The sequence below is a fragment of the Actinoallomurus vinaceus genome (genome assembly GCF_039542055.1).
Taxonomy (GTDB): domain Bacteria; phylum Actinomycetota; class Actinomycetes; order Streptosporangiales; family Streptosporangiaceae; genus Actinoallomurus; species Actinoallomurus vinaceus.
In genome coordinates this window covers 284,374-342,044 of the sequence record NZ_BAABHK010000012.1, presented here as the reverse complement: position 1 = coordinate 342,044, position 57,671 = coordinate 284,374, and the positions used below count along the sequence as shown (strand labels likewise).

At 71.3% G+C, this 57,671-nt stretch carries 53 protein-coding genes (2 of these 53 only partly in view); 37 read left to right on the top strand and 16 right to left on the bottom strand.

From position 1 onward, the window contains the following. Both gcvPB and gcvPA read right to left on the bottom strand, forming a co-directional pair. Positions 1-654: the 5' portion of an aminomethyl-transferring glycine dehydrogenase subunit GcvPB gene (gene gcvPB / locus ABEA24_RS36140; protein ID WP_345436859.1), read on the bottom strand. Its footprint begins 921 nt before the window's first position; only the first 654 of its 1,575 coding nucleotides appear in the window; it begins with the start codon at positions 652-654; its stop codon lies off the left edge, out of view. After that, positions 651-2,012: an aminomethyl-transferring glycine dehydrogenase subunit GcvPA gene (gene gcvPA / locus ABEA24_RS36135; protein WP_345436857.1), complete on the bottom strand. Its 1,362-nt coding sequence runs from the start codon at positions 2,010-2,012 to the stop codon at positions 651-653. Before gcvPA ends, gcvPB begins: the two co-directional genes overlap by 4 nt. A gap of 101 nt (positions 2,013-2,113) precedes the next feature. Between gcvPA and ABEA24_RS36130 the strand changes: the two genes are divergently transcribed. The 6 genes from ABEA24_RS36130 (at position 2,114) to ABEA24_RS36105 (ending at position 10,567) form a co-directional block, all read left to right on the top strand. Further along, positions 2,114-3,445 carry an ABC transporter substrate-binding protein gene (locus ABEA24_RS36130; protein ID WP_345436855.1) on the top strand — a complete coding sequence of 444 codons (1,332 nt, stop codon included), beginning with the start codon at positions 2,114-2,116 and terminating at the stop codon, positions 3,443-3,445. A gap of 4 nt (positions 3,446-3,449) precedes the next feature. Beyond that, positions 3,450-4,394 carry a carbohydrate ABC transporter permease gene (locus tag ABEA24_RS36125; protein ID WP_345436853.1) on the top strand — a complete coding sequence of 315 codons (945 nt, stop codon included), beginning with the start codon at positions 3,450-3,452 and terminating at the stop codon, positions 4,392-4,394. Next, positions 4,391-5,236: a carbohydrate ABC transporter permease gene (locus tag ABEA24_RS36120; protein WP_345436850.1), complete on the top strand. Its 846-nt coding sequence runs from the start codon at positions 4,391-4,393 to the stop codon at positions 5,234-5,236. The genes ABEA24_RS36125 and ABEA24_RS36120 overlap by 4 nt, the downstream gene beginning before the upstream one ends. Then, complete coding sequence (locus ABEA24_RS36115; RefSeq protein ID WP_345436848.1) at positions 5,233-7,242, top strand: beta-galactosidase; 2,010 nt, start codon at positions 5,233-5,235, stop codon at positions 7,240-7,242. Before ABEA24_RS36120 ends, ABEA24_RS36115 begins: the two co-directional genes overlap by 4 nt. Positions 7,243-7,272: 30 nt before the next feature. Further along, entirely contained in the window at positions 7,273-9,411 is a 2,139-nt protein-coding gene (locus ABEA24_RS36110) for an MGH1-like glycoside hydrolase domain-containing protein (protein WP_345436846.1), read from the top strand. Positions 9,412-9,544: 133 nt separating this feature from the next. Continuing rightward, positions 9,545-10,567: an LLM class flavin-dependent oxidoreductase gene (locus ABEA24_RS36105; protein ID WP_345436844.1), complete on the top strand. Its 1,023-nt coding sequence runs from the start codon at positions 9,545-9,547 to the stop codon at positions 10,565-10,567. On the opposite strand, the gene ABEA24_RS36100 is transcribed toward ABEA24_RS36105, so the two are convergent. Together ABEA24_RS36100 and ABEA24_RS36095 are read right to left on the bottom strand one after the other, a co-directional pair. Beyond that, positions 10,504-10,896, bottom strand: coding sequence for a hypothetical protein (locus ABEA24_RS36100; protein WP_345436842.1), 393 nt, complete (start codon positions 10,894-10,896; stop codon positions 10,504-10,506). The genes ABEA24_RS36105 and ABEA24_RS36100 overlap by 64 nt on opposite strands. Further along, positions 10,889-11,038 (bottom strand): hypothetical protein, encoded by a 150-nt coding sequence (locus ABEA24_RS36095; RefSeq protein WP_345436839.1) that lies wholly within the window; start codon positions 11,036-11,038, stop codon positions 10,889-10,891. Before ABEA24_RS36095 ends, ABEA24_RS36100 begins: the two co-directional genes overlap by 8 nt. A 309-nt stretch (positions 11,039-11,347) precedes the next feature. On the opposite strand from ABEA24_RS36095, the gene ABEA24_RS36090 reads away from it, so the two are divergent. Beyond that, positions 11,348-11,692, top strand: a complete 345-nt coding sequence (locus ABEA24_RS36090; RefSeq protein WP_252783493.1) for an RNA polymerase-binding protein RbpA — start codon at positions 11,348-11,350, stop codon at positions 11,690-11,692. Between the two features lie 63 nt (positions 11,693-11,755). Here ABEA24_RS36090 and ABEA24_RS36085 read toward each other — a convergent pair whose 3' ends face one another. Further along, positions 11,756-12,265: an FxsA family protein gene (locus ABEA24_RS36085; RefSeq protein ID WP_345436837.1), complete on the bottom strand. Its 510-nt coding sequence runs from the start codon at positions 12,263-12,265 to the stop codon at positions 11,756-11,758. A 128-nt stretch (positions 12,266-12,393) separates the two neighbouring features. On the opposite strand from ABEA24_RS36085, the gene ABEA24_RS36080 reads away from it, so the two are divergent. The 9 genes from ABEA24_RS36080 (at position 12,394) to larA (ending at position 20,021) form a co-directional block, all read left to right on the top strand. Next, complete coding sequence (locus ABEA24_RS36080; protein ID WP_345436835.1) at positions 12,394-12,627, top strand: hypothetical protein; 234 nt, start codon at positions 12,394-12,396, stop codon at positions 12,625-12,627. Positions 12,628-12,830: 203 nt separating this feature from the next. Further along, on the top strand, positions 12,831-13,640 hold the full coding sequence (locus tag ABEA24_RS36075; RefSeq protein ID WP_345436833.1) for an SAM-dependent methyltransferase: 810 nt from the start codon (positions 12,831-12,833) through the stop codon (positions 13,638-13,640). A 192-nt stretch (positions 13,641-13,832) separates the two neighbouring features. After that, complete coding sequence (locus ABEA24_RS36070; protein WP_345436831.1) at positions 13,833-14,117, top strand: hypothetical protein; 285 nt, start codon at positions 13,833-13,835, stop codon at positions 14,115-14,117. A gap of 67 nt (positions 14,118-14,184) precedes the next feature. After that, positions 14,185-15,117, top strand: coding sequence for a non-homologous end-joining DNA ligase (gene ligD, locus ABEA24_RS36065; protein WP_345436829.1), 933 nt, complete (start codon positions 14,185-14,187; stop codon positions 15,115-15,117). Positions 15,118-15,375: 258 nt separating this feature from the next. Next, complete coding sequence (locus tag ABEA24_RS36060) at positions 15,376-15,828, top strand: hypothetical protein (RefSeq protein ID WP_345436827.1); 453 nt, start codon at positions 15,376-15,378, stop codon at positions 15,826-15,828. 111 nt (positions 15,829-15,939) lie between these two features. Further along, the gene (locus ABEA24_RS36055) at positions 15,940-16,245 is read left to right on the top strand and encodes a LacI family DNA-binding transcriptional regulator (RefSeq protein ID WP_345436825.1); all 306 of its coding nucleotides are present in this window, start codon (positions 15,940-15,942) and stop codon (positions 16,243-16,245) included. Then, a complete protein-coding gene (locus ABEA24_RS36050) occupies positions 16,209-16,979 on the top strand; it encodes a substrate-binding domain-containing protein (protein WP_345436823.1) in 771 nt (256 codons plus the stop codon). The genes ABEA24_RS36055 and ABEA24_RS36050 overlap by 37 nt, the downstream gene beginning before the upstream one ends. 119 nt (positions 16,980-17,098) lie before the next feature. Then, positions 17,099-18,616: an RICIN domain-containing protein gene (locus tag ABEA24_RS36045; protein WP_345436821.1), complete on the top strand. Its 1,518-nt coding sequence runs from the start codon at positions 17,099-17,101 to the stop codon at positions 18,614-18,616. Positions 18,617-18,740: 124 nt separating this feature from the next. Further along, the gene (gene larA / locus ABEA24_RS36040; protein WP_345436819.1) at positions 18,741-20,021 is read left to right on the top strand and encodes a nickel-dependent lactate racemase; all 1,281 of its coding nucleotides are present in this window, start codon (positions 18,741-18,743) and stop codon (positions 20,019-20,021) included. 21 nt (positions 20,022-20,042) lie between these two features. On the opposite strand, the gene ABEA24_RS36035 is transcribed toward larA, so the two are convergent. Then, positions 20,043-22,343, bottom strand: coding sequence for a glycosyl hydrolase family 95 catalytic domain-containing protein (locus ABEA24_RS36035; RefSeq protein ID WP_345436817.1), 2,301 nt, complete (start codon positions 22,341-22,343; stop codon positions 20,043-20,045). Between the two features lie 374 nt (positions 22,344-22,717). On the opposite strand from ABEA24_RS36035, the gene ABEA24_RS36030 reads away from it, so the two are divergent. The 4 genes from ABEA24_RS36030 to ABEA24_RS36015 are packed head-to-tail and all read left to right on the top strand — an operon-like array spanning position 22,718 to position 28,145. Further along, the gene (locus ABEA24_RS36030; protein WP_345436815.1) at positions 22,718-24,007 is read left to right on the top strand and encodes an ABC transporter substrate-binding protein; all 1,290 of its coding nucleotides are present in this window, start codon (positions 22,718-22,720) and stop codon (positions 24,005-24,007) included. Positions 24,008-24,022: 15 nt separating this feature from the next. Continuing rightward, on the top strand, positions 24,023-24,955 hold the full coding sequence (locus tag ABEA24_RS36025) for a carbohydrate ABC transporter permease (RefSeq protein WP_345436813.1): 933 nt from the start codon (positions 24,023-24,025) through the stop codon (positions 24,953-24,955). Further along, entirely contained in the window at positions 24,952-25,770 is an 819-nt protein-coding gene (locus ABEA24_RS36020; RefSeq protein WP_345436811.1) for a carbohydrate ABC transporter permease, read from the top strand. Before ABEA24_RS36025 ends, ABEA24_RS36020 begins: the two co-directional genes overlap by 4 nt. 47 nt (positions 25,771-25,817) lie before the next feature. Continuing rightward, positions 25,818-28,145: a glycoside hydrolase family 3 N-terminal domain-containing protein gene (locus tag ABEA24_RS36015; protein ID WP_345436809.1), complete on the top strand. Its 2,328-nt coding sequence runs from the start codon at positions 25,818-25,820 to the stop codon at positions 28,143-28,145. Positions 28,146-28,213: 68 nt separating this feature from the next. On the opposite strand, the gene ABEA24_RS36010 is transcribed toward ABEA24_RS36015, so the two are convergent. The 6 genes from ABEA24_RS36010 to kdd all read right to left on the bottom strand — a co-directional run bounded on the left by ABEA24_RS36010 (position 28,214) and on the right by kdd (position 35,221). After that, on the bottom strand, positions 28,214-28,957 hold the full coding sequence (locus ABEA24_RS36010; protein WP_345436807.1) for a polyprenol monophosphomannose synthase: 744 nt from the start codon (positions 28,955-28,957) through the stop codon (positions 28,214-28,216). Positions 28,958-28,969: 12 nt separating this feature from the next. After that, positions 28,970-30,661: an apolipoprotein N-acyltransferase gene (gene lnt / locus ABEA24_RS36005; protein ID WP_345436805.1), complete on the bottom strand. Its 1,692-nt coding sequence runs from the start codon at positions 30,659-30,661 to the stop codon at positions 28,970-28,972. A 708-nt stretch (positions 30,662-31,369) separates the two neighbouring features. Beyond that, entirely contained in the window at positions 31,370-31,783 is a 414-nt protein-coding gene (gene kal / locus ABEA24_RS36000; RefSeq protein WP_345436803.1) for a 3-aminobutyryl-CoA ammonia lyase, read from the bottom strand. Further along, positions 31,780-32,607 carry a lysine 5,6-aminomutase subunit beta gene (gene kamE, locus ABEA24_RS35995; RefSeq protein WP_345436801.1) on the bottom strand — a complete coding sequence of 276 codons (828 nt, stop codon included), beginning with the start codon at positions 32,605-32,607 and terminating at the stop codon, positions 31,780-31,782. Before kamE ends, kal begins: the two co-directional genes overlap by 4 nt. Continuing rightward, the gene (gene kamD, locus ABEA24_RS35990) at positions 32,604-34,199 is read right to left on the bottom strand and encodes a lysine 5,6-aminomutase subunit alpha (protein WP_345436799.1); all 1,596 of its coding nucleotides are present in this window, start codon (positions 34,197-34,199) and stop codon (positions 32,604-32,606) included. The genes kamE and kamD overlap by 4 nt, the downstream gene beginning before the upstream one ends. Next, positions 34,196-35,221, bottom strand: a complete 1,026-nt coding sequence (gene kdd / locus ABEA24_RS35985; RefSeq protein WP_345436797.1) for an L-erythro-3,5-diaminohexanoate dehydrogenase — start codon at positions 35,219-35,221, stop codon at positions 34,196-34,198. The genes kamD and kdd overlap by 4 nt, the downstream gene beginning before the upstream one ends. A 100-nt stretch (positions 35,222-35,321) precedes the next feature. On the opposite strand from kdd, the gene ABEA24_RS35980 reads away from it, so the two are divergent. Beyond that, the gene (locus tag ABEA24_RS35980) at positions 35,322-36,758 is read left to right on the top strand and encodes a KamA family radical SAM protein (protein WP_345436795.1); all 1,437 of its coding nucleotides are present in this window, start codon (positions 35,322-35,324) and stop codon (positions 36,756-36,758) included. A gap of 124 nt (positions 36,759-36,882) precedes the next feature. Then, positions 36,883-37,434 carry a hypothetical protein gene (locus ABEA24_RS35975; RefSeq protein ID WP_345436793.1) on the top strand — a complete coding sequence of 184 codons (552 nt, stop codon included), beginning with the start codon at positions 36,883-36,885 and terminating at the stop codon, positions 37,432-37,434. Here the strand turns inward: ABEA24_RS35975 and ABEA24_RS35970 are convergent. Continuing rightward, positions 37,416-38,240: an alpha/beta hydrolase gene (locus ABEA24_RS35970; RefSeq protein ID WP_345436791.1), complete on the bottom strand. Its 825-nt coding sequence runs from the start codon at positions 38,238-38,240 to the stop codon at positions 37,416-37,418. The genes ABEA24_RS35975 and ABEA24_RS35970 overlap by 19 nt on opposite strands. Positions 38,241-38,339: 99 nt before the next feature. On the opposite strand from ABEA24_RS35970, the gene ABEA24_RS35965 reads away from it, so the two are divergent. From ABEA24_RS35965 to ABEA24_RS35915, 11 genes are all read left to right on the top strand, one after another. Next, positions 38,340-39,524, top strand: a complete 1,185-nt coding sequence (locus tag ABEA24_RS35965) for a cytochrome P450 (protein ID WP_345436789.1) — start codon at positions 38,340-38,342, stop codon at positions 39,522-39,524. 105 nt (positions 39,525-39,629) lie between these two features. Then, positions 39,630-40,160, top strand: coding sequence for an FHA domain-containing protein (locus ABEA24_RS35960; protein WP_345436787.1), 531 nt, complete (start codon positions 39,630-39,632; stop codon positions 40,158-40,160). Between the two features lie 152 nt (positions 40,161-40,312). Further along, complete coding sequence (locus ABEA24_RS35955; protein ID WP_345436784.1) at positions 40,313-40,948, top strand: TetR/AcrR family transcriptional regulator; 636 nt, start codon at positions 40,313-40,315, stop codon at positions 40,946-40,948. Continuing rightward, positions 40,945-42,447: an MDR family MFS transporter gene (locus ABEA24_RS35950; RefSeq protein WP_345436782.1), complete on the top strand. Its 1,503-nt coding sequence runs from the start codon at positions 40,945-40,947 to the stop codon at positions 42,445-42,447. Before ABEA24_RS35955 ends, ABEA24_RS35950 begins: the two co-directional genes overlap by 4 nt. A gap of 176 nt (positions 42,448-42,623) precedes the next feature. Continuing rightward, positions 42,624-43,817: an ROK family transcriptional regulator gene (locus ABEA24_RS35945; RefSeq protein WP_345436780.1), complete on the top strand. Its 1,194-nt coding sequence runs from the start codon at positions 42,624-42,626 to the stop codon at positions 43,815-43,817. Positions 43,818-43,864: 47 nt separating this feature from the next. Further along, the gene (locus ABEA24_RS35940; RefSeq protein WP_345436778.1) at positions 43,865-45,187 is read left to right on the top strand and encodes an ABC transporter substrate-binding protein; all 1,323 of its coding nucleotides are present in this window, start codon (positions 43,865-43,867) and stop codon (positions 45,185-45,187) included. A 1-nt stretch (position 45,188) separates the two neighbouring features. After that, positions 45,189-46,139, top strand: coding sequence for a carbohydrate ABC transporter permease (locus tag ABEA24_RS35935; protein ID WP_345436776.1), 951 nt, complete (start codon positions 45,189-45,191; stop codon positions 46,137-46,139). Between the two features lie 14 nt (positions 46,140-46,153). Continuing rightward, on the top strand, positions 46,154-47,050 hold the full coding sequence (locus ABEA24_RS35930; protein ID WP_345436774.1) for a carbohydrate ABC transporter permease: 897 nt from the start codon (positions 46,154-46,156) through the stop codon (positions 47,048-47,050). Beyond that, positions 47,047-48,309: a 6-phospho-beta-glucosidase gene (locus ABEA24_RS35925; RefSeq protein ID WP_345436772.1), complete on the top strand. Its 1,263-nt coding sequence runs from the start codon at positions 47,047-47,049 to the stop codon at positions 48,307-48,309. Before ABEA24_RS35930 ends, ABEA24_RS35925 begins: the two co-directional genes overlap by 4 nt. Continuing rightward, entirely contained in the window at positions 48,306-49,283 is a 978-nt protein-coding gene (locus tag ABEA24_RS35920) for an N-acetylglucosamine kinase (RefSeq protein ID WP_345436770.1), read from the top strand. Before ABEA24_RS35925 ends, ABEA24_RS35920 begins: the two co-directional genes overlap by 4 nt. A 393-nt stretch (positions 49,284-49,676) precedes the next feature. Beyond that, positions 49,677-49,997: a hypothetical protein gene (locus tag ABEA24_RS35915; RefSeq protein ID WP_345436768.1), complete on the top strand. Its 321-nt coding sequence runs from the start codon at positions 49,677-49,679 to the stop codon at positions 49,995-49,997. Between the two features lie 51 nt (positions 49,998-50,048). Here ABEA24_RS35915 and ABEA24_RS35910 read toward each other — a convergent pair whose 3' ends face one another. Beyond that, positions 50,049-50,306, bottom strand: a complete 258-nt coding sequence (locus tag ABEA24_RS35910) for a hypothetical protein (RefSeq protein ID WP_345436766.1) — start codon at positions 50,304-50,306, stop codon at positions 50,049-50,051. 134 nt (positions 50,307-50,440) lie between these two features. Here ABEA24_RS35910 and ABEA24_RS35905 point away from each other — a divergent pair, with 134 nt between their 5' ends. Genes ABEA24_RS35905 through ABEA24_RS35890 form a run of 4 tightly spaced genes read left to right on the top strand, consistent with a single transcriptional unit; the run spans position 50,441 to position 54,585 of the window. Continuing rightward, the gene (locus ABEA24_RS35905) at positions 50,441-51,157 is read left to right on the top strand and encodes a GntR family transcriptional regulator (protein WP_345436764.1); all 717 of its coding nucleotides are present in this window, start codon (positions 50,441-50,443) and stop codon (positions 51,155-51,157) included. After that, a complete protein-coding gene (locus ABEA24_RS35900) occupies positions 51,154-52,155 on the top strand; it encodes an ADP-ribosylglycohydrolase family protein (protein WP_345436762.1) in 1,002 nt (333 codons plus the stop codon). The genes ABEA24_RS35905 and ABEA24_RS35900 overlap by 4 nt, the downstream gene beginning before the upstream one ends. Before the next feature lie 31 nt (positions 52,156-52,186). Then, positions 52,187-53,656 carry a purine-cytosine permease family protein gene (locus ABEA24_RS35895; RefSeq protein ID WP_345436760.1) on the top strand — a complete coding sequence of 490 codons (1,470 nt, stop codon included), beginning with the start codon at positions 52,187-52,189 and terminating at the stop codon, positions 53,654-53,656. Further along, positions 53,653-54,585, top strand: a complete 933-nt coding sequence (locus ABEA24_RS35890) for a PfkB family carbohydrate kinase (RefSeq protein ID WP_345436759.1) — start codon at positions 53,653-53,655, stop codon at positions 54,583-54,585. Before ABEA24_RS35895 ends, ABEA24_RS35890 begins: the two co-directional genes overlap by 4 nt. A gap of 64 nt (positions 54,586-54,649) precedes the next feature. On the opposite strand, the gene ABEA24_RS35885 is transcribed toward ABEA24_RS35890, so the two are convergent. Both ABEA24_RS35885 and ABEA24_RS35880 read right to left on the bottom strand, forming a co-directional pair. Further along, on the bottom strand, positions 54,650-56,212 hold the full coding sequence (locus tag ABEA24_RS35885) for a cellulose binding domain-containing protein (protein ID WP_345436757.1): 1,563 nt from the start codon (positions 56,210-56,212) through the stop codon (positions 54,650-54,652). Between the two features lie 191 nt (positions 56,213-56,403). After that, positions 56,404-57,671: the 3' portion of an NAD-dependent succinate-semialdehyde dehydrogenase gene (locus tag ABEA24_RS35880; RefSeq protein WP_345436755.1), read on the bottom strand. The gene runs 172 nt beyond the window's last position; 1,268 of the gene's 1,440 nt are visible here — the last part of the coding sequence; the start codon falls outside the window, past its right edge; the stop codon is at positions 56,404-56,406.

The following is a 57,671-nucleotide window of genomic DNA, read 5'->3' as shown; positions in this document are numbered from 1 at the left end:
GGCGTCCGGGTACAGCGTGATCACCTTGAACCCGGCCGTCTTGGCGCAGGCGGCGTTGGACGGATGCGAGAAGATGGTGGTGATCACCTCGTCCCGCTGCTCCAGCTCGCCGCGCGCCGCGAAGTACGCCCGGATCATCGCCACGTTCGCGTAGATCGCCGCCGAGCCGGCGCCCGGCTGCAGCGAGACCCGGTCCATGCCGGAGATCTCCCGCAGCATTCGCTCCAGCCGGTAGATGATCTCCAGGACGCCCTGCACGGTCCGCTCGTCCTGCAGCGGGTGCAGTTCGGCGAGCTTCGGGTCGCGGACGAACCGGTCGTTGACCTTCGGGCTGTACTTCATCGTGCACGTGCCCTGGCCGACGTCGATGTTCAGGTCGACGCCGAGGTTCTCCTGTGACAGCCGCAGGTAGTGCCGGAGGACATGCAGTTGGGACAGCTCCGGCAGGGCGGGCGGGGTCGTACGGCGCAGCCCCTCGGGCAGGCTGTCGTCGAGCGGCACCCCGGGCTCGGGCACCAGCACGCCCCGCTCGCCGGGGCTGCTCAGCTCGAACAGCAGCGGCTCGTCCCAGCGGGCCTGGTGGAAGCGGCGCAGCCGCGGCTTCGGCCCGATCTTCGCGTCGGCGGGCGTGACGGTGGCGCGGTCGGTGTTCACTTGGCGATCTCCTGCAGGGCGGTGGCCAGGCGGTCGATGTCGTCCTTGCCGTGGACCTCGGTGACGCAGTACAGGGCGTCGGCCGGCGACAGGACACGGCCGCCGAAGATGCCGCGTTCCAGCAGCGCGTCACCCACCTCGGCCGCCGTCCGCGCGCCGGTGAAGCGGACGGTGAAGTCGGCGAAGTGCGGCGCGTCGGCGTACGGCACCTCGACGCCGGGCACCTCGGCCAGCCGGCGGATCGCGTACCTCGTGTTGGCCATGATCGTCTGGCCGATCTCGCGCATTCCCTGCGGGCCCATCAGCGCGAGGTACACCCCGGCGGTGATGCCGTTGAGCGCGGCGGCGGTGCCCACCCACTCCTTGCCCTCCTCGCGGACCGCGAAGGAGGTCCGCTCGTAGGCCACGTCGCCGAAGCCGTACTCGCCCTCGACGGCGGTGGGCGCCAGGCCGAACAGCCGCGAGGGGAACTCGGCGACGAACCGTTCCTCGTCGTGCGTGGCGATGAACCCGCCGTTCAGGCCGCCGTAGGCCAGGTGCAGCCCGAGTGGCTGGATGTCGCCGCAGGCGATGTCCGCGCCGTACGCGGCGGGCGGCGCGACGACACCGAGGGAAATCGGGTTGCATCCGACGACGTACAGCGCGCCGGCCTCGTGCGCCAGACCGGCCAGCTCCGGCAGCGCCGGGTCGACGATGCCGAGGTAGGAGGGCGCCTCGGCGTAAACGGCCGCGACGTCGCCGGCCGCCAGCTCGGCGCGCACGGCATCCAGGTCCGCCCGGCCACCGGCGCCGCCGGGGACGACGACCAGGTCGTGGACGGGACGCACGTAGTCGTCGACCTTCGACAGCTTGTCCGGGTCGAGGGCGGTGACGAGCAGCAGGCGGCGGCGCCCGGTGATCCGGCCGGCCATGCGCAGCGCGGTCGCGGACGCCTGGAAGCCGTCGTAGGCCGGCACGTTGACGACGTCCATCTCCAGCAGCTCGCCCATCAGCGACTGGTACTCCCACAGCGCCTGGAAACGGCCGTGGTCCTCGTACGGCTCGCCCGCGTAGGCGGTGAGGAACTCGCTGCGGTTGATCACCTCGTCGACCACCGCCGGCACGTGGTGCCGGTAACAGCCGGCGCCGAGGAAGCTCAACGCGTCCTCGGTGCCGGTGTTGCGGGCGAGCAGGGCGCCGACGTGCCGGACCAGCTCCGCCTCCGAACGCAGCGCGGCAGGCAGGTCCAAGGGGCGGCGCAGCCGGATGCTCTCGGGCACATCGGCGTAGAACTCCTCGGTGCTCGCCGCCCCGACGGCCGCGAGCATCTGCTCTTTGATCGCGGGCACGGAGTTGGGGATGTACGGATGAACGCTCACAGGCGCCCTCGCTTTCGGATTTCTCGTCGCACCCTCTTGACGAAAGCACATGATGCAGTGTGCTGTATACAGCATTCTTCATACCAGTCCTGGGAGGCAAGATGGCGACGAGCCTGAAACGGCGGTCGGTGCTGACCGCCGGGTTCGCCGGCGTGATGTCGGCACTGCTCACGGTGAGCGGCTGCGCCACTGGTGGGACGGCCCGCGAGGCGGGTCCCGCGCTGAAGTCGGGCCCGGCCGCCGCGCTCAAGGGCGAGGTCACCGTGTGGTCGTGGGACGTCGCCGCCAAGGCGCTCAAGCGGCTCGCGCCCGCCTTCGAGCAGCGTCACCCCGGCGTCAAGGTCAAGGTCGTCGACATCGGCTACGACAACGCCTACGACAAGATCACCGTCGGCATGCGGTCCGGGCAGGGCCTGCCGGACGTGCTCACCATCGAGGGCAGCAAGCTGCCGAGCTACATCGGCAACTTCCCGCGCGGGCTGTACGACCTGACGTCCCTCGCGAACCGTTACAAGCCCAGCTTCGCGCCCGCGACCTGGACCAACGTCACCGACGAGCGGGGCCGGGTGTTCGCGCTGCCGTGGGACAGCGGCCCCTGCGCGCTGTACTACCGTACCGACCTGTTCCAGCAGGCCGGCGTCGACCCGGCCTCCATCCGGACCTGGGACGACTACGTCCGCGCCGGCGAGCAGATCAAGGCGAAGACCGGCAAGAAGCTGCTCGTGATGGACCCGGCCGAGGACAGCACCTTCCCGATCCTGCTCCAGCAGCAGGGCCAGCGGTATTTCAAGGACGGCAAGGTCGCCGTGGCCGACCAGCAGGCCGTACGCGCCGCGACGCTGCTGAAGACCCTCGCCGACAAGGGCCTGGTCGACTTCGAGAAGGGCTGGGACGGCCTGGTCGCGGCCACCAAGACCGGCAAGGTCGCCACCACCCCGTACGCCGTCTGGTGGTCCGGCACGCTCACCGACGAGATGAAGGAGCTCAAGGGGAGGTTCGGCGTCGTACCGCTGCCCGCCTTCGAACCCGGCGGCGTGCGCACGTCCAACGACGGCGGCTCGGCCCTCGCGGTCGGCGGCCAGACCAAGAACCCCCAGGCGGCGTGGGCGTTCATCGAGTTCGCGCTGGCCGACGGCGCCAACCAGGTGTCCATGCTGAAGAACGAGGGACTCTTCCCGGCCTTCCTGCCCGCGCTGAACGACCCGTACGTCAGCGGGCCGCAGGACTACTACGGCGGCCGTCCGGTCTTCAAGACGTTCGCCGACCTGGCGAAGAGCGTGCCGCCGGTGGAGTACACCAAGGACGGGTCGAAGGCGGCCGACATCGTCAACGGCACGATCTCCGGCATCGTGCTGCACCGCGACGATCCGCAGAAGGCGCTGAAGTCGGCGGCCCAGCAGATCGCCGCCGCGACCGGCCGTCCCGTGGCGTGACGCCGTGACCGTCGACGTGACACGAGAGGCCGTGCGCGCGCCTGCCCCGGCCGGGCCGCGGCCCGGCCGGGGCGGAGGGCGACGCGGCCTGCCACGCCTCACTCCGTGGATCTTCGCCGGGCCGGCCACCGCGCTGTTCGTCCTGTTCTTCGCCTATCCGCTGCTGGCGAGCGTCTACCAGAGCTTCACCGCCGACCGCGACGGCGCGCAGACCTGGGTCGGGCTCGCCCAGTACCGGCGGATGCTGCACGACCCGGTGTTCTGGGCGTCGCTGCGCAACACCGGGCTGATCCTCATCGTGCAGGTGCCCGTCATGATCGGCCTGGCGCTGCTGCTGGCGTACGGGCTGAACCGGTCGTGGCTGCGGTTCCGGTCGACCTGGCGCATCGCCTACTTCCTGCCTGCCGTCACCATGCTGGTGGCCTACTCGGTGGTGTTCCGGGTGCTGCTGAAGACCGACGGCGGCATGGTGAACCAGACGCTGCACGCCGTCGGCCTGCCCGAGGTGGACTGGCTGAACAGCCCCGGCTGGGCGCGGCTGGCCCTGATCGGCTCGATCACCTGGCGGTGGACCGGCTACAACGCGATCATCCTCCTGGCCGGGCTGCAGGGCATCGGCCGCGAGCAGTACGAGGCGGCGGCCATCGACGGCGCGGGCGCGTTCACCACGTTCACCCGCGTGATCATCCCGCAGCTGCGGCCGGTGATCCTGTTCTGCTCGGTCACCTCGACCATCGGCACCCTGCAGCTCTTCGACGAGAACTACGTGCTGACCAAGGGCGGGCCGGGCAACGCCACGATGACGCCCGTCCTCTACCTGTACAAGGTCGGCTTCGAGCAGCTCGACTTCGGCTACGCGGCCGCCATCGCCTGGGTCGTCGTCCTGCTGATCGGGCTGATCTCGTTCGTCCAGTTCCGCTTCCTCGGAAAGGACCGGTCGCGCCGGTGACCACCACGACCCGAACCCTGCGCCCGCGCCTGCTGGGCCGCGTGGCCGGCTACCTGTTCCTCGCCGCCGGCGCGGTGGTCAGCATCGTCCCGTTCTACTGGATGGTGGTGGCCTCCACCCGCGACAACGCCGAGCTGTTCCGCTCGCCGCCGCCGTTCCTGCCGGGCGGGCGGCTGCTGCACAACCTCGTATCGCTGCAGCACTCGATCGGCTTCACCCGCGTGATGGCCAACAGCCTGGGCATCGCGGTCGTCTACACCGTGCTCAGCTCGCTGATCTCCGCGATGTGCGGGTACGGCCTGGCGAAGTACCGGTTCCGCGGCCGGGGGCTGCTGCTCGGTCTGGTGCTGGCGACCATGATGATCCCGTTCCAGGTGCTGCTCGTACCGCTGTTCCAGATGATGTCGAACCTCGGCTGGATCGACACCTACCAGGCGGTCATCATCCCGTTCCTGGCCAACTCGTTCGGCATCTTCCTGATGCGCCAGGCGTTCCTGGACTTCCCCGACGAGCTGATCGAGTCGGCCCGCATGGACGGCGCCGGCGACCTGCGGATCTTCTACCGGATCGTGCTGCCGGTGGTGCGCCCGCAGCTCGGCGCCCTGGCCATCTTCACCTTCATGAGCCAGTGGAACGCGTTCCTGTGGCCGCTGCTCATGCTCAACACCGAGGACAAGTACACGGCGCCGGTCGCGCTGTACACCCTCGTCGGGCAGAGCCACGTCGACTACTCCGGGCTGATCCTCGGCTCGTTCCTGGCGACGCTGCCGCTGATGCTCGTCTTCTTCGTGTTCCAGAAGCAGTTCGTGTCCGGGCTGCTCGGAGGGGCGGTCAAGGGATGACGCGGACCAACGACCGCCTGACCCGGATCCCGGGCCTGCTGTACGGCGGCGACTACAACCCCGAGCAGTGGCCGGAGGAGGTGTGGGAGCAGGACGTCCGGCTGATGAGGGAGGCCGGCGTCAACCTCGTCACCGTCGGGGTGTTCTCCTGGGCCCGGCTGCAGCCCGGCCTCGGCACCTGGGACTTCGGCTGGTTCGACCGGCTGCTCGACCTGCTCGCCGGGCATGACATCGGCGTCGACCTGGCCACCGCGACCGCGTCGCCGCCCGCCTGGCTGGTCCGCGCGCACCCGGAGATCCTGCCGGTCACCGCCGAGGGCGTTCGCCTGGAGTTCGGCTCGAGGCAGCACTACTGCCCGTCCTCCCCGGCCTACCGGCGGGCCGCGGTACGGCTCGTGCGGGCGATCGCCGAGCGATACCACGACCACCCGGCGCTCGCGCTGTGGCACGTCCACAACGAGTACGGCGACCACGTGACCGAGTGCTTCTGCCCGGTCTCGGCCGCCGACTTCCGGCGCTGGCTGCGCGAGCGGTACGCCGGCCTGGCGGCGCTGAACGCCGCGTGGGGCACCGACTTCTGGTCCCAGCGGTACGGCACGTGGGAGGAGATCGAGCCGCCGCGCGCCGCGCCCGGCCCGGTCAACCCCACCCAGGTCCTGGACTGGCGGCGGTTCTGCTCCGACGCGCTGCTCGCCTGCCACCGGGCGGAGAAGGCGGTGCTGGACGAGGTACGCGGCGACGTGCCGGTGACCACGAACTTCATGTCGATGTTCAAGGCGCTGGACTACTGGGCGTGGGCGGCACAGGAGGACCTGGTGTCCGACGACGCCTACCCCGACCCGGCCGACCCGGCGGCGCACGTCGGCGCGGCGCTCAACTACGACCTGATGCGCTCGCTGAAGGGCGGACGGCCGTGGCTGCTGATGGAGCAGGCCCCGTCGGCGGTGAGCTGGCGGCCGGTGAACGTCCCGAAGACCCCGGCGCTGCAACGCCTGTGGTCGCTGCAGACGGTGGCGCGCGGCGCCGACGGCGTCCTGCACTTCCAGTGGCGGGCGTCGCGGGCGGGCGCGGAGAAGTTCCACAGCGCGCTGCTGCCGCACCGGGGCGTCGCGTCGCCGCGCTGGGCCGGCACCGTACGGCTCGGCCGGGAGCTCTCCCGTCTCGGCGAGGTCGCGGGCACCCGCCTGACCGCCGACGTCGCCATCGTCCTGGACTGGGACTCCTGGTGGGCGCTGGAGCTCGACGAGCATCCCTCGGCCCGGCTGCGGCTGCGCGAGCTGGTCGCGTCATGGTACGCCCCGATCCATGCCCGCAACGTGACGGTCGGCTTCGTGCCGCCGGAAGCGCCGCTGGACGGCTACCGCGTCGTCCTGGCGCCCAACCTCTACCTGGTGACCGAGGAGACCGCGCGGTGGCTGACCGCCTACGTCGAGGACGGCGGGCGGCTGGTCTGCGGCTGCTTCAGCGGCGTGGCCGACGAGCACGACCACATCCACGACGGCGGCTGTCCCGGCCCGCTGCGCGACGTGCTCGGCGTCGCCGTCGAGGAGTTCTGGCCGATCGCCGACGGGGAGACGGCCGGGGTCGCGCTCGGCGACCGTGTCGTGCCGGCGACGTTGTGGAGCGAGTGGCTGACCGCGACGACGGCCGAGATCGTCGGGGCGTACGCCTCCGGCCCGCTCGCCGGTCGCCCGGCGGTCACCCGCAACGCGTACGGCTCGGGCCGCTCCTGGTACCTCGGCTGTCATCTCGGCGAGGACGTGGGCGCCGTGCTCGACGTCGTCTTCGCCGACGCGGGCGTGCGGCCCGTGCTGGAGGCGCCGGACGGCGTGGAGGTCACCCGCCGCGACGGCCCGCACGCCTCCTATCTCTTCCTGCTCAACCACGCCGGCACGGAGACGGAACTGCCCGTGCCCGACGGGATCGAGCTGCTGACCGGCACCGCCGTGCGGGGCACGCTCCGGCTGTCCCCGCTCGGGGCGGCGGTGCTCAAGACGGCCCGCTGACGGCCGCTCCTCCCCCCATGAAAGGTGATCATGCGTCGATCGCTGCATGCCCTGGCCGGGCTCTCGCTCGGCTCGGCCCTCGTCGTCACCGCCCTTCCCGCCGCGTACGCCGCGCCACCACCGGCCGGGTACGCCGACGTGCTCGACCTGCACGGCGTTCCCTCGAACGCCCTGCCCGCCGACGTCAACGACCTCAACGTGTTCGCCGACCAGGGAGCGTGGCACGCCTACGCGCTGCCGAAGGACCCCTCCACGTACGGCGCGTTCTCCGGGCCGATGTACATCGCCCAGGAGTACCCGTGGTGGCTGAGCAAGGCGTTCTCCCGCATCCGGCTACGGGAGAACGGCCGGGACATCGACCTGGCCGCCGCGAAGAAGCCGGTGCTGACCGCCCTGCCCGGCCTGCTGCGCCAGTCGTACGACCTGCCCGGGCTGCGCCTCACCCTGGAACTGCGGTTCGGCAGCGACCGCAGCGCACTCGTGCGGGCGTACCTGGAGAACACCGGCACCGCCGCCCGCACGCTGGAGATCGGCTGGACCGGCGCCCTGCTGCGGCCGGACGCCGAGCCGATGCGCAGCGCTCCGTCGTTGCGCGCCACCGGCCAGGGCGTCGCCGTCGACTTCGCCAAGGTCCGGCAGGTCTGGGACTACCTCACCGACGGCACCGAACGGTTCGAGGTCGTGCACGCCGAGCCGGTCCGCACCACGGTCACCGGCGACTCGTACGTCACCGAGCTGGCCCGTCCGCGCACCGTCGCGCCGCACCGCACCACCGCGCTGACCTGGACCGAGACCTACACCTTCACCGCCGCGGAACGGAACCGGGAGGCGGCGGTCGTGCGCGACCTGCTGCGCCGGCCGGAGCAGGCCATCGCCCGAGGGGACGCGCGCTGGCGCGGCTATGTGACGGCGGCGACCCGGGGCGTGCCCGCCGAGCGGCGCCGCGCCGTGGTCAAGTCGGTCGAGACGCTGATCACCAACTGGCGCGGCGCGGCCGGGATGCTCCGGCACGACGGCGTCACCCCGTCGATCACCTACAAGTGGTTCGCCGGCGGGCTCTGGGCCTGGGACACCTGGAAGCAGGCGGTCGGCACCGCCCGCTTCGCGCCGGCGCTCGCCGAGTCGCAGATCCGATCGATGTTCGACTACCAGGTCCGCCCCGACTCGCCGACCCGCCCGCAGGACGCCGGAATGATCCCCGACTGCCTGTTCTACAACGATCCGGCGCGCGGCGGCGGCAACTGGAACGAGCGCAACTCCAAGCCGCCGCTGGCCGCCTGGGCGGTCTGGGAGGTCTACCGGGCGAACGGCGACACCGCGTTCCTCAAGGAGATGTATCCGAAGTTGGTCGCCTACCACGACTGGTGGTACCGCGACCGGGACCACGACCACGACGGCCTGGCCGAGTACGGCGCCACCGTCGACCCGGCCAACGACAGCGCCGAGGAGCGGCGGCAGGCGGCGGCGTGGGAGAGCGGCATGGACAACGCCCCGCGCTTCGACGCCGCACTCGGCACGACCGTGGTGGAGAACCGCGACGCGAACGGCCGCCTGGTGGGCTACTCGCTCAACCAGGAGTCGGTCGACCTGAACTCCTACCTCGTCGCCGAGAAGCGCTACCTGGCGGCCATCGCGGCGCGGCTCGGGCACCGCGCGGACGCCGCTCGGTACACCGCGCAGGCGCGGACGCTGGCCGCGACCATCCGGGCCAGGATGTACGACCCGGCGACCGGCTTCTTCTACGACACCGACCTGGCGACCGGCCGGCGGCTCGTCGAGCGGGGCCGGGGCATCGAGGGCTCCGTCCCGCTGTGGGCCGGCGTCGCCGACGGCGCCGAGGCGGCGCGGGTCCGGGCCAGGCTCACCGATCCGGCCGAGTTCGCCACGAAGGTGCCGTTCCCGACGGTGGCCAAGAGCTCGCCGTACTTCGACGCGAAGGAGTACTGGCGCGGCCCGGTGTGGCTGGACCAGGCGTACTTCGCCCTGGCCGGCCTGCGCCGGTACGGCTACGGCACGGACGCCACGGCCGCGGCGAACCGGCTCTGGCAGTCGGCCGACGGCCTGCTCGGCGACCGCCCGATCATGGAGAACTACGACCCCCTGACCGGACAGCCGCTGAACTCCACCAACTTCAGCTGGTCCGCGGCGCTCCTGCCCGGGATCGCCTGAGGCCGGCGCCTCCGTCCCGGCGGCCCGGCCGCCGGGACGGAGGTCGGCGTCGATCGTTACGGAGCATGACAATCGTCGCGTAGTCCGCACGGCGCGCCGGAATCAAACGTGGCCGCTGCGCGCTGGAGTTCGTGTGAAGAAGCTTGGTTTCCTCTCCTTCGGGCACTGGGCGCCGAACCCGCAGTCGCGGACCCGGACCGCCAGTGACTTCCTGCACCAGTCCATCGACCTCGCGGTCGCGGCCGAGGAACTCGGCCTGGACGGGGCGTACTTCCGTGTGCATCACTTCGCCCGCCAGGCGGGCAGCCCGTTCCCGCTCCTCGCCGCGATCGGCGCGCGTACCTCGAGAATCGAGATCGGCACCGGCGTGATCGACATGCGGTACGAGAACCCGATGTACATGGCAGAGGACGCCGGCGCGGCCGACCTCATCGCCGACGGCAGGCTGCAACTCGGCATCAGCCGCGGTTCCCCCGAACAGGTGATCGACGGATGGCGCTACTTCGGCTACGCCCCCGCCGAGGGCGAAACGGACGCCGACATGGCCCGCCGGCACGCCGAGACGTTCCTCACGGTGATCGAGGGCAAGGGCTTCGCGCGGCCGAACCCACGGCCGATGTTCCCCAACCCGCCGGGTCTGCTGCGGCTCGAACCGCACTCCGAGGGCCTGCGCGACCGTATCTGGTGGGGCTCCGGGTCGAACGCGACCAGCGTGTGGGCCGCGAAGCTCGGCATGAACCTGCAGAGTTCCACGCTCAAGGACGACGAGACCGGTGAGCCGCTGCACGTCCAGCAGCGCAAGCAGATCGAGGCGTTCCGCGAAGCGTGGGAGGAGGCCGGCCACCGGCGGGAACCGCGGGTATCGGTGAGCCGCAGCATCTTCGCCCTCACGACCGACCTGGACCGTGCCTACTTCGGAAACGACGACAACTCACAGGACCAGATCGGCATGATCGACGAGACGACCAGAGCGATCTTCGGACGATCGTACGCCGCCGAGCCGGACGTGCTGGTCAAGGAACTCGCCCAGGACGAGGCCATCCAAGCCGCGGACACCCTGCTGCTGACCATCCCGAGCCAGCTCGGTGTCGACTACAACGCCCACCTGCTGGAGAACATCCTCGAACACGTCGCACCGGACCTCGGATGGCGCTGAACGGCACCCGGCAGCAGGCGAGGACGACGTAGACGGCCGTGCCGGCTCCGACGCTGAGGATCGTGCGGCGGCCGAAGGCGAGGTGGACGCCTGCGGTGACGGCGACGGCCAGCAGCGCGTACGGCGTCGCGCGGTTCGGTGCCGATGGTGCCGTGCAGGGCGGTCACGGCGAGGATCGCGAGAATGCCCACCGGCATCCACGCCGACAGCCGCCGTACGATCGCCGAGCTCCGCAGCGCGCGCAGCACCGTGAACGGGACGGCGCGCAGGGCGAGGGTGATGGTGAAGACGATCGCGAGGACGGCGATGAGGTAGGAGGTGCTAGGCATCGGCGGTCTCCTGGGCGGATCGGCGGGCGGTGAGTGCGTGGCGGGCCAGGAGCAGGGCGACGAACGCCAGCAGCGCGGTGAAGATGGCGACGCCCGGAGTTAGGAGGAGAGCGGCGGTCACGCTCGCCCCGGCGAGCAGCACCGAGGGGATCTCTGAGAGCCAGGGTCGGCGTCGCCCACTACAGAGCGTGACATTGATGATGTAACCGTTACGCGTTACACCCCGAACCGCCTCAGACCGCGCCGACCGGCCCTGAACGATCCGTAACCCTCCGCATGCAACTCCGGCAGGCGCTGATACACTATTTGCGCTGCTCAGGCGATGGAAGCGGGGTTGACCCGGGAAAACGGTCGGTCTTCCCAGGGTTGGATCAAGGCCAAGACGGGAATCTTGTCTCGGTATCCAGCGTTCACGCTAGGAGAACGCAAGCCGTCTGGGAGGCACGTCACGATGGCCGAGCGCGCACTTCGCGGCACCCGCCTCGGAGCCACGAGCTACGAGAACGATCGAAACACCGACCTGGCCCCTCGTCAGGAGGTCATGTACGACTGCCCGAAGGGCCACCGGTTCACCGTCATCCTGGCCGCTGAGGCCGAGGTGCCGATGACCTGGGAGTGCCGGAGCTGCGGCGCCACCGCCCTGATGGTCAACGGTGAGATGCCCCAGTCCAAGAAGGGCAAACCGCCCCGCACGCACTGGGACATGCTTATGGAGCGCCGCACGATCGAAGACCTTGAGGAGGTCCTGGCCGAGCGATTGGCCGTCCTGCGCGCGCAGCGCAGAAGGACCGCGTAACCGAACACCGAACGCACACGAGCCGTGCCGTACGCCCCTCGGCGGCACGGCTCGCGCGTGTTCTCAGCGCCGCTCACCCTGACGGTCGTCCTCGATGACCTCGCCGCGCACCACCCGCGGCCCCGGCTCCGGCTCCGGCTCGGTCGTCCCGGGCCCGTACATCCCGCTCAGGTCCCCGAACCGCAGGCCGCCCCGGCGCCGTGCCGCCGACACCCGCCGCCCGATGTACCACGACAGCAGGCGGCGCACGAGGGGCCGGGTGAACGGCAGGACGAACAGGAATCCAAAAAAGTCCGTCACGAAGCCGGGCGTCAGCAGCAGCGCACCGCCGACGAGCACGAGCCCCGCGTCGGCGAGCTCCCGGTCGGGCATGCCGCCGTCCCCGAAGGTCTCCTTCAGCGCCCGCCACGCCCGCCGACCCTCATGCCGGATGATCCACGCCCCCAGCAGGCTCTCGGCCAGCAGCAGTGCGACCGTGGGCCAGCCGCCGATCAGCTCGCCCACCTGGATGATGACGTAGATCTCCAGGACGGGCAGCAACAGGAACGCGAGGAACAGCACCGCAGGGAGCATGTCTCCATTGTGGCGCGCCGAATGCGGGGTTGACCGATGCGGCCGGGGGACGAGTTCGCCGCGCCGAGAGTTCCCGCTTCGCTCCGGGCGGACACGCCGCGACCGCGGCGGCACCGAACACCGAGGATGTGATCCTCACCGATACCGGCGCATCGCCGCTGACGGCCGGAGCCCGTCCGGACGGACACCGTATCCTGGCTTGGATACGAGCCCTGGGCGCGGTCCTGCTGCCGACGTTGCCCTCCGCCCAGGACCTGCCGCCCGAGACCGCCGACGCCGCCTCGTACATCACCGGGACGAAGAGCCTCGTCGTCGACGCCGGCTGGACCGTCATCGACGGCCGCTTCGACCCCGGTCGATAGCGATCTCACCCGGCGCGCGGGCGCACGGCGCCCGTCGCGCCGGGGAGACAGCGGTCGGTCCGGGCGCGGTGGGCACCCGTCGAGCGCCGGCGGCCGGTCCCGGCCACGCACACCTCCGTTCCGGCCGAGCATCCCCTTGGCCGGGCATGGCGCTTAGGATCTCGGCGAGGACGCCGGATCAGGAGGTGGTTCCCATCGCCGACGTGCCATCAGGCTCCGCCTCCACCCCGGAGCCCCGCATCGACGACACCGTGCCGCACTCGGCGCGCGTCTGGAACCTCCTCCTCGGCGGCAAGGACCACTACCCCGTCGACCGTGCGGCCGCCGAGGGGATCTGCGCCGTCTTCCCCGGCATGACCGACATCGCCCGCCACTCGCGGCACATGCTCGCCCGCGCCGTTCGTTACCTGACGAGCGAGGCGGGGATCCGCCAGTTCCTGGACATCGGGACCGGGCTGCCCACGGCCGACAACACCCACGAGGTCGCCCAGCGGGTGGCCCCGGAGTGCCGCGTCGTCTACGTCGACAACGATCCCCTCGTGCTGGTGCACGCCCGGGCGCTGCTCACGGGCAGCCCGGAGGGCGCCACCGACTACCTGGAGGCGGACGTCCGTGATCCCGACGTCATCCTGCGCGAGGCCGCCAGGACGCTGGACCTCACCCGGCCGGTCGGCCTCATGATGATGGGCATCCTCGGCCTGGTCCCCGATGACGAGGAGGCACGCTCGATCGTGCGCCGGCTGGTGGCGGCGCTGCCGGCCGGAAGCCACCTTGCGCTGTACGACGGGACCGACACCGATCCGGCGTACGTCGAGGCGATCCGCGCTTATAACGCCGGCAGCGGCGCGGCCCCGTACACACCTCGGAGCCTGGAGCAGATCACCGGGTTCTTCGACGGCCTGGAGCTGCTGGAGCCCGGTGTGGTGTCCGTGCCCCGGTGGCGCCCGGAGCCGCACCCGTGGGGCGAGCCGCCCGAGGTGGCCTGCGCGGGCGGTGTCGGGCGCAAGGGCTGAGGCCTGCTGGGCCGTGCCGGAAGGCGGCCCGCCCCGGACCTCGTTCAGCGAGCTCCGAAGGAGTCCGCTCAACGTGGCGTGGCCCGGCGGACGCCAGTTGGCGGTGATTTGAACACGGCGGCGGCGTAGTGGCCCAGGCCCCGGGTACCGCTTTCTATCGAGAGAAAACAGCAGGTCAACGGGGGGTTAACAATGCTGAGGCTCATGCGCCGCGCCGGGATCACGTCCGACATGATGTACATGGCCGGCTTCGGATCGATCATCGCGTCTGTCGCCAGCTGGGCGATGTCGATGCGGGCCGAGAAGGCCGGCATGGACCGGGCGGACCGGTGGGGGATCTTCGTCGGTGAGTGGGCGCCGACCTTCTTCGCGCTCGGCGTCGCCCTGCGGATGGAGGAGGAGTACGGCGACGAGACGCCGAGTGAGCGGGCCGAGCGGATGAAGCACCGCGTCCGGGAGGCGATGCCGGTCGGCTGAGCCCCGCACGTACCGGAGAAGGTCACCGGAGCCTCGGTTGGCCGAACCGCCCCGGCTCATCCGGCCCATGACGGCCCTCCTGCGGCGGTCCCTGCCGCCCGACGAGGACACCTACGGGTGGGAGCTGAAGTGGGACGGCGTCCGAGCGGTCGCCTACGTCCAGGAGGGGAGCCTGCGGCTGATGTCCCGCAACGACAAGGACATCACCCGCTCCTACCCCGAACTGGCCGGCCTGGCCCGGATGCCGCCCGCCGCCGCGATCCTCGACGGCGAGATCGTCGCGCTGCGCGACGGCCGCCCGAGCTTCGCGACGCTCCAGCTGCGGATGCACGTCCAGCACCCCGGCGACCGGCTCGTACGGTCCGTGCCGGTCCAGTACTACGTGTTCGACCTTCTCCACCTCGACGGGGAGTCGCTGCTGCCGCTCCCCTACGCAGAGCGGCGGGACCGCCTGGACGCGCTCGGCCTCGATACGGAGCCCGTGCGCGTGCCGCCCTGGTGGCGTGGCGACGGTGAGGCCGTCTTCGCCGTGGGCCTGGCCCAGGGCCTGGAGGGCGTCGTCGGCAAGCCGCTGCGGTCCCGCTATCACCCCGGGCGGCGCGGTCCCTGGATCAAGGTGAAGAACGTCCGCCACCAGGAGGTCGTGATCGCTGGGTGGCTGCCCGGGGCGGGTCGCCGCGCCGACCTGATCGGATCCCTCTCACTGGGCGTCTACGACGAGAACCGCCTGCGGTACGCGGGGAACGTGGGCACCGGCTTCACCGAGTCGGACCTGCGGGACATGGCCGCGCGGCTGGCGCCCCTGGCCCGTGACGGCGACCCCTTCGACCCGCCGGCGCCCCGCGACGTCGCCCGGCGCGCGCACTGGGTGCGGCCCGAACTGGTGGGCGAGGTCGCGTTCGGCGAATGGACCCCGGACGGCGTCCTGCGCCACCCCAGCTGGCGGGGGCTGCGCCCGGACAAGAAGCCCCGCGAGGTCCACCGGGAAGATCCCGGTTGACGCTCTTCTCCCGGTGTTTCGACCGGCGTGCGGGAACGCTCCGGGAGGCCGCTCTCCCGGTGTGCGGGGATTCCGCTATCCCGGCGTTTCGCCGGGTGCGCTCGAAGATACGAGGCGATGCCCGTCTCCCGATGTTCTACCGGCGTGTCCGTTTGCGGGATCATGGTGGCGGAAGCAGAGTTACTCCGGCGTCCCGGCCGGTCCGATCCGGCGTCCCGCGCGGCCGCCGCTCGTCCCCCTCACCTTTGGAGTGTCCTCGTGCGCAAGCATGTGCTCGTTCTCGTCGCCGTGGCCGGGCTGGGCCTGGCGGGTTGCGGCAGCGGATCCGCGCATCATGACAAGGCCGCCGGATCCGCCAAGACCGGCGCCACGGCCGGCGGCGCGGCCGCGGGCGTTCCGCTGCCCAGCGCCTCCCCCAAGGGCGACAGCGACGCCCCGACGTGCACGACCGTCTCCTATCGGGTCACCGGCGGGGGCGTCGAGGTCACCGCGCAGGTGGGCAAGACCCCCATCACCCTCAACTTCGAGGCCGACGACGCCGACGACAACCCCGTGACCGGTGACCCGAGCTCCTCGGGCGTCACCTACGCCTTCAAGGGCGGCGACACCCGGCACACCCTGCTGATCAAGGGAGTGCGCTCGTTGAACCACGTGTCCGTCATCGGCCTGGGCACCGACCAGAACGACTCCTGCCGCGCCTACGCGCGGTAGCGCCCCCGTCCGGGCGGCCCGACAGGGTCGGCCCGGTCCCCCGGCTCGATACGCTCCACAGGAGTCGCTGCGAACCAGCGCACGAGCGTCGGCGAGTAGGTCAGGTGTCGAGTGACGGCCCAGGAAAAGGCGCGCCGGGATGCGCAGTACGGACTGCTGACGAGCATCGCCGTCGAGGCGGGCGTGTCGCTCAGCACGGTGTCCAAGGTCGTGCACCGGCGTCGCGACGTCGGCGCGGCGACGCGCGCCCGGGTCGAGGAGCTGCTCGCGCGGTACGGCTACGTCCGGCCCTGGGAGCGGGGGCCCGCCGTTCCGCGTCAGATCGTCGCCGTGTTCCGGGACCTTTCAGCGCGTACACCCTGGAGATCGCCCGCGGGATCGTGGACGCGGCGGCGGAGCTCGGCGTCGACGTGGTGACCGGCACGACGAGCCGGCGCTCGATCTCTCAGTGGCTCGAGGAGTGTGTCGCGCTCGGCGGCGCGGGGCTGATCATCGTGATCTCGATGCTGACCGAGGAGGATCAGCGCCGCATCGTCGAACGCAGGCTCCCCGTGGTCCTGGTCGATCCGCTCAGCGCACCCTCCCTGGACATCCCGAGCGTCGGCGTGACGAACTGGAACGGCGCCAGGGACGCGGTGCAGCACCTCCTGGCGCTCGGGCACCGCCGGGTCGGCATGGTCGCGGGGCGGTCGCACTCGATGGCCGGGGCGGCGCGGCTGCACGGCTACCGGGCCGCTCTGGAGGAGGCCGGGATCGCCTACGACCCCGCGATCGTGCGCTCGACCGACTTCGACTTCGACGAGGCGCTGGCCGCCAGCCTGCAGATCCTCCGTTCCGACGCGCCGCCCACGGCGGTCTTCGCGGCCAGTGACGCGCAGGCGCTCGGAGTCCTGGAAGCCGCCCGTCAGCAGGGGCTCAGCGTCCCGCGTGATCTGGCGGTCATGTCCTTCGACGACACCTTGGTGGCGGCCATGGCCTGCCCGCCGCTGAGCGCGGTGCGCCAGCCGTTCGACAAGCTCGGTCACGAGGCGACACGGGTGCTCATGCAGCTGGCCGAGGGCCGGCCACCGGCGTCCACGCGGATCGAGGTGGCGACGGAGCTCGTGCTGCGGAGTTCGACGTCCGCGCGCCCCCGAGCCGGCATCGAATAATGCCACCGCCCGAAACACTTTCGACACACGCCGGTGACATGACGGCCACACGCCCGAATACTGGTTTCGTCCCGCTCACGTCTCACTGAGCGCAATTCCTCCGCGCCAAAGGGGATGCTTTGCTCTCAACGGCTCGAAACCCGCTCCGTGCCTTCGTCGTCGCGGCGACGGCGATTCTGCTGCTGGCGCTCGCCCCGCTGGCCTACGCGTACGGCCCCTCGGTTCTTTATCAGCCGCCTTCGGGCACGCCGGAATACGGCGCGTTGTATCCGAAGACCGTACAACTGCACCACAACGGCGCACAGAACGGAACGCTGCTCGCCACGTTCGAGCAGCCCGCCACCACGCCGGTGTTCCCCGTCTATCGCAGCACCGACAACGGGGAGACGTGGAGCCGGATCAGCTCGGTCGCAGACACCGTCAACGGCTGGGGGAACCGCAATGGGGCGTTTCTCTACGAACTGCCCCAGCAGATCGGCGACATGCCGGCCGGCACCATCCTCTGCGTCGGCCTTTCCGCCCCGTCGGACAAATCGGCGGAGCGCATGGAGGTCTACAAGAGCAACGACGCCGGCCGGAACTGGGCCTGGGTGAGTGAGATCGCCCAGTCCGGCGGTTATCAAACCACCCCGATATGGGAGCCGTTCGTCATGGTGGCGAACAACAAGCTGATCGTGTACTACTCGGACGAACGCGATAAGGCGCATAACAACCAGAAGATCGTCCATCAGACCAGCACCGACGGCGTCCACTGGGGACCGGTCGTCAACGACGTCGCACCGACCGACAGCAACCTGCGCCCGGGCATGCCGGTGGTCTCCAAGCTCGCCAACGGCAAATACTTCATGAGCTACGAGGTGGTCAACCTCGGTTCCGGCACGCCCAACCACTTCAAGATCAGCGATGACCCCGAGGACTGGAACGCCACCGACCTCGGCACCCAGCTCGACAAGGGCGGCAGCCCGTACAACATCGTCCTTCCCGACGGGAAGCTCGTGTACAACTCGTACGGGTCGGGCGATGTGCTGGTCAACACGGACAACGGGTCCGGGCCGTGGACCCATGTGAAGACGCCCATCGAGGCCGGGTACAGCCGCACCCTGCAGTACGTCTCCGGCACGGGACGCGTCCTCATCATGTCCTGCGGCGGCTTCTGGCAGGGCACCACCAACACCATCCGGTACGCCGACGTCGATCTCGGACACTCCGCGGGCGCGTACTACAAGCTCGTCAACCGCAAGTCCGGAAAGGTCCTCGGCGTGCAGGGCGGGAGCCTCGCCGACGGCGCCGACCTGGTTCAGTGGACCGGCACCGGGGCCCCTGACCAGGCCTGGCACATGACCGCGGCAAGCGGGGGCGGCGCCACCGTCCTCGGCGACCGCGGCAGCGGCCGGGTGATCGGCGTGTACGCCTCGGGCACCGCCGACGGGGCCGCCGTGGTGCAGTGGCTGGACACCGGCGCCGCCGACCAGCGGTGGCAGGTCGTGCAGGCCGGCTCGTACGTGAAGCTGCGCAACGTAGGCAGCGGAAAGGTGCTCGGCGTGCTGGGCGGCTCGACCGCCGACGGCGCCCAGGTGGTGCAGTGGACCGACAACGGCTCCCTCGACCAGCAGTGGCAGGTCGTCCAGGTCGGATAATCCGCATGAGGTTTCCGCGTCCTGGACGGCCGGGTGCCGAGCGCGCGGCCGTCCAGGACGCCGACGGCACCGCCGGCGACCGGGCGCTCCCTGGCCGCCGGCATCGACTTGCGGAGGACGGATCATGCGAGTGCACCTGGCGTACGGCGAGTCGGGGCTGGACATCGACGTGGACCCCGAGGTGACCACGGTGGTCGAGCCCGTCCACCACGAGGCCGCCGCCGACCAGGTCGCCCTAGTGCGCACGGCGCTGCGTGACCCGGTCGCCGGCCCGCCGCTGCGCGAGCGGGTGCGCCCCGGCCAGACGGTGGCGATCTCGGTCTGTGACGGCACCCGGCCCCAGCCCCGCCGGCTGGTCATTCCGGCGCTGCTGGCCGAACTCGACGGCGTCGTCCGGCTGGAGGACGTCGTGATCCTGATCGCCACCGGCACCCACCGTGGCAACACCGACGCCGAACTGCGGCAGATGTTCGGCGACCAGGTCGTCGACAACGTACGGATCGTCAACCACGACGCCCGGCGCGCCGACGAGCTCACCTGGATGGGACGGTTCGGCAAGGACGTGCCGGTGTGGCTCAACCGCGAGTGGGCCGAGGCCGACGTGCGGATCACCACCGGTTTCGTCGAGCCGCACTTCTTCGCCGGCTTCTCCGGCGGGCCGAAACTCGTCGCCCCGGGACTCGCCGCGCTGGAGACCGTTCTCGTGCTGCACGACGCCGCCCGCATCGGCGATCCGCGTGCCACCTGGGGCGTCACTCACGGCAACCCCGTCCACGACGACGTACGGGCGATCGCGGAGGCCACCGGGGTGACCTTCGCCCTGGACGTGGTCCTCAACCGGGACAAGGACGTCGTGGCCGCCTTCGGAGGCGATCTGTCACCGATGCACTCCGCCGCCACGGCGGAGGCGAAGCGCATGGCGATGCGGCCTGTCGAGGCGCCCTTCGATGTGGTGGTCACCACCAACTCCGGATTCCCCCTGGACCAGAACCTGTACCAGTCGGTCAAGGGCATGTCCGCCGCCTACCAGGTCGTCCGCCCGGGCGGCACGATCGTCTGCGCCGCCGAGTGCCGGGACGGTTTCCCCGACCACGGCTCCTACCGGGAGGTCCTGGCCTCCGCGTCCTCGCCGCGGGCGCTGTTCGACGCCATCAGCGCCCGCACCGAGACGGTGCCCGACCAGTGGCAGGTGCAGATCCAGGCCCGCATCCAGTCCGGCAGCCGGGTCGTCATGTACACCGGCCACCTCAGCGACGCCGACCTCGCCACCGCCCATCTGGAGCAGACCCGCGACATCTCCGCCACCGTCGCCGACGCCTTGGCGGCGGCAGGCCCCGGCGCCCGGCTGTGCGTACTGCCCGAGGGTCCGCAGACGATCCCGTACCTGGCCGGGAAGGGGCAGTGACCCGGGGAAGGCCTGATCGCGTCATCCCGGGTGAGTGTCAGTCCGGCCGACCAGGCGCCAGCCGGACGGTGACGGTGACGGGGGTGTGCGGCGGGAGGTCGACGCGCCGCCTCCGGTCGGCGGCGTCCCGGCCGTCACGGCACACGAGCGTGATGACCGCGCATGGGCAGAGGTGAGAACGGCGCTGACCGTCCCGGACCGCAGGTCCCAGCTGAGCTCGTCGAGGGCCACGCGGGCGCGGGTGGCGATGCCCCGCAGGCTGCCGCTGCTCCACTCCGGAGGCAGCGCCGGCAGCAGTTCCACGATCCCCGGCCGGCTGTCCACCAGCAGCTCGACGACGACGGCGGGCAGGCAGTGCGCGGCGTCGGCGTTGTAGATCTCCAGGTCGGGATTGTGGGACGTCATCAGCGACCGGAAGACCATGTTCCGGCCCAGGATCTTCAGCAGGTTCGCGCGGGCCGTGTCACCGTCTTTCAGTCGCGCGGCGCACAGGGCGCGATGCAGGCTGCCGTGTGCGGAGAGGTTCTCGTCGCGACGCCGCAGCAGGGCGGCGCGGGCCGCCGCGGCCAGGTCGGGGGTGTCGTCCGGGGTGATGTCGTGCAGCGGCCACACCGGGTAGAGGTGGCTGACGTGCCGATGGTCGTCGGCGGTCTCCAGCCCCGGCCACGCCCACTCGGCGAGCGCCCCGTGGTCGTCGACGCGGTAGGGCGGCAGCCGGTCGGCGAGAGCGCGCCAGCGGCCGACCGCGGGCTGCTCGATGCCCAGGTACGAGCAGACGTCGGCGGCGGTGACCAGCGCGTGCCGGGCCGCCGCGACGTCCATGGTGGCGTTCACCCCGGCCACTCCCTTCACGTCCCTCGGGCCGACCTCCGGGGAGTAGGACGGGACGATGACGACGTGCCCGTCGTCGTCCTCGCGGGTCAGGACGTCCTCGAAGAAGGTGGCGGCCTCGATGAGCCACGGAGCGAGCGTCCCGGCGAGGAAGGCGTCGTCGCCGGTCATCTGCCAGTACTCGTGCAGCGGGAACAGCAGCCAGTCCGCGCCGGCCAGCCACATCTGCCAGGGCCATTCGTCGTCGAGGTGGAACAGCAGCCCGTGCTCCCCGTCGGTCCGGCTCGGCGCGAGCACCCCACGGGCGCCGTAGATCGCGCGGGCGTTGGCGCGCCAGTCCTCGATTTGGGCGCCGATCAGGGCGGCGTAGCCGGCGATGAGCTCGGGCATCCCGGTGCTCACCGCCCCCGCCATCTGCAGGTTGAGGTTCGCGTCGGTCGTGTAATCGCCGGACCAGGCGGCGCCCCAGGCCCCCAGCCACAACCCGGTGAGCCGCGGGGGGAGCACGCCGCAGGAACTCAGCAGCAGGTACCGGCCGGAGTGGAACATCGCCTCGACCAGCGCGGCGTCCAGCCCACCGGCACCGGCTCGGGCGAGGATCTCCCCCACGGGGAGCCGCCGGTCGTCGTCGGGGACCCGCAGGTCGAGCGTGGCGCGGGCGTAGAGCTTGCCGTGGACGGCGACGTGGCGAGCGAGCAGCAGGTCGTAGTCGGCGGGCAGCTCGGCCAGGGCATCCCGCAGCGCGTCGGCCCGGGGCAGGGCCACGGACCGGTCCATCCGCGTCAGCAGCATCACGCGCGTCGCCCCGTGGACGGCGGCCACGTCACCGTCGACCGTGACGTGGCCGCCGGTGGCCACGAGCCGGGTCACGCCGAGGTACCCCGCCGCACCCGGCCCGGCGGGATACGTTCCCACGGCGGCGAGCGACGCCTCGCCGCTCCCGATGGCGTGCGCGGACGTCGTGACGGTGACCTCCGGCGGGTGGCCGGGCACGTCCCCGGAGAGCCGTACTGTCAGGTCGAGCCGGGGCCCGGCGATCTCGACGACCGCGACGGCGTCGGGACGTGACACGAAGGCGCGCCGCACCCATTCGCCGTCTCCGTCGGACCAGGTGACCCGCACCTCCCCGGTCGTGAAGTCGGTGGCCCGGCGGTAGTGGTCCACCCGGCCGGCCGGGGCCGCGGAGTCCAGGTGGAGCACGTGACCGGGGTGGAACGGCTGTGTCCAGGCCAGCGGCCTGCCGTCGGAGAACTCCCGCTGCGCCTGCTCGCGTTCCCCGGCCAGGATCAGGTCGCGGACGTGCTCGAGCCGCTCGGCGACGGACGGTGGGCGCATCTCGCGGGACCCGTTGGGAAGTACGTAGCGGTGGTGGTCGTGAACGATCCGCTCCCGGTGGGGGTGGCCGTACACCATGATCCCGTACTCGCCGTTGCCGGAGAGGAACGCGTCCTCCCAGCGACCGGCCGGCTCGATGTCATGAACGCCGTGCACCGGTCTTCCCCCGTTCCTCACGCACCTGACGGCCCCTGATCGGCTCGGGCCGTTCGTGCGGAGACCGGAGCTTATCGGAGTCCCCTGCCGCAGGCCCGAAAGCGTTTCGCGGCAGCAGGCGGAAGGCGCGGCGCGAATGGTCCGTACTCCGAAAGTCTTTCGGAAGTCGCGGCCCTCGTTTCTTGTCGCCGTCGTATCGCCCCAGCTAGCGTCCCCGGTACCCGCCAGGCGTTAGGAGCGCGTTACGCAACGGTTGCGGAAAGGTTCCTGACCGCCCGGGCTCTCGATCCCGTCCCCTCGGCGCCAAGGGGGCTCAAGCCGCCTGCCAGGTGCGGCCACCGTGGTGGCCACCTTGCCGAGTCGAAAGGCATCAGATGAGGAACCGCAGATCTCGAAAGTGGGCGTTCACCACGTTGGTGGCAAGCGCCACGCTGCTCATCGGCGCGGCCGGCTGCGGGTCGGCCGGCAGTTCGGCGAGCACTCCGAACGGCAGCGTTCAGTTCTGGACGCTGCAGGACCCGACCAACACGGTGCAGCAGGCCGCGGTGGACTCGTTCAACTCCACCGGCCACGGCAAGGTCACCATGTCCGTGATCGCCACCGACGGCTTCAAGGACAAGCTGCGGACGGCGATGGGCTCGTCGCACATGCCCGGGATGTTCTTCAACTGGGGCGGCGGCAGCCTCAATGACTACGTGCGGGCCGGAAAGCTGGTGCAGCTCGACGCGGGGCTGGAGTCGCGCTTCCTGCCCGCCGCGATGCAGGCCGGCAAGGTGGACGGCAAGCTGGTCGGGATCCCGTGCCGGGGCACCCAGCCGGTGTTCCTGTTCTACAACAAGAAGGTCTTCGCCGACACGGGCGCGCAGCCGCCCAAGACGTGGAGCGACCTGACGAACCTTGTCCAGGTGTTCAAGGGCAAGGGCGTCACCCCGTTCGCGGTCGCCGGCAACGGCACCGACTCGTGGACCGAGCTGATGTGGATCGAGTACCTCGTCGACCGCCTCGCCGGTCCGGACCTGTTCAAGAAGATCCAGGCCGGCGACTGGTCGCAGTGGAAGGACCCCGCGGTCCTCAAGACCGCGCAGATGGTCAGGCAACTCGTCGACGGCGGCGCGTTCGGCACGAAGTTCGGCTCCGTCGGCTACGGCGCGGGCGGCACCTCGACGCTGCTGGCCAAGGGCAAGGCGGCGATGGTCCTGATGGGCTCCTGGGAGTACGCCACCCAGCAGAGCTCGAACCCGGGCTTCGCCAAGCAGGACCTGGGATACGTGCCGTTCCCGACCGTCGAGGGAGGCAAGGGCGACCCCGCAGACGTGGTCGGGAACCCCACGAACTACATCTCGGTGACCACCTCCGCCGCCCAGCAGACCGCGAAGGACTTCCTGCAGACCACCTACAGCGACACCTATGTCCGGGGGCTGGTCCAGAAGGGCGAGGTGCCCGTCACGGTGAACGCCGAGCAGGCGCTGGCCAAGGCACCCGATCCCGCCTACGCGAAGTTCCAGTACGACCTCGTGCGGAAGGCGCCGTACTTCACCCAGTCCTGGGATCAGGCGCTCGGCCTGACCCTGGGCACCCCCCTGCTGACCGAGATCCAGAAGTTGTTCAACGGGCAGAGCACGCCGGAGCGGTTCGTCAGCGCGGTGCTGGCGCTCAAGCACTAGGAAGGCTTGATCCAAGTGGTCTCCATCACGGGTTCACGGCTCGTGCGGGACCCCCAGGCGCGCCGCGCCGCTCCACCACTGGAGCGACCCGGCGTGGCCTGGGCGGTCCCCGGGCTGGTGTTCTTCTTCGTCTTCGCCATCGCGCCGATGGCCGGCGTCGTCTACCTGTCCCTCACCCGTTGGGACGGCCTCAGCGCGCCGCGGTTCACCGGGCTGGACAACTGGTCGCGGTTCCTCGGCGACGGCCAGGTGCTCCAGTCCACCCTGGTCACCGCGGTCCTACTCGTCGGCAACATCCTGGTGCAGGCGCCGATCAGCGTCCTGCTGGGCGTCTGGTCGGCCGGCCGCCAGCGCAACCGCGCTGTCCTGTCGACGATCTTCTTCCTGCCGCTGCTGCTGTCCACGGCGGCCGTCGCCATCATGTGGCGGCAGCTGCTCGATCCGAACTTCGGCATCCCGCCGAAGCTCGCCGATCTCCTCGGCGGGAACACCGACCTGCTGGGCAGCCAAGGGGGCGCGATCGCCTGCCTGATCCTCGTCACCAGTTGGCAGTTCATCCCGTTCCACACGCTGATCTACCAGGGCGCCGCCCGCGCCATCCCGCTCACCCTCTACCAGGCGGCCGCGATCGACGGCGCGGGACGGGTACGGCAGTTCTTCCACATCACCCTTCCGCAGCTACGCAACAGCATCATCACCTCGACCACCTTCATGGTGGTCGGCGGTCTCACGGCGTTCGACATCGTCCTGCTGCTGACCAACGGGGGTCCCGGCACCGACACCTCGATCCTCCCGTTCGCCATGTACCAGACCGCGTTCCGGACTTATGACTACGGATACGCCAGCGTCATCGCGAGTTTCCTGCTGCTGCTCGCCACGGGCGCCTCTCTCCTCCTCGTGAAGATCAGCGGATACGACAAGATGACGAGCACGATGGAGGGCCTGTGAGAAAGCGCCCCAACGTCGTCGCGGGCTTCGCGGCGTTCGCCTGGCTCCTGATCATCGGTGTTCCGCTGTACGCGCTGGTGAACACGGCGATCCAGCCGCAGTCGAAGTACACCGACGGCGGTCCCGTCTCGATTCCCTCCGCCGTGACCCTGGACAACTTCAGGACCGTGATACACAGCGGCTTCCTGCACTACGTCGGGAACACCGTTCTCGTCGCGGCGCTCACGGTCGCGATCGTGCTGCTCCTCGGCGTGCCCATCAGCTACGCCGTCGTCCGGGGCCGCGGCCGGCTGTCCGGAGGGGTGTTCCGGCTGTTCCTCGTGGGCCTGGCGATCCCCTCCCAGGCGGTCATCATCCCGCTCTTTCTCATCATCAACCGGCTCGGCCTCTATGACAGCCTCTGGGGGATCGTCCTGCCCACCGCGGCGTTCGCGCTGCCGGTGAGCGTGCTGGTCCTCAGCGGCGGGATGCGGGACATCTCCGCCTCGCTCTACGAGGCCATGGCCCTGGACGGCGCCCGCCCGGCCCGGGTCCTGGTGGACCTGGTCATCCCGCTGTCACGCTCGAGCATCGCGACGACATGCGTCTTCACGGCTCTGCAGGCGTGGAACGGCTTCCTGTTCCCCCTGGTGATGACCCAGTCGAACGACACCAAGGTGGTCTCCCTCGGCCTGTACAACTTCGTCTCCGAGTACGGGGCCGACGTCCCGGCCCTGCTGGCCGCCGTGCTGATGTCCGCCGTCCCGATTCTCATCGTCTATCTCTTCGCCCGGCGGGCCCTCGTGATGGGGCTGATGGGAACCGGCGGAAAGTGACGGTCGACCGCGCCGTCCGCGGCGCCCGGAAAGAAACAGATGACACCTTGACGATCAGTAACGAGCGCCGGGTGACCGGTCGCTGGAACGACCCCGCCCTTCCCGCGCCCGTCCGCGCTCAGGTCCTGCTGGACGCCATGACGGACGCCGAGAAGGTGCGGCAGCTCGGCAGTTCCTGGCCGGGCCACGACACCGCCGGCGACGTGGCGCCGATGCAGGAGACCTTCCGTGAGGCCGAGACGTTCGACGAGGCCATCGTCGGCGGGCTCGGGCACCTGACCCGGGTGTTCGGTACGGCGCCCATCGACCCGGAGGCCGGCCGCCAGCGCCTGGCGGCGGCGCAGACCCGGGTGGTGTCGGCGAACCGGTTCGGGATCCCGGCCATCGCCCACGAGGAGTGCCTGACCGGGTTCACCACCTGGCAGGCCACCGTGTACCCGACCCCGCTCGCCTTGGCGGCCACCTGGGACCCCGGACTCGTCCGCCGGATGGCGGCGGCCATCGGGTCGGACATGGCGGCCGCCGGCGTCCACCAAGGTCTGGCACCCGTCCTGGACGTGGTGCGGGACTACCGCTGGGGCCGGGTGGAGGAGACCCTCGGCGAGGATCCCTACCTCGTCTCGGAACTGGGACTGGCCTATGTGGAGGGCCTGCAGTCGGCCGGTGTGATCGCGACGGTGAAGCACTTCGCGGGCTACTCCGCCTCGCGGGCGGCGCGCAACCATGCACCGGCGGTGGTCGGTCCGCGCGAGTTCGCCGACGTCGTCCTCGTGCCGTTCGAGAAGGCGGTGGTCGCGGGCCGCGCCGGCTCGGTGATGAACGCCTACAACGACGTCGACGGCGTCCCGTGCGGAGCGGACGAGACGCTGCTCACGGACCTGCTGCGCGACTCCTGGGGGTTCGAGGGCACCGTGGTCTCCGACTACTGGTCGATCGCGTTCCTCGCCACTCTGCACCGCGTGGCGGCCGACGTCCCGAGTGCGGCGCAGGCCGCGCTGCGCGCCGGGATCGACGTCGAACTCCCCCACACCTCCGGCTACGGGGAGCCCTTGCTGGCGATGGTGCGGGACGGACGCGTCGCCCCCGAGCTCCTCGACCGGGCGGTACTGCGCGTCCTGACGCAGAAGGCCGAGCTGGGACTGCTCGACCCCGGATGGGATCCCGGGCGGTACACCGCTACGCCGGACCTGGACTCCCCCCGCAACCGCGACATCGCCCGCCGTCTGGCCGAGGAGTCCATCGTGCTGCTCGACAACGGCTCGGACGTCCTGCCGCTCGCCGGTCCGCGATCCATCGCCGTCATCGGCCCGGCGGCCGACGAGGCCAGGTGCCTGTTCGGCTGCTACTCCTTCCCCAACCACGTCCTCCCACACCACCCCGAGCTCCCCCTCGGCCTCGAGGCCCCGACGGTGCTCGACGCGATCCGGCGCGAGTTCCCCGGCTCCGCGGTGCACCACGAGATCGGCTGCCCGATCACCGGCGACGACAGGAGCGGAATCGACGCGGCCGTGGCCGCTGCGGCGGGCGCCGACCTGACGCTCCTCGTCGTCGGCGACCGTTCGGGAATGTTCGGGCACGGGACCTCGGGTGAAGGATGCGACGTCGCCACCCTGAACCTTCCCGGAGTCCAGGACGACCTGGTGGAGGCCGTGCTGGCCACGGCGCGGCAGGCCGTCCTCCTCGTCGTCTCCGGCCGCCCGTACGCGATCGGCCGACATGCCCGGGCGGCGGACGCGACGCTCCAGGCGTTCTTCCCCGGCGAAGAGGGCGCGGCGGCGATCGCCGGTGTCCTGTCCGGACGGATCAACCCGTCCGGACGTCTACCGGTCCAGATCCCGGGCGACGAAGCCGGTCAGCCGGGCACCTACCTGGCGCCTCCGCTGGCACTGAAGAGCGACGGCGTGAGCAACATCGACCCCACTCCCGCCTTCCCGTTCGGGCACGGGATGTCCTACAGCACCTTCCGGATCCAGGATGTGCGCACCGCCGAGGACGTCGTCGCCGTCGACGGACTGATCACGGTACAGGCGACGGTGACCAACACCGGCGCCCGTGCCGGGACGTGCGTCCCGCAGCTCTACCTCACCGACCCGGTCGCCTCGGTCACCCGGCCCGTCCGGCAGCTGATCGGATTCACCCGTGTCGACCTCGCCGCCGGGGAGACCCGCACGGTGCGGTTCACGGTCCACGCGGACATGACCAGCTTCACCGGGAGGGACCTGCGCAGGCGCGTCGAACCCGGCCACGTCATCCTCACCGTCGCACGGTCGGCCGGCGACCCCGGCTCATCCGCCGAGGTGAGGCTGGTCGGGGACACCCGGATCGTCGATCACACCCGGACGATGCGCGTGCCCGGCACGGTGCTCGCGGACTGACCCTTGCGGACGCGGCGACCCGGGCGATGCCCGGGTCGCGCCGTGTGGCCGTGCGCGGTCGGCGTGGCTCAGCGCCGGCCGCGACCGGTGAGCCGGCCCAGCCAGTAGGCGAAGCCCCACTGGGCGATCCGCTGGAACGCCTCGATCATGATCGCGCGGCTCATCTTGCTGGCGCCGTGGGTGCGTTCGACGAACCGGATCGGGACCTCGGTCACCCGCAGGCCGCCCCGCACCGTGCGCAGCGTCAGGTCGACCTGGAAGCAGTAGCCCTGCGAGGCGACACCGTCGATGTCGATCTTCTGCAGGGTCGTCGCGCGGTAGGCGCGGTATCCGCCGGTCGAGTCGCGCACCGGGATGCCCAGCATGATCCGCGCGTAGATGTTCGCGCCCCGCGAGAGAATCTCGCGGTTCACCGGCCAGTTCTCGACCTTTCCGCCGCGAACCCAGCGCGAGCCGATGACCAGGTCGGCCTCGCCGAGCGCGCTGAGCAGCCGGGGCAGCTCCTCCGGCTGGTGGGAGCCGTCGGCGTCCATCTCGACGAGCACGTCGAAGCCGTGGTCGATCCCCCAGTGGAAGCCGGCGATGTAGGCCGCGCCGAGGCCTTCCTTGCCGGCCCGGTGCAGGACGTGGATCCGCTCGTCGTCGGCGGCGAGCCCGTCGGCGATCTTTCCGGTGCCGTCGGGACTGTTGTCGTCGGCGACCAGGATGTCGGCCTCGGGCACGGCGGCGCGCACCCGGCCGACGATGCTCTCGATGTTCTCCCGCTCGTTGTACGTCGGGATGATCACGAGCACCCGCCCGATGTCCTCCATGTTCCGCACCGGTCAGGCCCCCCTGCTCGTCCGTGTTCTCCAGCCGGCGGCGACCGCGGCCCCGAGTCCCAGCAGCGCCATCACCCACTCCGGCGCGGCACCCAGATGATCAGTAAGGGTACGCGAGGTGCGCAGCGGAACGCTGCGCACCTGAAGATCCGGGGTGAATTCCTTTGACTGCGCCAGAACCTTCCCGTCCGGGGCGATGATGCCGCTGATCCCGCTCGTGGAGGCCACGAGGACGCTGCGCCCGTGCTCGATCGCGCGCATCCGCGACATCGCGAACTGCTGCGGCGGCAGGCTCGTACGCCCGAACGTGGCGTTGTTGGTCTGCACAACGAGCAGCGGGGCGTCGGCGACGTCCCGCACGATTCCGTCGTAGGCCACCTCGAAGCAGATGACATCTCCGATTTTCACCGGACCGAGCTGAAGGGATCCGCGTGAACGGCCCTTGACGAACTCCCCAACCCGATCGAAACGGGTGATGAGCTTTTTCAACAGGCCCCGGAAGATCGGGATGTACTCGCCGAACGGCAGCGGGTGGCGTTTGACGTAGTAGGCGCCGGGCCCCGTCGTGGGGCTCCAGACGATCCCGCGGTTCTCCACGTGCTCGCCGTCGCCCGCGTCGATGACGGCGCCGACCAGCACGGGCACGCCGATGTCGCGGACCGCCGCGTCGATCACCCCGCGGGCCTGGTCGTCGGCGTACGGGTCGAGGTCGCTGGAGTTCTCCGGCCAGATGACCAGGTCGGGCTTTGCCAGCCGCCCGGCGCGGACCTCCTCGGCCAGCCGGTGGGTCTCCCGGGCGTGGTTGTTCAGGACGGCCTCGCGCTGGCCGAGGAAGTCCAGGCCGGCGCGGGGCACGTTGCCCTGCACGACCGCGACCGTCAGCGTCCGGCCGCCGGTCGGACGGGGGACGAACAGGCCGATCAGCCCGAGCGCGAGCACGCCGGCCAGCGCCACCGCGGCCCAGCGAAGCGGGCGGCCGGGGGCCGTGCCCGGCGCCGGGTCGCCGGCGGTGTCCGCGGGCTCGGCGGCGTCAGCGTCGGCGAGCGCCTCCCCCTCGGCGATCGCGTCCTCGTCCGCGCCGGCGGCCTCCGGATGGGCGGTGGTGGCCCGGCGGCGCCACAGGAGCAGGGCCGCCGCGGCCAGCAGCCCGCCGGTGAGCGCGGTGACGAAGCTGACCAGCGGGGCGCCGCCCAGTGAGGCGTAGCCGGTGAAGGGCGAGGCGCTCTGGCTGAACGCCAGCCGCGCCCAGGGGAACCCGCCGAACGGCACCCGCCCCCGGACGAACTCCTCGGTGATCCATAGCGCGGCCGTCCAGACGGGCCAGCCGGGCAGCCGGGTGACGAGGGTGAGGCCGGCGCCCAGGAGCGCGAAGTAGAGCGCCTCGAAGATGCTCAGCGCGATCCAGGCGTCCATGCCGACAGGCCGCAGGCCCTCGAAGGTCGGGAAGCAGAACGCCAGGCCGAACAGCATGCCGAGCGCGAGGCCGCGCCGCCAGGTGCGGCCCCGGAACAGCAGCGCGAGCATCGCCGTGGCGACGGGCGCCAGCGGCCACCACCCGATCGGGGGGAACGCCGCGGCCAGCAGCAGACCGGCCACCACAACGCCCGCCGGGCGCGGCAGCCAGGCCGGAACTCGCGACGCCCGGTCGCGTTCGGCCGCGGCGGGCGTCTTCTCGGCGAGCATCTCTGGCGCCACCGGCACTCCTCATCAGGTCGGACCTTCGGCGGAACGCTACCCGCGATACGGGCAGGCCGCTTCTAGGGATGATCCCACTTCCGGGCAGGAGCCGCAGCGCCCGGGACGCGGAACCTGGACGCCGGGGCGGGGAGGCGGCCGTACGAGGAGCTCCCGCCGGACGATGCAGAGTACCCGGGCCGGCGGATCGCACGGGCACGGAAGGGAACCGAGGCCGGCGGACCCGCGGAAGCGGAAGGGATCGAGTGCCGACGGGTCGCAATGGAGCGGAAGGAGGCCGAGGCCGGCTATTCGCAAGGGTGCGGAAACGGAAGAGGACCCGGGCGCTCCCTTCGAACCGGACCCGTCTCGTCGGCGGCGAGCGCGTAGTCCGTTGTCTGATGGGTGCCCAGGCCCTTACCGAGTTCCACCCCCCGCCGGCCGGGGTGCTCCGGCCTTGGGCGGGCGCGTGATCGTGCGTCTGGCTCGGACGGATGGGCGCCTGAGCCGGCGCGTGCTCGCAACCCCCGTCGCGGCGCAAGATTCGCGGCGCCCCGGTCGGCCGACCGGTCAGTCCTGCGGTGGACGTTCAGGCAACCTATCGAGATCCGTAGCGATGTCAAGGCGGCCCCGACCTGCGAATTGCCGCGTCTCCGCAGGTCAGCGGGGCCGTGACAAGGCCTGGAAATCTCCCGGATCCATGCCGTTCATCGCGTGTCGATCCGCGGCTCACACCCCGGCGTGCGGTAGGACGACCGTTCCGGTGGCGGTGACGACGACGATCGGCTCTGATAGAACCTCGGCGGCGGACGGCCCCTTGTCCGGGCGCGCCCGGCACACGACCCGCGCCTCGAACGCGACGGTGCGGCTGCGGCGCCCCGCCCGGACGACCGTCGCGGTCGCCTCCAGGACGTCCCCGGCCCGGACGGGCGCGCGGAACTGCACGTCGTCGTAGGAGGCGAACAGGCCCTCGTCGCCGCCGTCGCGGATGCACACCTCCGTGGCGACGTCGCCGAACATGCCCAGGACGTACGCGCCGTCGACCAGGTCGCCGCCGTAGTGGGCGTGGGCGTAGGGGACGTAACGCCGGTGGGTGACGGTCAGGCCGACGCGCGGGTCGCCGCCCTCGGGTTCGGTGGTCACTCGGCCTCCGCAGGGCTCTCGGGGGTCCAGCTGGGCAGCAGGGCGTGCACGAGGTAACTGGCGACCTCGCGGGGCGTGGTGCCCTTGCCGAAGATGCGGTCGACGCCGAGCTCCTGCTCGGTGACGGTGTCGAAGCGTGGTCCGCCCGCGATGAGCAGCGGCCGTCCCATGCCGGGCCCGACCGCGGTCGGGTAGGCGGCGTGGAAGGCCGCGGCCATCTGCTTGGTGTTGTGGATGTGGGCGTTCTTCTGGGTGACGACCTGGGAGACGAGCACGGCGTCGGCGTTCTCGGCCTTGGCCCGCTCGACGAGCTCCTCGACGGTCACCTGGGCGCCCATGTTGATCACCTGGATCTCGCGGTGGTACTCCAGGCCCTTCTCCCCCGCGAACCCCTTGACGTTGAGGATCGCGTCGATGCCGACGGTGTGCGCGTCGGTGCCGATGCAGGCCCCGACGACGACCATGCGGCGGTTCAGGACGGTGCGGATCGCCAGGTCGATCTCCTTGGCCGACAGCAGCGGGTACTCCCGGCCCTCGGGCACCTCGATGCCGACGTAGTCGATGAGGTGGTTGACCTTGCCGTACACGATGAAGAACGTGAAGTTCGGCCCCATCGCCTTGGAATGCACGACGCTGGCCGGATCCAGGCCCATCTTCCCGGCCAGCTGCAGGGCGGCCAGCTCGGCGCGCTTCCCGGCGGGCACGGGCAGGGTGAACGACAGCTGCACCATCGCGTCGCCGGTCGTGTCGCCGTACGGCCGGATGATCGACGGCAGGTCCTGGACGTCGGGCCGGTCGGTTCTGGTGGTGTCCTGCGGTCTCATTCAGCGCTCCCTGCGGTCGTCGGCACGGCGGCGGCGTGCGGGTCCTCCGACTCCAGGATCTCCAGGACCGGGTTGAGGTAGCCGTCGCCGCGCTCGACGACGCCGTCCAGGCCCTTGCCGCCGTCGGCGGGGCGGCGAGTCACCCCGAACGTCCCGTCGGCGATCGCGGCCAGCAGCGTGTCGTCGCAGATCCGCTCGAGCAGGTCGACGGACTCGGACAGCACCTGCCGGGCGCGCTGGACGATGAAGCCGTCGGGACGCGGGACGAAGTCCTCGGCGAGGGCGCCGCATGCGTCCCGGACGTACCGGACGTTCTCCAGGGCCAGGTCACGGTCGGACAGCCAGGGGGTGTGGATGCCCTCGGTCATCATGCCGATCAGGATGATCGACTGGCCGGTCATCACGCCGGCGAGGTTGAAGAAGGCGTCCAGCAGGTAGCCGGCGAAGACGTTGCCGGTCATGTGCTTGGTCGGCGGCATGTACTTCAGCGGCGCGTCCGGGAACAGCTCCCGTACGAGCTGGGCGTGGGCCAGCTCCAGGCGGAAGGAGTCGGGGATCGCCGGATTGATCTCGAAGGCGTGGCCGAGGCCGAGCTGCCGGTCGGCCAGGCCCGCCTCCTTGCCGAACCGTTCGTTCAGCAGCTGGCTGACGATGACGGTGTGGGCGGCGTCGACGGCGTCGGCGGTGGTGAGGTAGTTGTCCTCGCCGGTGTTGATCACGATGCCCGCGCGGGCGTGGATCTGCCGGGAGAACCGCTGGTCGATGAAGGTCCGCCGGGGGTTGATGTCGCGGAAGATGATCCCGTACATGCAGTCGTTGAGCATCATGTCGAGGCGCTCGAGCCCGGCGAGCGTGGCGATCTCGGGCATGCACAGGCCCGAGGCGTAGTTGGTGAGCCGCACGTACCGGCCCAGCTCGCGGGAGACGTCGTCGAGCGCGGCCCGCATGAGCCGGAAGTTCTCCTGCGTGGCGTACGTCCCGGCGTAGCCCTCTCGGGTGGCGCCCTCGGGCACGTAGTCCAGCAGCGACTGCCCGGTGGAGCGGATCACCGCGACGACGTCGGCGCCCTCGCGGGCGGCGGCCTGCGCCTGCGGGATGTCCTCGTAGATGTCGCCGGTGGCGACGATCAGGTAGATCCAGGGCTGGCCGGGGTCGCCGGTCAGGCGCAGCATCGCGTCGCGTTCGGCGCGGCGCGCGTCGATCTGGCCGATGCCGCGCCGGGCCGAGCAGCGGGCGAGCTCGGCGGCCGCGTCGGCGTCGCCGCCGGTGGGCAGACGGAAGGTCACCGCGCCCAGTGCCGCCGCCCGCGCCAGGTCGCCCAGGTCCTCGTACGACTCGCGCAGCAAGGCGTCGAACACCGGCAGCGCCACCCCGTGCTCGAGGCCCACCTGGCCGCGTACGGCGTCGACGAGGTGGTTGACCCAGGGCAGGCCGTCGGAGTCCGCGCCGGTCAGGCCGGCCAGCCGTAGCTGCGCCCGCTCCACCGACACGGTCGTGTGGGTGCGGGCCATCTCGATCACCGGCCGGGCGGCGCGCTCGGCCAGCGCCCGTGCCTTGCGCACCACCTGGGGGTCAAGATCCAGTTTCGTCATTCCGTCTCCACCCGGTCCTCGAAGATCTTGCGCAGGCTCGGCTCGGCGCGCAGCAGGTCCAGGGCCAGCTCCGCGTGACCGGGGACGTACCCGTTTCCGATCAGCATGGTCACATCGGCCGCCAGTCCCTCGGCGCCGAGCGCCGCCGCCGAGAACGACGTGGCCATCGAGAAGAAGATCACGGTGCCGCCGGAGGCGGTGGCCAGGATCGCGCCATGCTCGCAGCCGGGCACGTCCACGCACACCACGGTGACGTCGGCGCCGGTGCCGCCGACGGCCTCGGCGAGCGCGATCGGGTCGCGCGCGTCGGCGAGCACGACCTCGTCGGCCAGGCCGGAGGCGCGCAGCCGCCCCGCCTCGGTCTCGTTCGGCACGACGCCGACGGTCCGCTTGGCGCCGGCGCGGCGGGCGGCCGCCAGGGACAGCGAGCCGCTCTTGCCCGCCGCGCCCAGCACCGCCACCGTCGGCGCGGCGTACGAGGCGACGACGCGGGAGGTCAGGGCGGGTGCGCCGCACACGTCGAGGACGGCCAGGGACAGCTCGGGCGGCAGGTCGGCGGGCAGCTCGGCGGCGATCGAGCGGGCGAACAGGATCGCGTGCCCCTCGGCGGGCACCTGCTCACTCCGCCCGTCCCAGCGGACGAGGCCATCGGTGATCTTCAGCGGGGTGAGCGTGAGGGAGACCAGGGTGGCCACGCGCATGCCGGGCCGCAGGCCGAGCGGGGAGCGGGGGCCGACCTCGTCGACGACGCCGATCAGCATGCCGCCCGAGCCGGTCACCGGGTTGTGCATCTTCCCGCGCGTCTCGATGATCTCGGCGACCTCGGCGCGGATCCGGTCGGGGTCGCCCCCGTGCTTGGTGTGCAGCTGCCGGTACGAGGCGGCGTCCAGGTTGAGCCGCTCGACCCGCACCCGTACCTCGTCGTCGTGGACGCGCGGGTCGGTGTCGAGGCGCTCGGCCGCCTGTGGCAGCACGCCCGGCGGCTCGGCGACCCGGTGCAGACCGACCGGAGAACTTCTCATCCCTCACCTCGCTGACGGAAAATCTTCTGAGTACGCTTGGCTCTAAGAGAATATTTCTCGTATCGTCAGGCTAACGCAAGAGTTCATCCTGGAGGCACTTGTGACCGCTGTCGCCGCGGAGTCCGTACCGGCGCCCGGAGCGCACCCGCAGCCGTACGCCTACCGTCAGCACGAGCTCGTCGAGCCCGACTGGCGGCGCTTCCCCGGCTGGCGTGAGGTCACCGAAGCGCAGTGGGAGTCGGCGCAGTGGCAGCGATCGCACTGCGTGAAGAACCTCCGCCAGCTGCGCCAGGTGATGGGCGACCTGCTGAGCGAGGAGTTCTACGCCGACCTCGAGCGCGACCAGCGCGAGCGGGCGACCATGTCGATGCTGGTGCCGCCGCAGATGCTGAACACGATGGACGTGAGCTCGACGGAGGCGTTCTACGCCGACCCCGTGCGCCGCTACATGCTCCCGGTGTTCAGCGACCGGCGCACCGACTGGCCCTCCCACCCGGTCGCCAGCCGTGACTCGCTGCACGAGGCGGAGATGTGGGCGGTCGAGGGCCTGACGCACCGCTACCCGACCAAGGTCCTCGCCGAGCTGCTCCCGACCTGCCCGCAGTACTGCGGGCACTGCACCCGCATGGACCTGGTCGGTAACTCCACCCCGCAGATCGACAAGCACAAGTTCACGCTGAAGCAGCCCGACCGGGTCGCGACGATGCTGGACTACCTGCGCCGCACCCCGCAGGTCCGCGACGTCGTCGTCTCCGGCGGCGACGTGGCCAACATGCCGTGGGCGCGCCTGGAGTCCTTCGTCGACCAGCTGCTCGACATCGACAACATCCGCGACATCCGGCTCGCCACCAAGGCGCTGATGGGCCTTCCCCAGCACTGGCTCCAGGACGACGTACGGGCCGGCGTCGAGCGCCTGGCGACCAAGGCGCGGGCGCGCGGCGCGCAGATCGCGATCCACACGCACGTCAACGCCGCCCAGTCGATGACCCCGCTGGTCGCCAAGGCCGCGCGGGCCATGCTGGACGCCGGCGTCCGCGACGTGCGCAACCAGGGCGTGCTGCTGCGCGGCGTCAACACCACCGTCGAGCAGCTCCTCGACCTGTGCTTCGCACTGCAGGACAACGGCGTGCTGCCGTACTACTTCTACCTGTGCGACATGATCCCGTTCAGCGAGCACTGGCGGCTGTCGCTGGGCGAGGCGCAGCGGCTGCAGCACGGGATCATGGGCTACCTGCCCGGCTTCGCCACGCCCCGCATCGTCTGCGACGTGCCGTACGTCGGCAAGCGCTGGGTGCACCAGGTCGCCGAGTACGACACCGAGCGCGGCATCTCCTACTGGACCAAGAACTACCGGACCGCCCTGGAGAGCGACGACCCGGACGCCCTCAACCGGCGCTACGAGTACTACGACCCGATCCACACCCTGCCCGAGGCGGGGCAGGCCTGGTGGCGCGAGCACGCCCGTGAGGTCCCCGGCAAGGCCGCCGACCTGGCCGCCGCCAGCCGTACGGCCTCCGAGGCGCTGCTCACCGACTGACCCGGGGCCCCGCGGGGGCGGGCCTCAGGACACCGTGAACCCGTCGCAGCCGATGTAGTCGGCGTTGGTCGCCGTCGCGCCGCCCGCCGGCCGAGGCCGGGAGGCCGGCCTGAGATCATGGGGCGTGCGCGACGACGAGCGGTTCCGGGACCGAGGGTGGCGGCTCTTCGACTTCGCCCAGGAGATCCTCGTCGTCTGCCCGCGCTGCGCCGGCCGGGCGCACGTCACCGTCCATCCCGACCACCGGGAGTGCCGGCGGTACCCCGGCACGTTCCTCATCGAGCCGCACCGCCTGACCTGCCCCGGCTGCGGCCACACCCGCGACTGGTCCCCGCGACGCGCGCGGAAGGGCGACGCGGACCTGTACTTCGCCGGCGGTCCCCCGCTGGCCGTGCCGCGCCTCACCGGCCCGGACGACCCGTTCTTCGGGCTGCCGCTGTGGCTGTCCCGCCGGTGCTGCGGGCGGACCCTGTGGGCCTACAACGCCGCCCACCTGGACGTGCTGGAGGGCTACGTCACGGCGCGGCTGCGCGAACGCCACCCGTACACCGGCTCGGGCAGCCTCGTCGAACGCCTCCCCGCCTGGATCAAGGCCGCCGGCAACCGCACGGACGTCCTGGCCGCCATCGGCGACCTGCGCCTCCGGGCCTCGGAAGGTCACGCACGGGAGAGGTGACGGGCGAGGAAGGCGACCTGGTCCGGCAGCATGCGGCGGCGGAACGCCGCGTCGTGGCAGCCGGCGTGGATGCCGCCGGTGGCCTCGGCCCGGCCGGCGGCGCGCAGCCGGGCGAGCAGGTCCCTGGTCGGGGCGGCGAACGGGTCGTCGCGCCCGCAGGTCAGGGACGCCGGGATGCCCGCGAGCGCGGGTGGCAGCGCGGCGTCGTCCGAACGCGTCAGCGCGGGCGAGGCCGCCGCCACCGCGGCGACGCGTCCGGCTCCGAGGGCGGAGGCGAGCAGGAGCGCGCCCCGGCCGCCGATCGACCAGCCGAGGACGCCGATCCGAGTCGTCGACAGCCCGTGGTCGCGCAGGAAGGGCAGCAGGTCCCGCGTGAGTACCGGTGAGGGCCGCCACCGCGCGTCGGCCCAGTCGTCGATCGCGGCGACGGCGAACGGGGTGGCGCCCCGGCGCACCGCGTCGGCGAGGAAGTACTGGACGCCGTACACGTCGAAGGGCGTCCGGGCGTCCCCGTCCGAGCCGTGGAGCATCACGACGACCGGAAGGTTCTTCGTCACGCCGACGGGATAGCCGATCACGACCCGCGCCGTTCCGCCGCTCGCCGAGAAGCGCACCTGCTCGACCGAGCCGGGGGCGGCCTTCGGAAGCGGTGGCATCGTTCCGCACTTGCCCAGGTACGGTGCCAGCCGGTAGCGCCCGGGCAGCACATCCGCCTGGACGAGGCCGTACGCCGTGCCGGCGCCCGCGAGCGCGGCGATACCGCCGATGCCGGTGATGAGGACGCTGCGGCGGGAGATGATCGACACGAAGCGCGAGCTTAGGGGGTAACCGGTGGATCTTGTTCGTAGCGAGCGACGCCGCACAGCCGGACAAAGATCCACCGGACGCCCCCCTAGTCTGGACGGGTGGAGTTCACTGTCGGTGCCGGTGTCACCCTTGAGGAATTGCAGACCGACCCGCATCCCGTGCTGGCCCGGCTGCGTGCGGCCGAGCCGGTCTCGTGGATCCCGGCCTTCGACGGCTGGCTCGTCACCCGGCACGACCTGGCGCTCCGGGTCATGCGCGACGCCAGGGCCTTCACCGTCGACGATCCGCGCTTCTCGACGGCGCAGGTGGTCGGCACGAGCATGCTCTCCCTCGACGGGGCGGAGCACACCCGGCACCGTGACGCCTTCGCCCGGCGGTTTCGGCCCGCCGAGACGCGCGCCCGCTTCACGGCGTTCGTCGAGAGCGAGGTCGACCGGCTGATCTCGGCGGTCGCGGCGCGCGGGCACGCCGAGGTCCGCGCCGACCTCGCCGGTCCCCTGGCGGTCGCCGTCGTCACCGAGGCCCTCGGCCTACGGGACGTCACGGCCGCCACCGTACGGTCCTGGTACGACGCGTTCGTCGCGGCGGTCTCGGCGATCACGGCGGGCCGCCCGGCGAACGCCGCGGACGCGTACGCGCGGTTGCGGGCGAAGGTCGAGGCGGCGCTCGCCGAATACGCCGCCGGTGGGGTCGCGGGGGCCGACGGCGGTCCCCCGCTCCTGGCCTCCGCCGCCCTCGACCTGACGACCGACGAAGTCGTGGCGAACGCGGCGGTGCTGATGTTCGGCGGCATCGACACGACCGAAGGCATGATCACGAACGCCGTCCTGCACGTGCTGAGCCGCCCGGACCTGGTGGGGCTGCTGCGCGACGAGCCGGGCCTCCTTCCCGCCGCCGTCGAGGAGTCGGTACGCCTGGAGCCCTCCGCCTCGGTGGTGGACCGCTACGCCACCAAGGACGTCACCCTCGGGGCGGCCCGCATCGCCGCGGGCGACCTCGTCCGCGTCTCGATCGCCGCCGCCAACCGGGATCCGGCCGTCTTCGCCGACCCTGACCAGTACGACCTCCGGCGGGCCGGCCTCGACCGGCATCTGGCGTTCGCGCACGGCCCGCACTTCTGCTTCGGCGCGCACCTGGCGCGCCTGGAGACGACCACCCTCCTGCGCGCGCTGCTGCGCCTGCCTGGCCTCCGCCTCACCCGCGCCGCCACACCAGAGGGGCTGGTCTTCCGGAAGCCCTCCGCTCTGGGCGTCGCCTGGGACGGTTCTTCGAAAATTTCTTGAAACCGACCGCCTTTACATTGTAGATCAACAAGGTCCGCAGCGCCCTGACGAGGGGCGGCGGGGCGTTGCTGGACAACGGACTTTTCGGACCCGATACTTCCTGTCATGGAGGCCCTGCCGGTACGCGCTTCGGACGAGGACCGCGACCGGGTCCTGCGAGTGCTCCGCGATCGCGCCGCCGAGGGCCGACTGTCGCACGACACGTTCGAGCGCCGCATCGAATCCGCGCTTCAGGCGCGCACCAAGGCGGAGCTGTCCCAGCTGGTCCACGACCTGCCACCGGGCAACCGCATCGTGCGCGGCCTGACCGGCGTCGTCTCCTCGCTGTCGGCGATGACGGCGCGCGTCGAGGCCGCCTGGCGCGCCCCGCGGCTCCCGCGGTTCGTCCTCCCCTCGCGCGACCGGGCGCGCCTGGTCATCGGGCGGGCTCCGACGTGCGAGTTCGTGGTCACGGACCTGACCGTCTCCCGGCTCCACGCGGAGCTGCGCCGGACCGGGAACAACTGGCTGCTGTCGGACCTGGGATCGATGAACGGCACTCAGGTCAACGGGTACCGAATCTCCGGCCCGACCCGGGTGCGCCCCGGCGATGAGATCACCTTCGGCCGGCAGCGGTTCATCCTGACCGCCGGCTGACCCACACAATCGGTCACCACCGAATCTGCGGCCGAGACTATGTCGTACGGCCCGCGCCACACCTGATCCAGCACCGACGGGCGTCGTCATCTCGTCATGAGGAAACGCGTTCCCGATTGACGGAGTGAGTACTCACTCCGTAGCTTGAAGGCATGACGGAAACCTCCCCCACGCCGTCCCGACGCCGTGCGCCGGCCATGGACGCGGACCGGCGCCGCGCGATGATCGTCGCTGCCGCCCTCCCCCTCGTCGTCGAATACGGCGCGTCCGTGACGACCGCGAAGATCGCCAAAGCCGCGGGCATCGGCGAAGGCACGATCTTCCGGGTGTTCCCGGACAAGGAGGCCTTGCTCAAGGCCTGTGTGGCCGAGGCCGTACGGCCCGACGACACCGTCCGGCACCTGGAGGCCATCTCGCTGGACCAGCCGCTCACGGACCGGCTCACGGAAGCGGCCGAGGTGATCCGCGGTCACCTGACCCGCATGGGCGCCGTGATCTCGGCCCTGGCCGCGACCGGGCGGCTGGAACCCCCCGCCCCTCCCAAACCGGATGAGAAGGGCCGGCTACCGGACCGCGAAGCGGGACTCGCAGCGCCTCGCGCGGCACTGGCCGCCCTGTTCGAACCCGACCAGGACCGGCTGCGGCTCTCCGCCGAACGGCTGGCGGACGCCTTCCAGCTCATGGTGATGTCCGCCGGTCGCCCCGGCGCGCCCGATCCGCTGACCATCGAAGAACTGGTGGACCTGTTCCTGCACGGCGCGATCGCCTCGCCCGAGGGGAATCGGTGACCGCGGCCGACGCGTACGGAGAACTCACGCCCCGCCGCCGGACGCTGGTGACCTTCGCCCTGCTGGGCTGCGCCTTCCTGGCCATGCTCGACGGCACCGTCGTCGGCACCGCGCTGCCTCGTATCGTCGAGCAGGTCGGTGGCCGCGGCTCCTGGTACGTGTGGCTCGTCACCGCCTACCTGCTGACCTCCTCGGTCAGTGTGCCGGTCTACGGGCGCTTCTCCGACCTGTACGGCCGCCGCACGCTGCTGCTCGGCGGACTGTCGGTCTTCCTGGCCGGCTCGCTCGCCTGCGGCCTCGCCGGCTCCATCGAGACGTTGATCGTCTCGCGTGCCGTACAAGGCGTGGGCGCCGGCGCCCTGCTCACCCTCGGCATGGCCCTGATCCGCGACCTGTACCCGCCCGGTCGCGCGCAGGGACTGATCCGCATGCAGACCATGCTGGCCACGATGATGGTGCTCGGCATGGTGGGCGGCCCGATCGTCGGCGGTCTGCTGACCGACCACGCCGGCTGGCGCTGGGCGTTCTGGCTCAACCTTCCCATCGGCCTGACGGCCGCGGCGGTCCTCGTCCTCGCCCTGCCCGGACACCGGCCCGCCACGGCGCCCTCCGGCCGCCTCGACGTGGCCGGGATCCTCCTGCTCACCGCCGGTCTCGCGCTGGTCCTGACCGGCCTCAGCCTCAAGGGCAACGCCACGCCCGCGGAGCCCCGGTCCTGGACCGATCCGCCGATCGCGGGCGCTCTGCTCGGCGGCCTGGCCCTGCTCGCCCTGCTCGTGCCCGTCGAGCGGCGCGCGGCCGTCCCCGTCCTGCCCCTGCGGCTGTTCCGCGACCGGACGTACACCGCCCTGCTGAGCGCCGGGTTCTTCTTCCAGGTCGCGGCGCTGCCGGTGGGGATCCTCCTGCCGCTGTACTTCCAGCGCGTCCGCGGCGAGTCGGCGACCGTCTCCGGTCTGCTGGTCCTCCCGCTGCTGATCGGGATGACCCTGGGCAACCGGCTCACCGCCGCCGCCGTGCTGCGCAGCGGCCACGTCCGGCCGGTGCTCCTGACCGGCGCCGGACTGCTCACCGCCGGCACCGCTGCGTTCTTCACCCTGGACGCCGCGACGCCCCTCGCGCTGACGTGCGGATGGCTGCTGCTCGTGGGGCTCGGCACCGGACCGGCGATGGGCGGCATCACCATCGCCACCCAGAACTGCGTGCCGCACGCCGACATGGGCACGGCCACCGCCGGCTCCGCCCTCACCAAGCAGATCGGCGGCGCGTTCGGCCTGGCCTTCGTCCAATCGCTGATGAGCGGTCACGCCGCGGCCGCCCCGACCGCTTCGGCGACCGGCTCCACCGTCGCCTGGGGCGGAACCGTCGCCGGGCTCCTCACCCTGGCGGCGCTCCTGTTCATGCGCGACCTGCCCATTCCCACGGCCGGCGGGCAACCCGCCACGCGCCGGGATCCGGCCGGCGCCCGGCCGTCACCGGCACGCGGCGGACCCGCCGTCTGAGATCGGCCGCCCGCCGGCCCCTCTGGCGCGGACGGCGGGCCTGGTCGCCCCGACCGGCGCGGCCGCCGTTCGATAACGACTCCGTCGCACGGTCTTGACGCCGGAAGCCGACGGTCGTAGGTTCCCGCTCATGGGTTAGGAAAGTTTCCTAACCACGTCTGAGCAGCGGAGACACCGTGACCACCTCGACTCCCGGGACTCCCAGCCTGCTGCGGGCCATCAACGACCGCGCCGCGCTGGAGGCGCTGCTCGCTCGGGGCCCGCTGACCCGGCCCGAGATCGGGGCCCTCACCGGGCTGTCCAAGCCCACCGCCTCCCAGCTCCTCACCCGGCTGCGGGAGGCGGGCCTGGTCGTCCTCGACGGGATCCGCGAGGGCGGGCCGGGGCGCACGGCGGAGGTGTACCGCATCAACCCGGACGCCGGGTACGTCGCGGGGCTGGACGTCCGGCGCGCCCGCATCCGGGCCTCCGTCGCCGACCTCACCGGCACCGTCACCGGGACGTTCGAGCTGCCCACGCCGGGCGCTTCCGGCGGCGACGCCGTCGCGCGGGCCCGCGCGGCCGTGGAGGGCGCCGCCGAGGCCGCCGGCCTGGCCCTCGACCGGATCGACCGGGTCGTCATCGGTCTCCCCGGCGCCCTGGACCCGCGGACCGAGCGGCTCGGCTACGCCTCCCACCTGCCCGGCTGGCACATCCCCGACCTGCTCAGCCGGCTACGCGAGGGCATCGGCCGGTCCGTCGCCGTGGAGAACGACGTCAACCTCGTCGCCATGGCCGAGCTCGCGCACGGCCAAGCGGCGGAATCCCGCAACTTCGTGCTGCTGTGGGTCAGCGCCGGCATCGGCATGGCGATCGTGCTCGACGGCTCGCTGGTCCGCGGCGCGACCGGAGGCGCCGGCGAGGTCGGCTACATGCCGGTCGCCGCCGCTCCCATCATCCGCGAGCCGGGCCGGGCCAACACCGGTGGCCTGCAGGCCGTCGCGGGCGCGCCCGCCGTGCTCAAGCTGCTGCGTGCCCACGGCTTCCGCGGCGGCGACGCCGGGCAGATCGTCGACCGGGCCCGTACGGCGCTGGAGGCCGGCGACGAACGGGCCGCGGCCGGGTTCGGCGAGCTCGCCGCCCGGCTCGCGACCGGCCTGGCCGCGATCGTCAGCGTCCTGGACCCCGAACTGATCGTGCTCGCCGGCGACATCCCCATCGCCGGCGGGGAACCGTTGCGCTGCCTCGTCGCGCGTGAGCTCCACTCGATGACCATCCCTCGTCCCCCCTTGCGGCTCAGCTCGGTCGGCGGCGATCCCGTCCTGGCCGGCGCGCTCCACCTCGCCCTCGGCGAGACCCGAGAACAGATCTTCTCCAACACCGTCCGCTAGTCATCTCCCCGACCGTTTCCCCGGCCGACGCCTTAAGGAGAACAGGAGTGTTCCCACGCCACCGGCGGCTCGTAACCGCCCTCATCGTCACCCTCACCGCGACCGCCTGCACGGCGGGCAGTGGTGGGTCCGCCACCGAGTCCGGGCCCAAGGCCGAGGCGCCGCAGACCATCGAGGTCTGGCACGGCTGGAGCGCCCCGCACGAGGTCCAGGCGTTCGACGACGCCGTCGCCGGGTTCCGCAAGCTGCACCCCAACATCACCGTCAAGCTGGTGAAGGGCCAGGACGACACCAAGATCCTCAACGCCATACGCAGCGGCAACCCGCCGGACGTGGTCTCGTCGTTCTCCACCAACAACGTCGGCCAGTTCTGCTCCAGCGGCGCGCTGCAGGACCTGACGCCCTTCCTGAAGAAGGACAAGGTCGACACGAGCGTCTTCCCGCAGACCGTGCAGACCTACACCCAGTACAAGGGCGTCCGCTGCACCCTCCCGCTGCTGGCCGACGACTACGCGCTGTACACCAACAAGGCGCTGATGAAGGGCAGCCAGCCGCCGAAGACGATCAGCGAGCTGACCACCCTGGCCAAGAAGCTCACGGTTCGCAATCCGGACGGCTCGATCAAGGTCGCCGGATTCCTGCCCTCGGTGACGTACTACGAGCACGTGGGCGAGCACGTCGCCCCGAGCTTCGGCGTCAACTGGCTCAACGGCCAGGGGCGGGCGAACTTCGCCACCGACCCGGGATTCACCAAGTACCTGCAGTGGCAGAAGAGCCTGATCGACTGGTACGGCTACGACAACATCAAGAAGTTCGTCCACTCGATGGGACAGGAGTTCGAGGCCTCCAACCCGTTCGAGAAGGGCAAGGTCGCGATGGCGATCGACGGCGAGTGGCGCGTGAAGTTCCTCCAGGAGGAGGCACCGACGGTCCAGTACGACACGACGCCCGTGCCGGTGAACGACGACCGGCAGAACGCCTACGGCGGCGGCTTCGTCACCGGCACCATCATCGGGATCCCGCGCGGCGCCAAGCACCCGCAGGCGTCGTGGGAGTTCGTGAAGTACCTGACCACGAACACCGACGCCCTGGTCACCTTCGCCAACGGCCTCGGCAACGTCCCGAGCACGATCCCCGCGCTGTCCTCGCCGAAGCTGACGCTGCCACCGCAGTTCCGCACCTTCCTGGACGTGTTCAAGAACCCGAACAGCACGACGATCCCGTCGACGGTCAACGGCGGCGACTTCGTCGTGAAGTTCGACGCCTTCGTGCAGGACCAGTGGGAACCCGGCAAGGTGCCCAACTTGCAGCAGGGTCTCCAGAGCCTGGACGACAAGGTCAACAGCGCCCTGAAGCTGGCCGGCGGCTGAGATGGCGGCCGTGCTCTCGGCCGGCCCGGTGACGGCGGCGCGTGCCCGCCGCCGTCACCGGCTCCGCGTCCTGGCGTTCATGTCCCCGTGGCTGGTCGGGTTCTCGCTGTTCTTCGCCTACCCGCTCGCCGCGACCGTCTACTTCTCCTTCTTCCGCTACAACCTGTTCCAGCTCACGCCCGTCGGGCTGACGAACTACAAGTTCCTGTTCAAGGACCCGTACGCCTGGACGGCGATCAAGAACACCCTGTGGCTGGTCGCCGTCATGGTGCCGCTGCGGGTGCTGTTCGGGCTCGGCCTCGCGCAGTTGCTGTCGAAGATCAAGCGAGGCGGGAACATCCTGCGCTCGATCTTCTACCTGCCGTTCCTGATCCCGCCGGTCGCCGCCACGGTCGCGTTCGTCTTCGTGGTCAACCCCGGAACCGGGCCGATCAACGGCATCTTCGCCAAGGTCGGCATTCACCTTCCGGACTGGTTCAACGACCCGACGTGGACCAAGCCGGGCCTGACGCTGCTGGCCCTGTGGGGCATCGGCGACGTCATGATCATCTTGCTGGCGGCGCTGCTGGACGTGCCCAAGACGCTGTACGAGGCGGCGGCCATCGACGGGGCGAACGCCTGGCAGCAGTTCCGCCAGATCACGCTGCCGACGATCTCGCCGGTGCTGATGTTCTCCGCGGTCACGGGCGTCATCCAGACGCTGCAGTACTTCACGCAGGCGATGGTCGCGGCGCACGTCTCGCAGGGCAACGCCGACCAGGCGGGCACCACCACCGCCCCCGGCTATCCCGACGGAGCGTCGCTCACCTTCCCGCAGACGCTCTACAACGAGGGCTTCCAGCAGTTCAACATGGGCTACGCCTGTGTGCTGGCACTCGTTCTGTTCGTCGTCGCGATGTTCTTCACCCTGATCCTGCTCCGCCGGTTCCACGCGTTCGGCGACGACGACTGAAAGGACGACGACAGATGACCGGCACGACTCTCGCTGTACGCCCGTCGGCCGTCGGCTCGCCACTGCGGCCCGGGATACGACGGCGGCGCGGGCGGCGCTTCCTGTACTGGACGGCGACCCACGCGATCGCCATCGCTCTCGCGATCATGTTCCTGGCGCCGTTGATCTTCATGTTCCTCACCGCGGTGATGAGCTCCGACCAGACCCTCACCGGCGCGCTGTGGCCGAGCAGCTGGCACTGGGGGAACTTCTGGAAGGCGCTGACCACCGACGACGGCGTGATGCTGCGCTGGCTCGGCAACACGTTGATCTACGCGGTCCTGGCCACCGTCTTCATGCTGATCTCGAGCGTTCCGGTGGCGTACGCCCTGGCGAGGTTCCGCTTCCGCGGCCGCAAGCTGGCATTCGTCCTGGTCATCACCACGATGATGCTGCCGCCGCAGGTGACGATCGTGCCGATGTACATCCTGTGGGCGCGCTTCCACCTGACCGGCACGCTGTGGCCGCTGATCCTCCCGCTGCTGTTCGGCGACGCCTTCTCGATCTTCCTGCTCCGGCAGTTCCTGCTGACGATCCCGAAGGAGTACACCGACGCGGCACGGGTCGACGGCTGCGGGGAGTTCCGGGCGATGATCCGGGTGATCCTGCCGATGGCGCGGCCGGCGATCGCCGCGGTCGCGCTGTTCCAGTTCTTCTACGCCTGGAACGACTACTTCGGCCCGCTCATCTACACCAAGCCGGAGACCTGGACCCTCGCCGTGGGCCTGTCGACCTTCCGCGCCGCCCACCACGTCGAATGGAACCTGACCATGGCCGCGACGCTCCTGACCGTGCTGCCGGTGATCGTCGTGTTCTTCCTGGCACAACGTGTGTTCATCCAGGGCGTGACTCTGACGGGGGTGAAGGGATGAAGATCTGTGTGGTCGGCGGCGGGTCGACGTACACGCCGGAGCTGGTCGACGGCATCGCCCGCCTGCGCGCGACGCTGCCGGTCTCGGAGCTGGCGCTGGTCGACCCGGACAAGACCCGCCTGGACCTGGTCGGCGGGCTGTCCCGGCGCATCTTCGCCCGGCAGGGACACCCCGGAACGATCCGTACGACGTCCGACCTGGACGAGGGCGTCGACGGGGCCTCTGCCGTGCTCCTGCAGCTGCGCGTCGGCGGGCAGGCGGCCCGCCACGTCGACGAGACCCTGCCGCTGGACTGCGGCTGCGTCGGGCAGGAGACGACCGGCGCGGGCGGACTGGCCAAGGCGCTGCGCACCGTACCCGTCGTGCTGAACATCGCCGACCGGGTCGCCGCACTCGCGCCGGACGCCTGGATCGTCGACTTCACCAACCCGGTCGGGATCGTCACCCGGGCCCTGCTGGACGCCGGGCACCGGGCGGTCGGCCTGTGCAACGTCGCGATCGGCTTCCAGCGCCGCTTCGCCGCCGCGCTCGGCGTCCGGCCCGACCGCGTGCGCCTCGGGCACGTCGGCCTGAACCACCTGACCTGGGAACGCGCGGTGTACCTCGACGGCGAGGACGTTCTGCCGCGGCTGCTGGCCGACCACGCCGAGGAGATCGCCGCCGACCTCGAGCTGCCGGCCGCCCTCATCCGCCGCCTCGGCGTCGTCCCGTCGTACTACCTGCGCTACTTCTACGAGCACGACGCGGTCGTCGCCGAGCAGCTGCACGCACCCTCGCGGGCGGAGCAGGTCGCGGTGATCGAGGAGGGCCTGCTGGAGATGTACGCCGACCCGGCGCTCGACGAGAAACCGGCCCTGCTGGAGGAACGCGGCGGAGCGTACTACTCCGAGGCCGCCGTCGACCTGGTCGCCTCCCTGGCGGGCGACCGCGGCGACGTCCAGGTCGTCAACGTCCGCAACGGCGGCCGGCTGCCGTTCCTGCCGGACGAGGCGGTCATCGAGGTCCCGGCCCGGATCACCGCGTCCGGGCCCGAACCGCTGCCGGTCGACCCGGTCGAGCCGCTGTACGCCGGGCTGATCGCGCACGTCGCCGCGTACGAGGAGCTGGCCCTGGAGGCGGCGCGGAAGGGCGGCGTGGACCGGGTCGCCGACGCGCTGCTGGCCCACCCGCTGATCGGGCAGGCGAGCATCGCCGACGAGCTCGCCCCCCGCCTCGTCGCCGCGAACGCCGCCCACCTGCCCTGGGCGGTGAGCGCGTGATCCTGGCGATCGACGGCGGGAACAGCAAGACCGACGTCGCCGTGCTGACCGCCGGCGGCGAGGTCCTGGCCACCGCGCGCGGCGATGGGTTCCGCCCGGTCGCCGACGGCGTGACGGAGGCGGTGGACACCGTCGCCGAGACGGTGGCGCGCGCCCTCTCGGCGGCCGGCGCGGGCACGCCCGTCGACCACGTCTCGGCCTATCTGGCCAACGTCGACCTGCCCGTGGAGGAGGAGCGGTTCCACCGGCTGTTCACCGACCGCGGGTGGGGCCGCGGCGTCCGGGTCGGCAACGACACCTTCGCGCTGCTGCGGGCCGGAGCCACCGAGCCGTGGGGCGTCGCGGTCGTGTGCGGGGCCGGTATCAACTGCGCCGGCGTCGCCCCCGACGGGCGGGTCGCGCGGTTCCCCTCGATCGGGCAGGTGACCGGCGACTGGGGCGGCGGTCACCACCTCGGCGAGGAGGCGCTGTGGCACGCCGTCCGCGCCGAGGACGGCCGCGGCCCGCACACCGCGCTGGCCGCCGCCGTCGCCGCGCACTTCGGTCGCGCCGGCGTCGAGGACGTCGCGCTCGCGATCCACTTCGGGGAGCTCTCCGAAGCGCGACTGGGAGAGCTGTCCCCGGTCCTGTTCGCGGTCGCGGCGGCGGGCGACCCGGTCGCGCGGAGCCTGGTCGACCGCCAGGCCGAGGAGATCGTCGCGCTCGCCACCGTGGCGCTGCGCCGTCTGGACCTGCTCGACGCTCCGGTGGAGGTCGTCCTCGGCGGTGGCGTCCTCGCCGCCAGGCATCCCCAGCTGATGACCGCGGTCGAGGACCGGCTGGCGGGGCTCGCCCCGCAGGCCAAGCCCGTCGTCGTCGAGGCTCCCCCACTGCTCGGCGCCGCCCTTCTCGGCCTCGACGCCGCCGGGGCGCCGCCGGAGGCGTACGACCGCCTGCGCGCGCATTTCGGCAAGGGAGGCGCTCAGGCGCGGTGACGGCACACGCCGAGCGCCTCACGGCGCGGGGCGCGGGCGGTGTGAGGAAGGGCGGCCGCCTGCCACGACGAAAAGGGCTCAGCGAACTTCAGCACTAATGTCGGGATTTTCCCGGTCAGGTAGCACGGGCGCGAATCGGGCAAAGCGCCGCCAAACGCCGCCGGGGTCGGCCGAACGAAGGATTCTGCCCACCCTAGCGGCCAATGCGGCCCTTAACCGTGGTACAGCACGATAGGTCCGATTTGTAGAACTGCGTCTTTGTTGCCATCTTACCTTGCAGTTGTCTTGTCGGGAATCTACCGGGGAATGTTACAAATTGCAGCGCAGTCCCGAAAACCGGGAGAGCGCGGCTAGTGACGGCTATCGCTTGATCCCGACAACAAGGAGATTGACGTGCTGAAGAAGACGTGCACCGTCGGCGGCCTGGTCCTCACGGCGGCCGCCGGGGCCCTGTTCACGAGCTCGCCCGCGTCCGCGTCGGTTCCCACCTGGGGTGGCGGCGGCTGCTGCGGCAGCTCCTCCCACCATTTCCGGTTCTTCTCGCACCACCGGAACTTCAACGCCAACCAGAACGAGCTGTTCAACCACCTCCGCATCCGGATTCGTAACCGGAACAACAACATCGCCATCGCGCGGAACACGCAGGCGCAGGCGGAGCGGCAGAACCAGTTCGAGCGCCAGAACCAGTTCCAGCGGCAGCTCGAAGACGACTAAGAGTATTCGCCATCGGGTCGCGCTCTCTTCGCAGGGCGCGGCCCGATCGCGTTATTCAGGCTCCGGCACGAACACGCTCATCCGGTAGGTGGTGGGCTGCACCAATCGTCCGCAGAGCATGTCGACCCGGACCATCGACGGGTCGACCGCCTCGAACTCGGACGCGAAGCGGCGTCTGAAGTCCCGCCACTCGGCTTCGTCGCAGGTCTGGAAGACGACCTCCCAGTGCCCCGCCCGCTCCTCGTACGCGGCCTTGAGCCGCCGTTGCAGGTCTTCCCGCCGCCACTTCCGCTTCCTCTGTCCCGGCACGCCGATCAGCATCGTGGACCGGCGACACCCCGGCAACATCGATGACCGAATGTCTGTTTTGGGGCTTGTCGGGTCGTGTGTCCCGAGCGTACGGTGCTGGACATGTCTGAACAGGTCAGAGGACAGGGGTGGACATGACGGACTCTCCTGCCCTCAAGCATCAGAACATCGCCCGCACCCTGGCCGGGGAGATCCGGGCCGGCCGGTTGAAGCGGGGCAGCAGGCTTCCCGGTGAGCACGCCCTCGCCGCCCGGTTCTCGGTCAGCCGGAACACCATTCGCTCGGCGCTGACCGAGCTGAGCCGGGAAGGGCTCATCTCGACCCATTCGGGAAAGGGATCGTTCGTCACCTTCGACGGACGCCTGATCGATGATCGGCTGGGCTGGGCCCGCGCGCTGGCCGACCAGGGCGTGGCCACCGAGACCCGGCTGCTGCGCCTGGAGAGGGTCGACGACCCCGGCCTCGCGGAGCGGCTCGGCCTGGACTCGTCGTCGTTCTTCGCCGTCGACCGCGTGCGGACCCTGACGGACGGGGCGGCGGTGTCGCTGGAGCGCAGCCGGATCCCCGGCGTCGACGGCCTGCTCGACCTGCCCGCCAGGGGTCTGATCGAAGGATCGCTGACCGCGACACTGGCCTCCGTTGGGCTCTACGCCGACCACGGCGACGAATGGGTGTCGGCCGGGCCCCTCGAGGCCACGGACGCGGAGGAACTGGGCCGCCGGCCCGGTGAGTGGTTCCTCCGCACGCGGCGCGCCAGCTGGACCGCGGCCGGTGACCTCGTGGAGCACGTCGAGAGCCTGCTCGACCCGGCGCGGTTCCAGCTGCACCTGCGTTTCGGGGCCTCCTCATGACCGGTGCCGCCGACCGCGCCCTCGGAGCGCTGTACGGGCTGGCGATCGGTGACGCGCTCGGCATGCCGACCCAGTCGCTGCCCCGGCAGAAGATCCAGGAGACGTTCGGGACGCTCACCGGATTCGAGGCCGCGCCGCCGGACCAGCCCCTGGCAGCCGGAATGCCGGCCGGAGCGGTCACCGACGACACCGAGCAGGCCGTCCTGCTCGCCCGCCTGCTGATCGACGGCGGCGGGCGGATCGATCCGGTCGTGCTGGCCCGGTCCCTGCTGGACTGGGAGGACGACATGCGCCGGCGGGGTTCGCTGGACCTGCTCGGCCCGTCGACGAAACGCGCCGTGGCCGCCGTCGCCGGTGGCACACCGGTCGAGGACGCCGGCCGTCACGGCGACACCAACGGCGCCGCGATGCGGATCACACCCGTCGGCATCGCCGCCGGCGGGGGCGGGCCCGACTCCCTTCTCGACAGCGTCGTCGAGGCGAGCCTCGTCACCCACAACACCAGCGTCGCCCTCGCCGGCGCCGCGGCCGTCGCGGCGGCCGTGAGCGCCGGGATCGACGGCGCGGACATGAAAGAGGCCGTCCGGCACGCGGAACGCGCCGCGGCCGCCGGCGTCCGCCGTGGTCACTGGGTGGCCGCCGCCGACATCGCCGCACGCATCCGGTGGGCGACCGGTCTCGTGGCGGGCCAGCCCGTCGCGGCCGCCGCCGAGGACATCTACGACCTCGTCGGCACCAGCGTGGCCACCCAGGAGTCGGTGCCGGCCGCTTTCGCGGTCCTCGCCCTGTACCCGGACGACCCGTGGCAGGCATGCCTGCTCGCGGCCTCACTCGGCGGCGACTGCGACACGATCGCGGCGATCGCCGGAGCCATCGCGGGGGCCTGCCACGGCCTCCGGTCCCTGCCCGAAGAAGCCGTCGCGACCGTGCGCCGGGTCAACGGCCTCCCCCTCGACGACCTGGCGCTCCGCCTCCTCACCCTGCGCAACGGGGCCTGACCGCCCCCACTCGACCCCCGAGAAGGTCCCCATGTCCAACGACAACAAGGTCGGTGCCGTCGAAACCCGCGGCATCGAGCCCGTGCCCGACGAGGAACGCCGCGGCGGTCCGCTGCAGCTCTTCTGGGTGTGGTTCGCCGCCAACATCTCCATCCTCGCGCTGCCGCTCGGCGCGACTCTGGTCGCGTTCCGCGGCATGAACATCTGGCAGGCCGTTCTCGTCGGCGCCATCGGCTCCTTCGGCTCGTTCGCCCTCGTCGGGCTCATCAGCGTCGCCGGGAAGTGGGGCGGCGCGCCGAGCATGACGCTGTCCCGGGCGGTCTTCGGACCGCGGGGCAACCACGGCCCGACCCTGGTGTCATGGCTGTCACGCGTCGGCTGGGAAGTGGTGAACACGACCACCGCCGCGTACGCCCTGCTCGCCATCCTCCACATCGCCTTCGGCGTCGGCGCGGGTTCCGTGCTCACCGTCGTGTGCCTGCTCGCCTTCGTGGCCCTCACCCTGCTCGTGTCCGGGCTCGGGCATGCCACCCTGGTATGGATCCAGCAGCGGGCGACGTACGTCTTCGGCGCACTCAACCTCGTCGTCGGCGGCTTCCTCGTCACGAAGGTGCACTGGCACGCGGTGCTCCACGCACCCGCCGCACCGGCCGGCGCAATGATCGCCGGGATCGGCGTGATCGCCGGCGGGACGGGCATCGGCTGGGCGAACGCGGGCGCCGACATGGCCCGCTACCAGCCACGCCAGGTTCCCGGCCGCCGGATCGTCGCGGCCGCCGCGGCCGGCGCCGGAGTCCCGCTGGTCCTTCTCATCTCCCTCGGCGGCCTGCTGTCGACGGGTGACCACACGCTCGCCGCCGCCTCCGACCCGGTCGCCGCGATCCAGGCCATGCTGCCCTCCTGGATGGCCGTCCCCTACCTGCTGGCGGCGTTCGGCGGCCTGCTGCTGTCCAACCACCTCTCGGTGTACTCGGCCGGCCTCACCATGATCACCCTGGGCATCCGGCTCCGCCGCGTGGTCGCGGTCGGCATCGACGTCGTGCTCACCCTGGCCGGCGGCGTCTACCTGATGCTGATCGCGAAGAACTTCTACGGACCGTTCATCACGTTCATCTCCCTGCTCGCCGTCGCCATCACGTCGTGGGTCGCCGTGTTCCTCGTGGACATGGGGACCCGGCGGGAGTACGACCCGGACGGGCTGATGGACACCACGCGCGGCGGCGTCTACTGGCACCGTGGCGGCGTGGCCTGGCCCGCCTTCACCGCGTGGGTGGCGGGCATCGTCACCGGGCTGCTGTTCACCGTCGCCCAGACCTCCGACACCGACGTGTGGTTCGCGGGGCCGCTGTCGCACACCTGGCCGGCGCGCAACGGACTCGGCTGGCTCGTCGCGTTCGCCGTGGCCGCCCTCGTCTATCTGGGCCTGCGTGCCGCCACGGGCCAGGGCGGCGCCCGCCGGTCCGGGCGGCCGGCCCACGAGATGAGCAGGGTGAGCTCGTGAGGCCCTCCATCGGCCGGCTGGTCCATGTCGGCAACGTCCTCATCGACGTGGTCATGGAGGTGCCCGCGCTGCCACGGCCGGGCGGAGACGTCCTCGCCGGCTCCAGCCGGATCACTCCGGGCGGCGGCTACAACGTGATGGTCGCGAGCGCGCGGCAGGGCCTCGAGGTCGCCTATGGCGGGTCCCACGGCACCGGGCTGTTCGGCGATCTCGCCCGTGCCCGGCTGGCCGAGGCCGGCATCTCCGTCCTTCAGGAGCCGACCGCCGATGTCGACACCGGCTTCGACGTCGCGTTCGTCGACGGTACGGGAGAGCGCACCTTCGTCACCGCCACCGGTGCGGAGGCGGCGCTGACGTACGAACAGCTCGCCGGGATCCGGCTGCGGGCCGACGACGCCGTCTACGTGTCCGGGTACGGCCTGGCCTACCCCGCCAACCGGGACGCCCTCACCCGCTGGCTGAGGACGCTTCCCCGAAGCACCGTCGTGATCGTCGATCCGGGTCCGCTCGTCGCCGAGATACCCGCCGACGTCCTCGGGCCGGTGCTCGACCGCGCCGACTGGTGGAGCTGCAATCTCGACGAGGCGATCGCGACGACCGGGCATGCCGATCCGGAGCAGGCGGCCGTGGCACTGGCCCGGCGAACGGGACGGTCCGGTGTCGTCGTCCGCATCGGCCCGGCCGGGTGCGTCCTCGCCATGCCCGGAGCCGAGGTCCTGCGCGTCCCGACCTTCGACGTACGGGCGGTCGACAGCAACGGCGCCGGTGACGCGCACGTCGGCGTCTTCGTCGCCGGCCTCGCGGAAGGGCTGTCGCCGACGCGGGCCGCGCTGCGGGCCAACGCCGCCGCCGCGATCGCCGTCACGCGCCGCGGCCCGGCGACCGCACCGACCCGCGCGGACGTCGATCGTCTCCTCGACGGGGCATGACGGATGTCACGGCGACCGCGCCGCTCGCCGGCGCGCGTGAGCGCGTCGGCGAGCGGCGGTGGGGTCAGCCGGTGTACTGAGCGAAGATCTTGGAGAACTCGTAGGGCTGCTGCGAGATGTTGGTGCACTGGTAGAGCGCGCCGGTGCACGCGTTGCGGTCCCTGGTCTCCTCCCAGAACGCGAGCATCCCGAGGTGGTGCTGCTTGGCGAAGGTCACGAGCTGCCGGGCGTCGTCCTGGTTGTAGACGTTGTGGTCGTCGTTCTCGCCGAGCATCGGGGTGACGCCGACCATCGCCCAGAGCTGGGCGTCGGTCCTGCCCGGGTACAGCGTCTTGAGCTGGTCGTGGGTGGACTGCGCGGCCTGCACCGCCGCGTCGCCGTAGTCGACGGAGCGGTAGTAGTCCATCGCCATGACGTTGACGAGGTCGAGGTCGACCCCGGCGTTCTTGGCGGACGTGACGACGTTCAGGCCGTCGCTGGTCAGGCCCTCCGGCAGCACCGGCAGGGTGAGGGAGATTTTCAGGCCGGGGTGGCTCTGCTGCAGCCGGGCCAGGGCCTGCGACCGCCGGTCCACCGACGCCTTGTCGGCCACCGCGGCGCCCTCGATGTCGAAGTCGACGTACTTGGCGCCATAGGCGTCCACGACCGCGGCGTACTCGGTGTACAGCGCGTTCACGTCGCCGCAGGCCTGCGCGAGCTCGATGCCGGACGCGCCGCCGAAGGAGATCTTCACGTCGCCGCCCGCGGCGCGCAGCTTGTCGATCTCGTCCTTCTGCCAGGCGGCCCTCGGATCGTAGGCGTTGAACCAGCTCGCCTTGCACCCGGCGCTCGTCACGAACGCGAGGGTGAAGCCTTTGAGCCCGCCCGCCTGCGCCATCTCGCTGAGGACGGGGGTCGGCCAGGAGCCCATGTCGACGTACGGGGCGGCGTACGGCCGGTTGCCCGCCGGAGACCCGGCGTCGGTGGTCGCGCTCACCTGGGCGGAGAAGGCGGAGAGGTTTCCGGCGGCGTCCCTGGCCCGCACCGTGAACGTGTAGGCCGTCGCGGGCTGGAGCCCGGTGACCGTGGCGCTCGTGCCGGAGGCCATGGTCGCCAGGGTCGTGCCCTGGAAGACCTCGTACCCCGTCACGCCGGTGTCGTCCGTGGCGGCGGTCCAGGACAGCGACACGCTCGACGAGGTGTGGCCGGTCACCGTGAGGCCCGATGGCACGGACGGCGGTCGGGTGTCGCCACCACCGCTGCCGCCGTCGCACGAGGCCCCGTTCAGCTTGCAGCCGGACGGGCCGGCGGTTCCGGAGACGACGAAGCCGAAGCTAACCGTGGCGCCGGGAGCGATCTGCCCGTTGTACTCCCGGTTCTTGAAGGAGTAGTGGTCACCGGATTTCGAAAGCAGCGCGTCCCAGTAGGTCCCGACCGTGGTCGACGCGGTCAGGTCGAACTCCACGGTCCACGCGGTGATCGTCGTGGTGCCGGTGTTCTTGATCGTGTACTGACCCTGGTAGCCGGTGTCCCAGCTCGAGGTCTTGGCGAACGTGGCGGTGGCGGCGGTCGCCGCGTGGGCGGGGCCGGCGACGGCGAAGCCGGCGAGCAGGGCCGTCGCGGCGAGAGTGACGAACAGGCGTCTCAACGTCTCACTCCTGGCGGGGAGAGGAGGAAGGATGCCCCCGAGGAAGCTTTTAGTAAGCTTTCCTGTTAGTTCGTACTCCGCCGGGCAGGCCGCGTCAAGGGCGCGCCGCCCCGGCCACTCACGGCGGGAGTCCGGCCCGGTCACGCACGATCGGGGGCCCGGGTCGGCTTCCGCCGGCCGGCGCGTCCGGACTATCCCTGGAGTGCCAGGTACTTCACCTCCAGGTACTCCTCGATTCCCTCGAATCCGCCTTCACGCCCAAGACCGGACTGCTTGATCCCGCCGAAGGGTGCGGCGGCGTTGGAGACGAGGCCACGGTTGAGGCCGACCATGCCTGTCTCGAGGGCCTCGCCGACGCGCAGCGCGCGGTCGAGATCACGGGTGTAGGCGAAGGCGACGAGTCCGGCGGACGTGGCGTTGGCCGCCGTGACCATGCTCTCTTCGCCGGGATAGGTGGTGATCGGGGCGACCGGCCCGAAGATCTCCTGGGTGACGAGTGGCGCGTCTTCCGGAACGCCGGTCAGGACGGTGGGCGGGAAGAAGTAACCGGGGCCGGGCAGCGGTCGGCCGCCGACGATCACCTTGGCGCCGCGTCGTTCGGCGTCGGCGACCAGCCCCTCGATCCGGTCCCGGGCGGCCGTGTCGACGAGCGGCCCGACCTGCGAGTCCGGGTCGGTGCCCACGCCGGAGCGCAGCGCCGCCAGCCGGTCGGCCAGCCCCTGGGTGAAGGCGTCGGCGACCGCCTCGTGCACGAGGAAGCGGTTGGCGGCCACACACGACTGTCCGGCATTGCGCATCTTGGCGAGGACCGCGCCGTTCACCGCTTCGTCGACGTCCGCGTCGTCGAAGACGAGGAACGGCGCATTGCCGCCCAGCTCCATGGACGTCCGCAGGACCCCGTCGGCGCTCTGGGCGAGCAGGCGCCGGCCGACCTCGGTCGAGCCTGTGAAGGACAGTTTGCGCAGGCGGCCGTCGCCCAGCAGCGCCGTCGTCACCTCCGCCGGTGACAGCGTCGGCACGACGTTGACCACACCGTCCGGTACGCCGGCCTCGGCGAGCAGTGCTGCCAGCGCGAGGGCGCACAGCGGCGTCTGCTCGGCGGGCTTGACCACCATCGTGCAGCCCGCCGCGAGCGCGGGCCCCACCTTGCGGGTGACCATGGCGAGCGGGAAGTTCCACGGCGTGATGAGGTAGCACGGTCCCACCGGCTGCCGTGCCGTGAGGATGCGGTGATCTCCGGATGGCGCGGTCCGGAAGTCGCCGCCGATCCGGACGGCCTCTTCGGCGAACCATCGCAGGAAGTCGGCGGCGTAGGCGACCTCGGCGCGCGACTCGGCGAGCGGACGCCCGGTCTCCGCGGTCGCCAGCCGGGCCAGAGATTCGGCGTCCCGGCTCATCAGCTCGAACGCGTGCCGCAGGATGTCGGCGCGAATCCGCGGTGCGATCGCCGCCCAGGCCT

What these genes read in the sequence shown, in the direction of transcription:
- ABEA24_RS36130 (WP_345436855.1), top strand. Translation starts at nt 2,114, where the DNA reads ATGGCGACGAGCCTGAAACGGCGGTCGGTGCTGACCGCCGGGTTCGCC.
- ABEA24_RS36115 (WP_345436848.1), top strand. Translation starts at nt 5,233, where the DNA reads ATGACGCGGACCAACGACCGCCTGACCCGGATCCCGGGCCTGCTGTAC.
- ABEA24_RS36110 (WP_345436846.1), top strand. Translation starts at nt 7,273, where the DNA reads ATGCGTCGATCGCTGCATGCCCTGGCCGGGCTCTCGCTCGGCTCGGCC.
- ABEA24_RS36100 (WP_345436842.1), bottom strand. Translation starts at nt 10,896, where the DNA reads ATGCCTAGCACCTCCTACCTCATCGCCGTCCTCGCGATCGTCTTCACC.
- ABEA24_RS36090 (WP_252783493.1), top strand. Translation starts at nt 11,348, where the DNA reads ATGGCCGAGCGCGCACTTCGCGGCACCCGCCTCGGAGCCACGAGCTAC.
- ABEA24_RS36085 (WP_345436837.1), bottom strand. Translation starts at nt 12,265, where the DNA reads ATGCTCCCTGCGGTGCTGTTCCTCGCGTTCCTGTTGCTGCCCGTCCTG.
- ABEA24_RS36070 (WP_345436831.1), top strand. Translation starts at nt 13,833, where the DNA reads ATGCTGAGGCTCATGCGCCGCGCCGGGATCACGTCCGACATGATGTAC.
- ligD (WP_345436829.1), top strand. Translation starts at nt 14,185, where the DNA reads ATGACGGCCCTCCTGCGGCGGTCCCTGCCGCCCGACGAGGACACCTAC.
- larA (WP_345436819.1), top strand. Translation starts at nt 18,741, where the DNA reads ATGCGAGTGCACCTGGCGTACGGCGAGTCGGGGCTGGACATCGACGTG.
- ABEA24_RS36030 (WP_345436815.1), top strand. Translation starts at nt 22,718, where the DNA reads ATGAGGAACCGCAGATCTCGAAAGTGGGCGTTCACCACGTTGGTGGCA.
- ABEA24_RS36010 (WP_345436807.1), bottom strand. Translation starts at nt 28,957, where the DNA reads ATGGAGGACATCGGGCGGGTGCTCGTGATCATCCCGACGTACAACGAG.
- kamE (WP_345436801.1), bottom strand. Translation starts at nt 32,607, where the DNA reads ATGAGACCGCAGGACACCACCAGAACCGACCGGCCCGACGTCCAGGAC.
- kamD (WP_345436799.1), bottom strand. Translation starts at nt 34,199, where the DNA reads ATGACGAAACTGGATCTTGACCCCCAGGTGGTGCGCAAGGCACGGGCG.
- kdd (WP_345436797.1), bottom strand. Translation starts at nt 35,221, where the DNA reads ATGAGAAGTTCTCCGGTCGGTCTGCACCGGGTCGCCGAGCCGCCGGGC.
- ABEA24_RS35960 (WP_345436787.1), top strand. Translation starts at nt 39,630, where the DNA reads ATGGAGGCCCTGCCGGTACGCGCTTCGGACGAGGACCGCGACCGGGTC.
- ABEA24_RS35955 (WP_345436784.1), top strand. Translation starts at nt 40,313, where the DNA reads ATGACGGAAACCTCCCCCACGCCGTCCCGACGCCGTGCGCCGGCCATG.
- ABEA24_RS35935 (WP_345436776.1), top strand. Translation starts at nt 45,189, where the DNA reads ATGGCGGCCGTGCTCTCGGCCGGCCCGGTGACGGCGGCGCGTGCCCGC.
- ABEA24_RS35930 (WP_345436774.1), top strand. Translation starts at nt 46,154, where the DNA reads ATGACCGGCACGACTCTCGCTGTACGCCCGTCGGCCGTCGGCTCGCCA.
- ABEA24_RS35925 (WP_345436772.1), top strand. Translation starts at nt 47,047, where the DNA reads ATGAAGATCTGTGTGGTCGGCGGCGGGTCGACGTACACGCCGGAGCTG.
- ABEA24_RS35905 (WP_345436764.1), top strand. Translation starts at nt 50,441, where the DNA reads ATGACGGACTCTCCTGCCCTCAAGCATCAGAACATCGCCCGCACCCTG.
- ABEA24_RS35900 (WP_345436762.1), top strand. Translation starts at nt 51,154, where the DNA reads ATGACCGGTGCCGCCGACCGCGCCCTCGGAGCGCTGTACGGGCTGGCG.
- ABEA24_RS35895 (WP_345436760.1), top strand. Translation starts at nt 52,187, where the DNA reads ATGTCCAACGACAACAAGGTCGGTGCCGTCGAAACCCGCGGCATCGAG.